This window comes from Duganella alba (assembly GCF_009674495.1).
Classification (GTDB): domain Bacteria; phylum Pseudomonadota; class Gammaproteobacteria; order Burkholderiales; family Burkholderiaceae_D; genus Rugamonas; species Rugamonas alba.
Map to the genome: position 1 here is coordinate 1 of NZ_WKJN01000025.1, position 55928 is coordinate 55928.

The 55928-nt window shown below is 64.4% G+C and carries 55 protein-coding genes and 1 pseudogene (1 of these 56 running past the window's edge); 35 read left to right on the forward strand and 21 right to left on the reverse strand.

The features are described 5' to 3' along the window. Both GJ695_RS21390 and GJ695_RS21395 read right to left on the reverse strand, forming a co-directional pair. Positions 1-1301: DEAD/DEAH box helicase (locus GJ695_RS21390; RefSeq protein ID WP_154368316.1), on the reverse strand; the 1301-nt coding region annotated here is incomplete at its 3' end. A 230-nt stretch (positions 1302-1531) separates the two neighbouring features. Beyond that, positions 1532-2314: an inositol monophosphatase family protein gene (locus tag GJ695_RS21395; RefSeq protein ID WP_154368469.1), complete on the reverse strand. Its 783-nt coding sequence runs from the start codon at positions 2312-2314 to the stop codon at positions 1532-1534. A gap of 240 nt (positions 2315-2554) precedes the next feature. Between GJ695_RS21395 and GJ695_RS21400 the strand changes: the two genes are divergently transcribed. Both GJ695_RS21400 and GJ695_RS21405 read left to right on the forward strand, forming a co-directional pair. After that, positions 2555-3106, forward strand: coding sequence for a hypothetical protein (locus GJ695_RS21400; RefSeq protein ID WP_229260461.1), 552 nt, complete (start codon positions 2555-2557; stop codon positions 3104-3106). Between the two features lie 29 nt (positions 3107-3135). Beyond that, on the forward strand, positions 3136-3492 hold the full coding sequence (locus GJ695_RS21405) for a winged helix-turn-helix domain-containing protein (RefSeq protein WP_154368318.1): 357 nt from the start codon (positions 3136-3138) through the stop codon (positions 3490-3492). Positions 3493-3501: 9 nt separating this feature from the next. On the opposite strand, the gene GJ695_RS21410 is transcribed toward GJ695_RS21405, so the two are convergent. Continuing rightward, positions 3502-6555 carry a sensor histidine kinase gene (locus tag GJ695_RS21410; protein ID WP_154368319.1) on the reverse strand — a complete coding sequence of 1018 codons (3054 nt, stop codon included), beginning with the start codon at positions 6553-6555 and terminating at the stop codon, positions 3502-3504. 103 nt (positions 6556-6658) lie between these two features. On the opposite strand from GJ695_RS21410, the gene GJ695_RS21415 reads away from it, so the two are divergent. From GJ695_RS21415 to GJ695_RS29840, 14 genes are all read left to right on the forward strand, one after another. Then, positions 6659-7456, forward strand: a complete 798-nt coding sequence (locus GJ695_RS21415; protein ID WP_154368321.1) for an RNA methyltransferase — start codon at positions 6659-6661, stop codon at positions 7454-7456. Further along, a complete protein-coding gene (locus tag GJ695_RS21420; protein WP_154368323.1) occupies positions 7453-7899 on the forward strand; it encodes an acyl-CoA thioesterase in 447 nt (148 codons plus the stop codon). The genes GJ695_RS21415 and GJ695_RS21420 overlap by 4 nt, the downstream gene beginning before the upstream one ends. Before the next feature lie 61 nt (positions 7900-7960). Then, a complete protein-coding gene (locus GJ695_RS21425; protein WP_154368325.1) occupies positions 7961-8485 on the forward strand; it encodes a hypothetical protein in 525 nt (174 codons plus the stop codon). Further along, a complete protein-coding gene (locus GJ695_RS21430; protein WP_154368326.1) occupies positions 8482-10101 on the forward strand; it encodes a GMC family oxidoreductase in 1620 nt (539 codons plus the stop codon). The genes GJ695_RS21425 and GJ695_RS21430 overlap by 4 nt, the downstream gene beginning before the upstream one ends. Positions 10102-10120: 19 nt before the next feature. Then, complete coding sequence (locus GJ695_RS21435; protein ID WP_154368328.1) at positions 10121-11065, forward strand: esterase/lipase family protein; 945 nt, start codon at positions 10121-10123, stop codon at positions 11063-11065. Between the two features lie 71 nt (positions 11066-11136). Beyond that, a complete protein-coding gene (locus tag GJ695_RS21440) occupies positions 11137-12621 on the forward strand; it encodes a PAS domain-containing sensor histidine kinase (protein WP_154368330.1) in 1485 nt (494 codons plus the stop codon). A 19-nt stretch (positions 12622-12640) separates the two neighbouring features. Next, complete coding sequence (locus GJ695_RS21445) at positions 12641-16294, forward strand: EAL domain-containing protein (RefSeq protein ID WP_166455156.1); 3654 nt, start codon at positions 12641-12643, stop codon at positions 16292-16294. A gap of 2 nt (positions 16295-16296) precedes the next feature. Then, positions 16297-17529 carry a DUF1444 domain-containing protein gene (locus tag GJ695_RS21450; RefSeq protein ID WP_154368332.1) on the forward strand — a complete coding sequence of 411 codons (1233 nt, stop codon included), beginning with the start codon at positions 16297-16299 and terminating at the stop codon, positions 17527-17529. A gap of 81 nt (positions 17530-17610) precedes the next feature. After that, on the forward strand, positions 17611-18231 hold the full coding sequence (locus GJ695_RS21455) for a DOPA 4,5-dioxygenase family protein (RefSeq protein ID WP_154368334.1): 621 nt from the start codon (positions 17611-17613) through the stop codon (positions 18229-18231). An 83-nt stretch (positions 18232-18314) separates the two neighbouring features. Then, positions 18315-18662 (forward strand): phasin family protein, encoded by a 348-nt coding sequence (locus tag GJ695_RS21460; RefSeq protein ID WP_154358366.1) that lies wholly within the window; start codon positions 18315-18317, stop codon positions 18660-18662. 105 nt (positions 18663-18767) lie between these two features. Beyond that, a complete protein-coding gene (locus GJ695_RS21465; protein WP_154358367.1) occupies positions 18768-19433 on the forward strand; it encodes a TetR/AcrR family transcriptional regulator in 666 nt (221 codons plus the stop codon). A 17-nt stretch (positions 19434-19450) separates the two neighbouring features. After that, positions 19451-20251, forward strand: coding sequence for a tetratricopeptide repeat protein (locus tag GJ695_RS21470; protein ID WP_154368336.1), 801 nt, complete (start codon positions 19451-19453; stop codon positions 20249-20251). Beyond that, positions 20232-20777 carry an LOG family protein gene (locus GJ695_RS21475; RefSeq protein WP_371866586.1) on the forward strand — a complete coding sequence of 182 codons (546 nt, stop codon included), beginning with the start codon at positions 20232-20234 and terminating at the stop codon, positions 20775-20777. Before GJ695_RS21470 ends, GJ695_RS21475 begins: the two co-directional genes overlap by 20 nt. Before the next feature lie 71 nt (positions 20778-20848). Continuing rightward, complete coding sequence (locus tag GJ695_RS29840) at positions 20849-21502, forward strand: PEP-CTERM sorting domain-containing protein (RefSeq protein WP_229260460.1); 654 nt, start codon at positions 20849-20851, stop codon at positions 21500-21502. A 1-nt stretch (position 21503) separates the two neighbouring features. On the opposite strand, the gene GJ695_RS21485 is transcribed toward GJ695_RS29840, so the two are convergent. Together GJ695_RS21485 and GJ695_RS21490 are read right to left on the reverse strand one after the other, a co-directional pair. Then, positions 21504-22013, reverse strand: coding sequence for a M48 family metallopeptidase (locus tag GJ695_RS21485; RefSeq protein ID WP_154368337.1), 510 nt, complete (start codon positions 22011-22013; stop codon positions 21504-21506). Between the two features lie 52 nt (positions 22014-22065). After that, positions 22066-22686: a glutathione S-transferase family protein gene (locus GJ695_RS21490; protein ID WP_154368339.1), complete on the reverse strand. Its 621-nt coding sequence runs from the start codon at positions 22684-22686 to the stop codon at positions 22066-22068. Between the two features lie 147 nt (positions 22687-22833). Here GJ695_RS21490 and GJ695_RS21495 point away from each other — a divergent pair, with 147 nt between their 5' ends. Continuing rightward, complete coding sequence (locus GJ695_RS21495) at positions 22834-23724, forward strand: LysR family transcriptional regulator (RefSeq protein ID WP_154368341.1); 891 nt, start codon at positions 22834-22836, stop codon at positions 23722-23724. 4 nt (positions 23725-23728) lie between these two features. Here the strand turns inward: GJ695_RS21495 and GJ695_RS29845 are convergent, their stop codons facing one another. Then, positions 23729-24178: a carboxymuconolactone decarboxylase family protein gene (locus GJ695_RS29845; RefSeq protein ID WP_208023400.1), complete on the reverse strand. Its 450-nt coding sequence runs from the start codon at positions 24176-24178 to the stop codon at positions 23729-23731. A 75-nt stretch (positions 24179-24253) separates the two neighbouring features. After that, positions 24254-24907, reverse strand: a pseudogene (locus GJ695_RS29850) (peroxiredoxin-like family protein); the annotation flags it as partial. Positions 24908-25083: 176 nt separating this feature from the next. Here GJ695_RS29850 and modA point away from each other — a divergent pair. The 4 genes from modA to GJ695_RS21520 are packed head-to-tail and all read left to right on the forward strand — an operon-like array spanning position 25084 to position 27989. Beyond that, on the forward strand, positions 25084-25827 hold the full coding sequence (gene modA / locus GJ695_RS21505) for a molybdate ABC transporter substrate-binding protein (protein WP_154368345.1): 744 nt from the start codon (positions 25084-25086) through the stop codon (positions 25825-25827). A 1-nt stretch (position 25828) separates the two neighbouring features. Next, positions 25829-26509, forward strand: a complete 681-nt coding sequence (modB, locus tag GJ695_RS21510; RefSeq protein ID WP_166455155.1) for a molybdate ABC transporter permease subunit — start codon at positions 25829-25831, stop codon at positions 26507-26509. Then, positions 26506-27195: an ATP-binding cassette domain-containing protein gene (locus GJ695_RS21515; protein WP_154368347.1), complete on the forward strand. Its 690-nt coding sequence runs from the start codon at positions 26506-26508 to the stop codon at positions 27193-27195. The genes modB and GJ695_RS21515 overlap by 4 nt, the downstream gene beginning before the upstream one ends. Before the next feature lie 2 nt (positions 27196-27197). After that, a complete protein-coding gene (locus GJ695_RS21520) occupies positions 27198-27989 on the forward strand; it encodes a TOBE domain-containing protein (protein WP_154368479.1) in 792 nt (263 codons plus the stop codon). Here the strand turns inward: GJ695_RS21520 and GJ695_RS21525 are convergent. Continuing rightward, positions 27986-28813 carry an oxidoreductase gene (locus tag GJ695_RS21525; RefSeq protein ID WP_154368349.1) on the reverse strand — a complete coding sequence of 276 codons (828 nt, stop codon included), beginning with the start codon at positions 28811-28813 and terminating at the stop codon, positions 27986-27988. The two genes, GJ695_RS21520 and GJ695_RS21525, sit on opposite strands and share 4 nt — an antisense overlap. Before the next feature lie 133 nt (positions 28814-28946). On the opposite strand from GJ695_RS21525, the gene GJ695_RS21530 reads away from it, so the two are divergent. Then, positions 28947-29867, forward strand: a complete 921-nt coding sequence (locus GJ695_RS21530) for an AraC family transcriptional regulator (protein ID WP_154368351.1) — start codon at positions 28947-28949, stop codon at positions 29865-29867. On the opposite strand, the gene GJ695_RS21535 is transcribed toward GJ695_RS21530, so the two are convergent. After that, positions 29864-30661, reverse strand: coding sequence for a helix-turn-helix domain-containing protein (locus tag GJ695_RS21535; protein ID WP_154368354.1), 798 nt, complete (start codon positions 30659-30661; stop codon positions 29864-29866). The genes GJ695_RS21530 and GJ695_RS21535 overlap by 4 nt on opposite strands. 97 nt (positions 30662-30758) lie before the next feature. On the opposite strand from GJ695_RS21535, the gene GJ695_RS21540 reads away from it, so the two are divergent. After that, the gene (locus tag GJ695_RS21540; protein WP_154368356.1) at positions 30759-31436 is read left to right on the forward strand and encodes an inositol monophosphatase family protein; all 678 of its coding nucleotides are present in this window, start codon (positions 30759-30761) and stop codon (positions 31434-31436) included. A gap of 7 nt (positions 31437-31443) precedes the next feature. Here GJ695_RS21540 and GJ695_RS21545 read toward each other — a convergent pair whose 3' ends face one another. The 3 genes from GJ695_RS21545 to GJ695_RS21555 all read right to left on the reverse strand — a co-directional run bounded on the left by GJ695_RS21545 (position 31444) and on the right by GJ695_RS21555 (position 33381). Beyond that, entirely contained in the window at positions 31444-31767 is a 324-nt protein-coding gene (locus GJ695_RS21545) for a KGG domain-containing protein (protein WP_154368357.1), read from the reverse strand. 85 nt (positions 31768-31852) lie between these two features. Beyond that, positions 31853-32296: a TIGR01841 family phasin gene (phaP, locus tag GJ695_RS21550; RefSeq protein ID WP_154368366.1), complete on the reverse strand. Its 444-nt coding sequence runs from the start codon at positions 32294-32296 to the stop codon at positions 31853-31855. A gap of 65 nt (positions 32297-32361) precedes the next feature. Beyond that, positions 32362-33381 (reverse strand): NADP-dependent oxidoreductase, encoded by a 1020-nt coding sequence (locus GJ695_RS21555; RefSeq protein WP_154368368.1) that lies wholly within the window; start codon positions 33379-33381, stop codon positions 32362-32364. A 122-nt stretch (positions 33382-33503) separates the two neighbouring features. Between GJ695_RS21555 and purU the strand changes: the two genes are divergently transcribed. Beyond that, complete coding sequence (gene purU / locus GJ695_RS21560; RefSeq protein ID WP_154368370.1) at positions 33504-34373, forward strand: formyltetrahydrofolate deformylase; 870 nt, start codon at positions 33504-33506, stop codon at positions 34371-34373. 18 nt (positions 34374-34391) lie between these two features. Next, a complete protein-coding gene (locus tag GJ695_RS21565; RefSeq protein ID WP_154368372.1) occupies positions 34392-34934 on the forward strand; it encodes a YaeQ family protein in 543 nt (180 codons plus the stop codon). Here GJ695_RS21565 and GJ695_RS21570 read toward each other — a convergent pair. Then, positions 34931-36199 (reverse strand): Xaa-Pro dipeptidase, encoded by a 1269-nt coding sequence (locus tag GJ695_RS21570; protein ID WP_154368374.1) that lies wholly within the window; start codon positions 36197-36199, stop codon positions 34931-34933. The two genes, GJ695_RS21565 and GJ695_RS21570, sit on opposite strands and share 4 nt — an antisense overlap. A gap of 99 nt (positions 36200-36298) precedes the next feature. Between GJ695_RS21570 and GJ695_RS21575 the strand changes: the two genes are divergently transcribed. Further along, the gene (locus tag GJ695_RS21575; RefSeq protein ID WP_154368376.1) at positions 36299-37303 is read left to right on the forward strand and encodes an Rpn family recombination-promoting nuclease/putative transposase; all 1005 of its coding nucleotides are present in this window, start codon (positions 36299-36301) and stop codon (positions 37301-37303) included. Here the strand turns inward: GJ695_RS21575 and GJ695_RS21580 are convergent. Continuing rightward, the gene (locus tag GJ695_RS21580; RefSeq protein ID WP_154368378.1) at positions 37286-38731 is read right to left on the reverse strand and encodes an NAD-dependent succinate-semialdehyde dehydrogenase; all 1446 of its coding nucleotides are present in this window, start codon (positions 38729-38731) and stop codon (positions 37286-37288) included. The two genes, GJ695_RS21575 and GJ695_RS21580, sit on opposite strands and share 18 nt — an antisense overlap. 128 nt (positions 38732-38859) lie before the next feature. Here GJ695_RS21580 and GJ695_RS21585 point away from each other — a divergent pair, with 128 nt between their 5' ends. Further along, positions 38860-39666 (forward strand): alpha/beta fold hydrolase, encoded by an 807-nt coding sequence (locus GJ695_RS21585; RefSeq protein WP_154368380.1) that lies wholly within the window; start codon positions 38860-38862, stop codon positions 39664-39666. A gap of 2 nt (positions 39667-39668) precedes the next feature. Here the strand turns inward: GJ695_RS21585 and GJ695_RS21590 are convergent, their stop codons facing one another. Then, positions 39669-40439 (reverse strand): head GIN domain-containing protein, encoded by a 771-nt coding sequence (locus GJ695_RS21590; RefSeq protein ID WP_229260459.1) that lies wholly within the window; start codon positions 40437-40439, stop codon positions 39669-39671. 145 nt (positions 40440-40584) lie between these two features. On the opposite strand from GJ695_RS21590, the gene GJ695_RS21595 reads away from it, so the two are divergent. Continuing rightward, positions 40585-41229, forward strand: coding sequence for a class I SAM-dependent rRNA methyltransferase (locus GJ695_RS21595; protein WP_154368383.1), 645 nt, complete (start codon positions 40585-40587; stop codon positions 41227-41229). Between the two features lie 64 nt (positions 41230-41293). Continuing rightward, positions 41294-42412, forward strand: a complete 1119-nt coding sequence (locus GJ695_RS21600) for a type IV pilus twitching motility protein PilT (protein WP_154368385.1) — start codon at positions 41294-41296, stop codon at positions 42410-42412. Here the strand turns inward: GJ695_RS21600 and GJ695_RS21605 are convergent, their stop codons facing one another. From GJ695_RS21605 to GJ695_RS21620, 4 genes are read right to left on the reverse strand one after another with little or no spacing between them, the layout of a single operon-like run. Continuing rightward, a complete protein-coding gene (locus tag GJ695_RS21605; RefSeq protein WP_154368387.1) occupies positions 42413-43687 on the reverse strand; it encodes a cytochrome c in 1275 nt (424 codons plus the stop codon). Continuing rightward, entirely contained in the window at positions 43684-44388 is a 705-nt protein-coding gene (locus GJ695_RS21610; protein ID WP_154368389.1) for a c-type cytochrome, read from the reverse strand. Before GJ695_RS21610 ends, GJ695_RS21605 begins: the two co-directional genes overlap by 4 nt. 39 nt (positions 44389-44427) lie before the next feature. After that, positions 44428-45093, reverse strand: coding sequence for a 3'-5' exonuclease (locus tag GJ695_RS21615; protein WP_154368391.1), 666 nt, complete (start codon positions 45091-45093; stop codon positions 44428-44430). Then, positions 45093-45572, reverse strand: a complete 480-nt coding sequence (locus tag GJ695_RS21620; protein ID WP_154368393.1) for a ProQ/FINO family protein — start codon at positions 45570-45572, stop codon at positions 45093-45095. Before GJ695_RS21620 ends, GJ695_RS21615 begins: the two co-directional genes overlap by 1 nt. 406 nt (positions 45573-45978) lie before the next feature. Here GJ695_RS21620 and rpoD point away from each other — a divergent pair, with 406 nt between their 5' ends. The 3 genes from rpoD (at position 45979) to GJ695_RS21635 (ending at position 49468) form a co-directional block, all read left to right on the forward strand. After that, positions 45979-48453 (forward strand): RNA polymerase sigma factor RpoD, encoded by a 2475-nt coding sequence (gene rpoD / locus GJ695_RS21625; protein WP_154368395.1) that lies wholly within the window; start codon positions 45979-45981, stop codon positions 48451-48453. A gap of 85 nt (positions 48454-48538) precedes the next feature. Then, positions 48539-49066 carry a YfbM family protein gene (locus tag GJ695_RS21630; RefSeq protein ID WP_154368397.1) on the forward strand — a complete coding sequence of 176 codons (528 nt, stop codon included), beginning with the start codon at positions 48539-48541 and terminating at the stop codon, positions 49064-49066. A gap of 21 nt (positions 49067-49087) precedes the next feature. Further along, positions 49088-49468, forward strand: coding sequence for a GFA family protein (locus GJ695_RS21635; protein ID WP_154368399.1), 381 nt, complete (start codon positions 49088-49090; stop codon positions 49466-49468). Position 49469: 1 nt separating this feature from the next. On the opposite strand, the gene GJ695_RS21640 is transcribed toward GJ695_RS21635, so the two are convergent. Beyond that, a complete protein-coding gene (locus GJ695_RS21640) occupies positions 49470-50561 on the reverse strand; it encodes a PAS domain-containing sensor histidine kinase (protein ID WP_154368401.1) in 1092 nt (363 codons plus the stop codon). Between the two features lie 111 nt (positions 50562-50672). Continuing rightward, on the reverse strand, positions 50673-53507 hold the full coding sequence (gene ppc, locus GJ695_RS21645; protein WP_154368403.1) for a phosphoenolpyruvate carboxylase: 2835 nt from the start codon (positions 53505-53507) through the stop codon (positions 50673-50675). A 152-nt stretch (positions 53508-53659) separates the two neighbouring features. On the opposite strand from ppc, the gene hemC reads away from it, so the two are divergent. The 3 genes in view from hemC to GJ695_RS21660 are tightly spaced (at most 7 nt apart) and all read left to right on the forward strand, a layout consistent with a single transcriptional unit that may run on beyond the window. Then, entirely contained in the window at positions 53660-54685 is a 1026-nt protein-coding gene (gene hemC, locus GJ695_RS21650; protein WP_267874275.1) for a hydroxymethylbilane synthase, read from the forward strand. A gap of 7 nt (positions 54686-54692) precedes the next feature. Continuing rightward, the gene (locus GJ695_RS21655; protein WP_154368407.1) at positions 54693-55484 is read left to right on the forward strand and encodes a uroporphyrinogen-III synthase; all 792 of its coding nucleotides are present in this window, start codon (positions 54693-54695) and stop codon (positions 55482-55484) included. Continuing rightward, positions 55481-55928, forward strand: the beginning of a protein-coding gene (locus GJ695_RS21660; RefSeq protein ID WP_154368409.1) for a uroporphyrinogen-III C-methyltransferase. It continues 713 nt past the right edge of the window; 448 of the gene's 1161 nt are visible here — the first part of the coding sequence; it begins with the start codon at positions 55481-55483; its stop codon lies off the right edge, out of view. The genes GJ695_RS21655 and GJ695_RS21660 overlap by 4 nt, the downstream gene beginning before the upstream one ends.

The window sequence follows — 55928 nt, forward strand, 5'->3', positions numbered from 1 at the left end:
CCGCCGGCCGAGCGTGGCTTGTTGCCGCCGCCGTTGCCGCCGCCAGTGCCCGGCTTGCGTGGCGCGCCGCCACCGCGATTGCCGCCACCGCCGTTGCGATGGCCAGGGCCGCCGCTGCGCAGCTGGATCGGTTGCGCACGCGCGGTCGGGTCCGGTTCGAAACCGGCCACCACTTCACGCGGCAGGGTCTGCTTGATGAGCTTTTCGATGTCTTTCAACATGTCATGCTCGTCCACGCAGACCAGCGACACCGCTTCGCCGGTGGCGCCGGCGCGGCCGGTACGGCCGATCCGGTGCACATAGTCTTCCGGCACGTTCGGCAAATCGTAGTTGACCACGTGCGGCAGCTGGTCGATGTCGATGCCGCGCGCGGCGATGTCGGTGGCCACCAGCACTTGCAGGCTGCCATCCTTGAACTCGCTCAACGCGCGGGTACGCGCCGACTGGCTCTTGTTGCCGTGGATCGCCATGGCGCCGATGCCGTCTTTTTCCAGCTGTTCGACCAGCTTGTTGGCGCCGTGCTTGGTGCGGGTGAACACCAGCACCTGGCTCCAGTTGTTGGCCTTGATCAGGTAGGCCAGCAGCGGGTGTTTCTTGTCGCGGTCGACCGGATGGATCTTCTGGGCGATGATTTCCACGGTCGAGTTGCGGCGCGCCACTTCGATGGTGGCCGGCTTGTCCAGCAGGCCGTCGGCCAGCGCCTTGATTTCGTCCGAGAAGGTGGCCGAGAACAGCAGGTTCTGGCGCTTCGGCGGCAGCTTGGCCAGCACTTTGCGGATGTCGCGGATGAAGCCCATGTCGAGCATGCGGTCGGCTTCGTCCAGCACCAGGATTTCGATCTTCGACAGATCGACGGTGCCCTGGTCCATGTGGTCCAGCAGGCGGCCCGGCGTCGCCACCAGGATGTCGACGCCGTGTTTCAGCTGCTTGATCTGCGGGTTGATGCCGACGCCGCCGAAGATCACGGCGGAATTGAGCTTGGTGTACTTGCCGTAGATGCGCACGCTTTCCTCGACCTGGGCCGCCAGTTCGCGGGTCGGGGTCAGGATCAGGGCACGGATGGCGCGCGGCGAGTTATTGCTGGTCAGCTTGGCGCCGACCGCGTCGGTGGACAGACGGTGCAGCAGTGGCAGCGTGAAGCCTGCCGTCTTGCCGGTGCCGGTTTGCGCGCCTGCCAACAGGTCGCCGCCGTTCAGCACAGCAGGGATCGCCTGCTGCTGGATTGGGGTAGGCGTGGTGTAACCGGTGTCGGTTACAGCGCGGACGAGGGCGTCGGACAAACCGAGGGAGGAAAAGGACATATTGACTTTACATAAAGATCTGCCTGTCGCCACTCAAGGCGTCAGTCGCAGGAGATCGGTTGTTCTTAGCGTTGCGGTACAGGACTGGGCGTAGGCCGCAGCTTTCAGTATAACAGCTAAGTGCGCTAGATGTTTCGCTATGGAAATAAAAAAGGCCCTGTGTGCTAAGACGGCCAAGGCCGCCTTACGGCCACAGGGCCTTTTTTTTGTAACAAACTGTTAAAGCTTGCTTATGCGTAGGGAGTGAGCAGGCCAACCATCTGGGCAAACACCTTTGGGCTGCCGGCGATGATGTCGCCTTTGAACAGGTAATCCGATTCACCGCTGAACTCGCCGACGATGCCGCCCGCTTCGGTCACCAGCAGCGAGCCGGCGGCGATGTCCCAAGGTTTCAGGCCTTTTTCGTAGAAACCGTCCAGGCGGCCGGCGGCCACATAGGCCAGGTCCAGCGCGGCGCTGCCGGCGCGGCGGACGCCCTGGCTGCGTTCGGCCATGACGCCGTACATTTCCAGGTATTCCTTCAGTGCGGCCGGGCTGCCGGTCTGGTAGCCGGTGCCCAGCAGGGCGTTGGCGATACGGTCGAGCTTGCCGACGCGGATACGCTTTTCATTCAGGTAGGCGCCGGCGCCCTTGGTGGCGGTGAACAGGTCGTTGCGGACCGGGTCGTAGATGACGGCTTGCTGGACCACGCCGCGCTGGGCCAGCGCGATCGAGATCGAGTATTGCGGGAAGCCGTGCATGAAGTTGGTGGTGCCATCGAGCGGGTCGATGATCCAGGTGAATTCGGTCTCGTCGTGGGCGTTTTTCGATGCGCCGGACTCTTCGGCCAGGAAGGCGTGGTCCGGGTAGGCTTTCGACAGCACTTCGATGATGGCTTGTTCGGCGGCCTGGTCGACGTCGGTGACGAAGTCCTTGTGGTTCTTCTCGGTCACGATGACGCGGTCGAGGTCGAAGGAGGCGCGGTTGATGACGGCGGCGGCGCGGCGAGCGGCCTTCACGGCCGTGTTAATCATTGGAGATTGCATGGGCTTTTCCGTATAAAAATGCTAACGCCCGCCGGGAGGATTCCAACCCGGCGGCACGACAGGAGACAAAATGACAAAGAGCGGGGCGGTGGCAACAGGTAAAATTCTGCTTGAATTTCCGTATCGATACCGCGCGATTGCGCTATTTTAAATGAACCTGCCGCAAATCAACACGAATCTTTTCAAACATCTGCGATTTTTTCCGGGCCCGGGCGGCCGCGCAGGCGCATGAAGGCGCCGCCATCGCCGTTCCGCATGCATTGCTACATGGTGGCGGCAACCATCCTGCTGCATGGTGCGATGATGCTTGTCAATGAGCTATTCTTTCGCCGCACCGAGTTCTTGCAGGGCATCGGCTGGATTTACCTGCCGGCCGGCACACGCCTGCTGTGCACGCTGATGTTCGGCGAGGCCGGCGCGCTGGGGTTGCTGATTTCCGGCTGGGCCGCCTGCTACTGGTACTATTTTCCCGGCGACGCCCTGCGCGCCACCAGCGGCACCATCGCCGGCGCCCTGGGGCCCTACCTGATCTACCTGCTGGCGCAATCCCGGCTCGGACTGCGTTCTTCGCTGAGCAACCTGACGCCGCGCAAGCTGCTGATCTGCGCGCTGGGATGCTCGGTCGCCAGTCCCTTGCTGCACCACCTGTGGTTCGCCATTCACGGCGAGGCCAACCTGCTGCCGGGTTTGCTGGTCATGTTCATCGGCGACCTGGCCGGCACCCTGATCGTGCTGTACACCGCGAAGTGGCTGCTGTCACGGCTGCCGCGCCCGGCGTAACGCGGCAAGACGCGTGCTAAAATTTGTCCATGACCGCTCCTAAACGACCCGCCGATATCTACATGCGCTTCCTGCAGATGGCTGACGCCTTGCGCGGCCTGCCATCGCTGCCGCCGCTCGATCCGCTGGAGGAACGCATCCTGGCGATCGTCGCCCGCGCCAGCCAGGAAGAGCAGCGCCTGTCGGTGCGCGACATGATGGGCAAGAAGGAGCTGGGCGCGCCGGCCACGGTGCACAGCCGCCTGACCTCCATGCGGGAAAAAGGCTGGCTGGTGCTGGCCGACACCGAGGACACACGGCGCAAGCAGGTCGAGCTGACCAACGAGGCCCTGAAGTATTTCGACAAGCTGTCGAAGTGCATGGTCAAAGCCGCCAATATGAGTTGAGTGCAAGCCTCAATGCCGACGCATGAATGACGGCAGCCAGGATTTTCGGACATAAGCGAGTTGCGCCGGCACACGCAGCCTGACCACGGTGCCGAACGCATGCTTCGATGCTATGTGCAGATCGGCGTGCAGCCGCGCAGCGCGCTCATACAAGCCGGGCAGGCCGAAATGGCCTGGTGTTCCTCCTTGCGCCAACGCCTCCGGCGGAATGCCGATGCCGTCGTCGCTGATTTCCAGGTGCAGCGCGAAATAGGTGTAGCGCACCGTGACCGCAAGATTTTTCGCGTGCGCATGCTTGACCGTGTTGATAATGGATTCCATGGCGATGCGATACATTTCATGGCCCGACGCCGGTTGCAGATCCCGCTTTTTGCCCAGTTCGCGGCAGACAAATTGCAAGCCCGTTTCCTTGATCAGCGAGGCGCCGTCGCGCTGGATCAGCGCGAATGTCCCGCTGCCGTGGAAGTCGGTCCCGCGCAAGTCGAGCACCTGCTCGCGGCCCTCGGCGAGCACGGCTTCGGCCTGTTCAAGCAGGTGATCGAACCTTTTACGGCCGGGTTCATCCAGCGACAGCCGGTTCGCCGCGTTGTCGACGTCGAGGATCAGGGCGTGCATGCCTTGAAGCAGCGTGTCATGCAGTTCGCGCGCGATCCGCTCGCGCTCGCCGTGCCGCGCTTCCAGTTGCGCCTTGAACGTTTTGGCATTGTGCCGCAGCCGCAGCTGGAAGGCCAGCCACAGCAGGCAGGCGGCCAACCCCAGCAGCAAGGCCTTGAACCAGATCGTCTGGTAGTACGCTGGCGTCACAGTGAAATGCAGTCCCGGCCCTTCCTCCGTCCAACGTTCGCCGCCGTTGGAGGCGATGACGCGAAAGTGATAGCGTCCGGGTGACACGCCCGTATAGAAGGCTTGACGGCGCGCTCCCGCCTCATGCCATTCCGTATCATAGCCGTCCAGCCGATACTTGAAGCGCATGCGTTCGGGCGTTCCAAGGACCGGGCTGGAGTAATTGAGCTGGATGTCGCGCGAGTTGGGCGCCAGGGTCGTGTCCAGCGGTAACCTGAAATACTGGTTGCCGGCGGTCAGCGACTCGATGGTGACCGGTGGCGGCATCGGCACTTTGAGAACTTGTTGCGGATCGATCCATGAAACGCCGCCGTTGTCCGCGATCCAGATTCTGCCGTCGCCCGCCTCTGCCAATGAAAACCTGCCCAACAAGCTGGCGACACCAACCCGTCCGTCAACCCCGTCCAGAACGCGAATTTGCGAAGGAGCGATCGGCAGCCCCTGGCGCCAACTCGCCAACGCCGATCTGATCCTGACCGTGCCCGCCGTGGAGTTGATCCATAAGTCTCCGGCGCTGGAGTGGACGATCGCAGCGACATTGATCAGCAGCTTCGCATTTATTTTCCAGGCTTCAAACCGTTGATTGCGATAGACCGCGAGGCCGCGTTCGCCGCCCGCGATGACTTGTCCGTCCGCCTCGTGAATAACCGACACACGGCCCAGGTCCAGGCCTTGAGCAGTGGTGAGCAGGGATATTTTCCCGTTCTCCAGCAACGCTATCGTATTGTCGGAATAGCCGAACCACAGCCGTCCGTGGCTGTCGGCCAGTATGCACATCGGCGTCTGCTTGCCTTCCTTGGGCAGGCCGGCATTGCGTTGCCACCGTCCGTCCTTATACTGGAATACGCCATTGCCCACAACGGCGATCCACGGCGCACCGTCGCCATCCTGGGCGATGGTATAGACACGGTGAACCGGGCCCATGTCGGCGGGCCATGCAATCCTTTCCTCGGAATTGTTGGCGGCAATCCGGTACAAGGCGTCCGCGGCGGCGACAAGCACCGTTCCATCGCGTCCCCGTGTCAAGGATTGCGTCGGGAGTGCCTGGTGGCGCTTTAGCCAATCGGTATTTTGCACCGCGCCGTCCGGCTCCATTGCGATCCAGCCGCCGCCGAACTTCGAGGACGCCATCGTCATCGCCGTGCCACTGCCAGCAAGCAATTTGACCTGGTCGATTTGGTAGGAATCGAGGGACGGCTTGACCTTGTTGACATCGGTCTGGCGAAAACGGTCCAGGCCGTCCCTGGTCGCCAGCCAGATATTGCCTTCCCGGTCTTCAAAAAAACAATTGATGATGTCGGCGGTGAGTCCGTCCTTTTTATCAAATGGCTCCGGACTGTCAGGGTGGTCGGGGTCGGTACGGCGCAGACCGCTGTGGGTCGAGTACCAAAAACTGCCGGAGCGGTCGATCAGCATGCTTTGCGCTTCGCCACGCGGGCCTTTGAAGATGGGCGCATGGTCGGGTTGTTCATACCGGGCCAGCCCGTCGATGATGCGGATGCTGGACTCCTCCAGGAAGTAAATGCGGCCGTCCGCGCCCAGTTGCGGCGGCTGGCGAACGTCGGTATGGCCCAGCGGCTTGGCAAACACCCGGCTGCCGGCCGCCTTTAAAAACAATCCTTGCTCGCTGAAGGCGCCGACCGTGCCTTGTTGATCGATAAAAATGGCCGAGGCCTTGCGCGCGGTGAAGCCGTCCTGCTCGCCAATTTGCCGCCATTTTTTTCCATCGAAATGCAGCAGCCCACGAACGCCGGCGGCCCATACGCCGCCTTGCGGATCAAAATCGAAGCCCCACCAGCTGCCTTCGGGCACGCCGTCATTGACGCCATAATTGGTAATGACGCCATCGCGGATCAGGCTGATGCCGGCGATACCCCAGCCGACCCACAAGCCAACGCCGGGCTGCGCCTTGATGAAATACACGAGTCCCTGGGAGATCTTGCCCTGTCGCGGCTCGTACAACTCGAAATGCGCGCCGTCAAAACGATACAGTCCGGCGTCTGTGCCGAGCCAGAGGTAGCCGTCATCGGTCTGGTCTATCGTCGCGATGGACGCCGGAGCGCCGTCCTTGGCGGTCCAGGTCTGATGCTGAAGCTGGAAGATTTTGCGATCCAGAGGTATGGCAAGCGCGGCCCCGCACAGCAGCAGCCCTAAACTAAACGCCCAGATTCTTAACATTGCCATCCCCTCGCGCGACTTAATCAGATGCCATAAGCTCATCGTTAACCTGCTACTTTACTTGCCTGATGCAATAGACACAAGAGATTGCGTCGAATGGCGGGCGACGGGGTAAAATTCGTTGCTTTCACGATTTCCTATTTCAATGAACCAGCCGCCTATCAACGCCAATCAGTTCAAGCACCTGCGATTCATCCTGGTCGAGACCAGCCGCGCCGGCAACATTGGGGCGGTGGCGCGCGCCATGAAGACCATGGGCTATAGCGACCTGGTGCTGGTCACGCCGCGCTTCGAGCACGCGTTGCAAGATCCGGAAGCGGTGGCGTTCGCCAGCGGCGCACAGGACATCCTGGCTGGCGCGCGCGTGGTCGGCAGCATGGCCGAGGCGCTGGAAGGGATCAACTTCGCCGCCGCCGTGTCGGCCCGGCTGCGCGAGTTCTCGCCGCCGGTGCTGTCGCCGCGCCAGTTCGCCGGACAGCTGACGGCGCAGCCGGAGTTGCGCGCCGCGCTGATCTTCGGCAACGAGCGCTTCGGCCTGCCGAACGAGCTGGTCGAGAAGTGCAATGTGCTGATCAACATCCCCGCCAATCCGGAATACTCGTCGCTGAACCTGTCGCAGGCGGCCCAGGTGCTGGCCTACGAATGCCGCATGGCGGTGCTGGAAGGCGCCGGCGTCACCCACACGCCGCGCCTGCCGGTCGGCGACGCCAGCGAGGTCGGCTTCCACGGCGAGGCCGCCAGCATCGAGCAGATCGAGGGCATGTTCACCCACCTGGAGCAGGCGCTGGTGACCATCGGCTTCCTCGACGCCGCCAATCCGCGCAAGCTGATGCCGCGCCTGAAGCGTCTGTTCGCCCGCGCCCAGCTGGAAAAGGAAGAGGTCAACATCCTGCGCGGCATCGCCCGCCACATGACGGGCCGCGACGGCAAGGGCGGCCAATGAACTGGGATCACCCGCAGCCGTTCACGCTGGAACTGTCGCCGTCCGCCGCCGATATCGACGGGCTGGACCACACCAACAACGCGGTCTATGTGCAGTGGTGCGAAAAGGCCGGCTGGGCGCATTCCGAGGCGCTGGGCCTGAGCCTGGCCGACTATCGCCGGCTCGACCGCGCGATGGCGATCCGCCGTTCCGAATACGACTACCTGCTGCCCACCGCCGCCGGCGAAGCGCTGGTCCTCGGCACCTGGCTGTACAGCACAGACGGCAAGCTCAACATGGAGCGCCGCTTCCAGCTGCTGCGCGCCAGCGATGGCGCCACCGTGCTGCGCGGGCGCTGGCAACTGGTGTGCATCGAGATCAGCAGCGGCCGCGCGCGCCGCATGCCGGCGGAATTCTGCGACGGCTATCTGCCGGCCGTGGTGGCCGCGCACCTTGCCGACTAGACTGCGTCCTCTAGTTTTGCAAGTTACACTAGCCGCAAAACCATAAAAATGGACGGAGACAATGCCATCATCCCGCAGATCTTTTCTGAAGATCGGCGTCATCGGCGCGTGCACGCTCGCAGCCGGTGGCGCCGTCTATCGCCTCGTCACGCCGCCGGCGTCGCCGCAACGCTTCGCCCTTGAGGGCGGCGCACAGGCGGTGCTGACCGCCGTCATTCCCGCATTGCTGGGTCCGGTACTGCCGGACGAAGCCGGCGCCCGCGCCGCCGCGCTGGCCGCCGCCAGCCAGCGCGTGACCGCCGCCGTGCGCGGCCTGCCGCTGGCCACGCAGAAGGAAGTGCAGGATCTGTTCGGGCTGCTGGCGCTGGGGCCGGCGCGACGCCTGCTGGCCGGTGTGGCCGGCGGCTGGGAGCAGGCCGATCCGAACCAGGTCGCGGCCTTTCTCGGCAACTGGCGCCTGCATCGCCTGCAGACGCTGCAAATCGCCTATCAAGCGCTGCACGACCTGGTGATCGGCGCCTGGTATGCCGATCCGTCGACCTGGGCGGCGATCGGCTATCCGGGACCGCTGAAGGAGCTGGCATGAGCGTCATTCCCGATCCGATCCAGGCCGGCCTGGCCGCCGGCTGGCACGTCACCGACTGCGCGCGGTTGCAGGCTGACCAGACGCTGGAAGCCGACGTGGTCATCGTCGGCAGCGGTGCCGGCGGCGGCGTCACGGCCGAGATTCTGGCGCTGTCCGGCCTGAAAGTCATCATCGTGGAGGAGGGCGCGCTGAAATCCTCGAAGGACTTCAAGATGCGCGAGGCCGACGCCTATCCCACGCTGTACCAGGAATCCGCCGCGCGCAAGACCAGGGACAAGGGCATCACCATCCTGCAGGGCCGCACGGTCGGCGGCAGCACCACCGTCAACTGGACCAGCAGCTTCCGCACGCCGGACATCACGCTGCGCCACTGGAACCGGCATTACGGCCTTGCCGATTACACGCCGGAGACGCTGGCGCCGTGGTTCGGCATGATGGAGGAACGCCTCAACATCAGCGACTGGCAGGCACCGCCGAATGAGAACAACGACCTGCTGCGGCGCGGCGCAAGCAAGCTCAACATATCGACCGGCCTCATACGCCGCAACGTCAACGGCTGCTGGAACCTCGGCTACTGCGGCATGGGGTGTCCGACCAACGCCAAGCAGTCGATGCTGGTCACCACCATTCCGTCGGCCCTGCGGCACGGCGCCAGCCTGCTGACGCATGCCCGCGCGGACAAGCTGGTGATCGCCCAGGACCGCGTTACCGCGCTGGAATGCGTGGCGCTTGGCGTCGATGGTCTGGCCGCGACCGGCCGCCGCCTCACGCTGCGCGCCAAACACTTTGTGCTGGCCGGCGGCGCCATCAACACGCCGGCCTTGCTGCTGCGCTCGGCCGCGCCCGATCCGCGCGGGCTGCTGGGCAAGCGCACCTTTTTGCATCCGACGGTGATCTCGGCCGGCGTGTTCGAGCAGCGCGTGGACGGCTACGCCGGCGCGCCGCAGACTGTCTACTCGGACCACTTCCTGCACACCGAACGCATCGACGGCCCCATGGGCTACAAGCTGGAAGCGCCGCCGCTGCATCCGCTGCTGTTCTCGACCACCATGCAGGGCTTCGGCGCGCAGCATGCGGCGGTGATGCAGCAGTTCCCGCACGTGCACGCGCTGCTGGCGCTGCTGCGCGACGGCTTCCACGACGATGCGCCCGGCGGCAGCGTGGCGCTGGTCGACGGCGCGCCGGTGCTGGATTATCCGGTCAGCGACTTCATCTGGGACGGCGCGCGCCGCGCGCTGCTGACCATGGCCGAGATCCAGTTCGCCGCCGGCGCCAAAACCGTGACGCCAGTGCACGAGCGCGGCGAAGCCTACAGCAGCTGGACGCAGGCGCAGGCCGGCATCGGCGCGCTGCCGTACAAGCTGCTGCAAACCAGGGTGGTGTCGGCGCACGTGATGGGCGGCTGCGCCATGTCGGACGACGAACGCCTCGGCGTGACCAGCTCCCGTGGCCGCTACCACGGCCTGACGAATCTGTCAGTGCACGACGGTTCGCTGTTCCCGACCTCGATCGGCGCCAATCCGCAGCTGTCGATCTACGGCATCGTCGCGCGCCTGGCCAGCGGGCTGGCGCAGCAGTTGACCGGACAACCGGCGGCGCGGCCGACGCGCGCCTGAAACACGGTATCATGCAGTCATGATCAAACGACTGCTGATACTGCTGCTGGTGCTGCAAGCCGCGTTCATGGCGTTGCTGGCGACCGGACTCTATTACTGGTGGCGTCCGGCCTGGGAAGCGCAGCTGAACGCACCGGCGACCGCGGCGTTTTACCTGGCCTGCGGCCTGCTGGCGGTGCTGCTGGTGCGGCTGCTGATCTCGGCCAACAACTTCTACCTGAGCTGGCGCGCCGGCAGCATCACGCCGCCGGACCACGCGCTGAACCTGCTCCGCGCCGCCAACCTGTTCTGGCACGAATTCCACTCCTCGATGCTGACCTCGTCGTACTACATGCTGCGGCCGGTCGGCATGCAGTTGCAGCCGCCGGGACAGGCGCAGGGCCTGCCGGTGCTGCTGATCCACGGCTACGCCTGCAACAGCGGCTACTGGCTACCGATGAGCAAGCTGCTGAAGCAGGCGCGCATCAGCCACTACGGCATCGACCTCGAACCGCCGGGCGCTTCCATCGACGACTTCGTGCCGCAGGTGCACGCGGCGGTGGCGCGCCTGCGGCAGGCGACTGGCAGTGCGCAAGTCATCATCCTGGCGCACAGCATGGGCGGGCTGGTGGCGCGCGCCTACCTGCGCCGCCATGCCGATGCGCCGATCGCCCGCGTCATCACGCTCGGCACGCCGCATCACGGCACGGCGCTGGCGTCGTTCGGACCCGGCAGCAACGCGGCGCAGATGCGGCGCGACAGTCCGTGGCTTGATGCCTTGTCTGCATCTGAGGCAAATACGCAACGGATGTTGTTCAGTTCCATTTATTCTGTCCATGACAACATCATTGCGCCGCAAGACTCCAGCGACTTGCCCGGCGCCCGCAATCTGGTGTTCGGCGCCATAGGCCATGTGGCGCTGGGACGGCACCCGGAAATCATGCGTTGTGCGCTGAAGGAAATCGAGACCGCCGCACACGCGTGATTTTGTGTGAGGATGTTGTTGCCGCGTTGCTGTATGGTGAGTCCTGTACGCAAGGCAAACAAGGCGAGGCGATGGCCATCGATTTCGGCACCCTGATCCTGAATGAAACTCCTGACGCCGTGGTCATCACCACACCGGCTGGCGAAGTGGTGTGCTGGACCAACGGCGCGCGCGCCGTGTTCGGCTACACCAGCGAGGAAGCGGTGGGCCGCCAGCTCGACGCGCTGATCGTGCCGCCGGGGATGGCCAACGACGGCGCCGGCGTACTGCAACAGGCGCTGCAACAGGGCGTGGCCAGCTACGAATCGGTGCGCCAGGCCAAGGACGGCGCGCTGGTCTACATCGACAGTTCCTGCAAGCTGGTGCACGGCGACGCCGGCCAGCCCGACTACATTTTATGGAGCAAGAAGGACGTCACCGCGCTCAAGGTGCTGCGCGACGCCAAGCTGGTGGAGGCGCGCTACGACGGCATCCTCGACTCCATGCCCGACGCCATCATCATGGCCAACGCCGCCGGCCGCATCGTGCTGGCCAACGCCCAGGCCGAGGCGCTGTTCGGCTATGCGCGCGGGACCCTGCGCGGCATGGTGCTGGAACACCTGATGCCGGCGCGCTTTCGTCACGGCCACCTCAAGCACCGCGCCGGCTTTGCCGTGCAGCCGCTGGTGCGCGCCATGGGCAGCGGCCGCGACCTGTACGGCCTGCGCAGCGACGGCGTCGAGTTCCCGGTCGAGATCAGCCTGAGCCCGATCCGCACCGAGGAGGGCGCGCTGGTGATGAGCGCGATCCGCGACATCAGCGAACGCAAGCGGTTTGAACTGGCGCTGCAGGAAAAAAATATCGAACTGGCAAAAGCGGTGGCGGCCAAGGACAGTTTCCTGTCCGGCATGTCGCACGAATTGCGCACGCCGTTGAACGCGATCATCGGTTTTACAGGTACTATGCTGATGAAGTTGCCTGGGCCCATTAATGATGAGCAAAACAAGCAGCTGCGCATGGTGCAAAGCAGCGCCCGTCACCTGCTGTCGCTGATTAATGACTTGCTGGATTTAACCCGCATCGACTCGGGCAAGATCACGCTGGAGGTCGGCCCCTTGCGCTGCCGCGCGCTGATCGATGAAGTCCTGTCATCGTTCAAGCCGCAGGCGCGCAGCAAGGGACTGGTGCTGGAGTTCGATCCGCCGCCGGAAGACCTGACGGTGTCGAGCGATCGCCAGGCGGTGCAGCAGATCCTGATGAACCTGGTCCACAACGCGATCAAGTTCACCAACAACGGCACCGTGCTGGTGCGGCTGTCGCGCTCGGTGGTGGGGGAACGGCCCTGCGCCACGATCAGCGTCAGCGATACCGGCATCGGGATCGGCAGCGAACAGCGCGACACCTTGTTCCAGGCGTTTTCGCAGCTGGACGGCAAGGCGCTGCGGCAGTTCGAGGGCACCGGGCTGGGCCTGCACCTGAGCAGCAAGCTGGCCTCGTTGCTGCAAGGTGAGATTTTATTTGATAGCGAGTATGGCGTCGGCAGCGTGTTCACGCTGGCCCTGCCATTGGAAGAATAGAGAGAAGGGGAGATCGAACGTGTCAGCACGTATCCTGATCATAGAAGACAACGCCACCAACATGGAGTTGATGGTGTATTTGCTGCGTGCCTTTGGCTACACGCCGCTGTCGGCCAGCGATGGCGAGGCGGGTGTGGCTGCGGCGAAACGCGAGCGGCCTGACCTGATCATTTGCGACGTCCACCTGCCCAAGCTGGACGGTTACGGCGTGGTGGCGGCCCTCAAGGCCGATCCGGAAGTGAGCCACATTCCAGCGCTGGCGGTGACCGCGCTGGCGATGGTGGGCGACCGCGAGAAGCTGCTGGAGGCCGGCTTTGACGGCTATATCGGCAAACCCATCGAGCCTGACACTTTTGTCACCCAAATCGAGTCTTTCTTGCAAGGGGCCGTATCGTCCCCGGAGAATAAAAACGATACCGCCACGATCCTGATCGTGGACGACCATGTACTGAACCGCGAATTCCTGATGACGCTGCTGAGTTACGGCGGCCATCGCCTGCTGGAGGCCGCCAACGGCGCCGAAGGCTTGAAAATGGTGCTGGCGGAAAAGCCGGACCTGGTGATCTCGGACATCCTGATGCCGAATATGGATGGCTACGAATTCGTCACCCGCCTGCACGAGAACACCGCCACCGCCGACGTGCCGGTGATCTTCTATACCGCCACCTACCGCGAGCGCGAGGCGATGGCGGTGGCGCAGTCGTGCGGCGTGCGCTGGGTGCTGCCGAAGCCTTCCGATCCGGAAGTGATTTTGCAGACCGTGCACGAGGCGCTGGGCCTGGCCGACTACGCGCAGCCGGCCGAGACCTTGCCGGCCTTCGCGCCGGAGCCGCCGCAGGAAGGCCGCCTGCAGAATATCGACCACAAGGTGGCCGAATACCTGGACGAACTGGAGTCCAGCAGCCAGCTGATCCGCCAGATCGCCAACGACAACGAGGACTCGTCACCGGAAAACCTGTCGCGCATGACGCAGCGGCTGTCGCATTCGCTGTCGAGCCTGCAGGCGGTGAGCCTGCGCCTGACCGCGCTGATCGAACTGGGTATCGAGCTGGGCGCCGAGCGCGATCCCGGCGCGCTGGTCGATATCGGCTGCCGCGTGGCGCAGAACATCTGCGTCTCCAAATACGCCTGCATCGGCGTGCTGGAGCCGGGCGCGACCGAGTTGAGCCACTTTGCCAGCTGCGGCGCCGGCATGCCGACCCGGCAGATCGCCCAGACGCCGCGCGCCGGCGTGCTGCGCGGGCTGCTGGACCAGCGCCTGCCGTGCCGCATCAACGACCTCAACGGCGATCCCGCCACCATCGGCCTGCCGCCGACCCACCCGCCGGTGCATTCCTTCCTCGGCGTGCCGATCGCCTCGCGCGACCGCACCCACGGCTGGCTGTACCTGGTGGACAAGCTGGGCGCCGACGGCTTCTCGGAAGTCGACGAGCGGGTCGCGGCCACGGTGGCCGCGCAGGTCGCGGTGGCCTACGAAAACCTGCTGCTGTACGAGGAAATCAAGCGCCACCACGCGCAGCTGACGCTGGACATGAACGCCCGCATCCGCCTCGACGAAGACCTGCGCCGCTTCCGCCTGGCGATGGACGCCACCGCCGACGCCATCTTCCTGGTCGACCGCGCCGGCATGTGCTTTGTCGACGTCAACGCCACCGCCTGCCGCATGCTGGGCTTCGAGCGCGAGGACTTCCTCAAGGTCGGCCCGAACCGCTCGCTTGAAGGCGACCTGCACAAACTGGAAGAGCTCTACGACAAGCTGCTGGCCGGCGACCAGAGCGGCGCCATGACCGAGCTGCTGTTGCAATGCAAGGACGGCGCGCCGCTGGCGGTGGAAGTGCAGCGCCGCACGCTGCGTTCCGGCGCCAGCTGGATCCTGGTGGCGGTGGCGCGCGACATCACCGAGCGCAAGGAGGCCGAGCAGCGCCTGCTCAAGCTGGCCCACTTCGATACGCTGACCGGCTTGCCCAACCGCAGCCAGTTCTACGATTCGCTGGTGCATTCGCTGCGCCAGGCGCAGGAGCACAAGTGGTCGCTGGCGGTGCTGTTCCTCGACGTCGACCGCTTCAAGAACGTCAACGACACGCTGGGCCACACCATCGGCGACGAGCTGCTGCGGCAGTTCTCCAGCCGGCTGGTCGATTGCCTGCGCGTGCGCGACACCATCGGCCGCTTTGGCGGCGACGAGTTCGCCGCCATCCTGATGCTGCCGGAAGGCGCGCAGAACGCCATCGCCGTGGTCGACAAGATCCGCGAGACGCTGCGCCAGCCGTTCGACCTGAAGGGCCATGAGGTGACGGTGACCGCCAGCATCGGCATCGCCGTCTACCCGGACGACAGCGCCGAGCCGGACACGCTGATCCAGTACGCCGACACCGCCATGTACCGCGCCAAGGAAGCGGGGCGCGACGCCTTCCGCTTCTTCACCGCCGAGATGAACGCGCAGTCGCTGGCGCGGCTGGACCTGGAAAACGCGCTGCGCCGCGCCATCGAGAACGAAGAGTTCGTGTTGCACTTCCAGCCCAAGGTCCACATCGGCAGCGGTCGCATCAGCGGCGCCGAGGTGCTGATCCGCTGGAAGCGGCCGGGCCACGGCATGGTGTCGCCGGCGCTGTTCATCCCGCTGCTGGAAGAGACCGGGTTGATCGTGCGGGTCGGCACCTGGGTGATCCACGAGGCCTGCCGCAAGATCGCCCACTGGCAAAAAACCAATGCCGGCGCGGTGCACCTGTCGGTCAACGTCTCCGGCATCCAGTTCTTCGTCGGCGGCCTGGAGGAAGAGGTGCTCAAGGCCATCCGCGAGCACGACATCGCGCCGGAGCTGCTGGAGCTGGAGCTGACCGAAAGCTCGCTGATGTCCAACGCCGAAGACACCATCACCGTGCTGCAGAACCTGAAGGCGCTGGGGATCCAGATTTCCATCGACGACTTCGGCACCGGCTATTCGTCGCTGGCCTACCTGAAGCGCTTCCCGATCGACAAGCTGAAGATCGACATCGCCTTCGTGCGCGAAGTCACCAGCAATCCGGACGACGCCGCCATCGTGCTGGCCATCATCAACATGGCGCACAGCCTGAAGCTCAACGTGATCGCCGAGGGCGTCGAGAAGGAGGCGCAACTGGCCTATCTGCGGCGCCACAACTGCGACGAGATGCAGGGCTACTACTTCAGCCGGCCGCTGCCGGAAGACGAGTTCGAGGCCATGCTGCGCGAAGGCCGCCGCCTGCAGGCGCCGGCCGACGACGACATCCTCGAGCAGCAGACCTTGCTGATCGTCGACGACGACGCCTTCATGCTGGACGTGCTGACCGATTTCCTGTCGCAGGACGGCTACCGCATCCTGACCGCGCAGACGGCGGCCGAGGGCTTCGACATCCTGGCGCGGCACCGGGTGCAGGTGATCCTGTGCGACCAGTGCATGCCGCTGATGAGCGGGACCGAATTCATGGAGCGGGTCAAGAACCTGTGCCCGGACACCTTCCGCATCATGCTGTCGGCCTACGCCGACCTGACGCCGATCATGGCCGCCATCAACCATGGCGCCATCGACCGCTTCTACACCAAGCCGTGGAAGGGCGCGGTGCTGCGCGAGAACATCCGCGAAGGTTTCCGCCTGCATGCGCAGGCCCATGGCCCGGCGGCCATCGTGGCCGAGACTGAAACCATCAAGGAGTAACATTGGGATTTTTAGATTTCTTCCGCTCCACGCCAAGCATTGAGCAATTCGCGCAACTGACCATCCAGGCTTTCGCCGATGCCGGCAATCCTTCTCAACTGCGCTACGACGCCGGGGAATCGCGCTTGCTGGGCACCGGCGACGGCGCGCAGGTGGTCAACCTGGAAAATGGCTACCGCGCCTATTGCGCCGCGCCGCGCAAGGAGCGGCCGCAGGCGCTGGCGCATTTTGTCCAGAGCATGCTGGCGCCGCCGCTGCCGGCCAGCTTTGCCGCCGCGCGCGCCAGCCTGCGCCCCTTGATACGCGGACGCGGCACGCTGGAATATCTGCGGCTGCTGCCGGAGGTGCTGTCCGACAGCGCCGCCAGGCCGCAACTGCTCGACGCCCACGCGCCGTTCAGCAGCGACAGCGTGATCATGCTGGCCTGCGACAGCGAGCGCTCGATCCAGACGCTGACCGGCGGCACGCTGGTGGAATGGGGCGTGTCGTTCGACGAGGCGCTGGCGGCGGCGATCGACAATCTGCGCGACATCACGGTGTCCAACTTCGAGCAGGTCGCGCCGGGCATCTACCTTGGCGCCTGGAACGATTCCTACGAAAGTTCGCGCCTGCTGTTTGCCGATCTGTTCTACCGCATGGAACTGGGCGGCGAGCCGGTGGTGATGGCGCCGTCGCGGCACAAGCTGCTGGTGGCATCGGCCAACAACAAGGAAGCGCTGATCGGCATGCTGGCGCTGGCGCGCAACTATGCGGAGCAGGAGGGGCAGCAGGTGTCGTCGCTGATGTACCGCTTCGAGCACGGCAAGCCGGTCGAATTCATTCCCGACGACGCCAACGTGGCGCAGCTGGCGGCCGAGCTGAAAAAGCTGTTCCTGCTGGAAGACTACCAGGCGCAGAAAAACATGCTGGACAAGCTGAACGACAAGGCCAGTCTCGACCTGTTTGTCGCCACCTACAAGCTGATGCAGTCGCCGGACACCGGCCGTATCGAAAGCTATGGCGTCTGGACCGACAAGGTCGACACGCTGATGCCGGAGGTCGACAAGGTGGCGCTGGTGCGCTACCACGAGGAAAGCGGCGAGCCGGACGTGCGCCTGGTGGCGTGGGAGGAACTGCGCTCCCACATCAAGGAATTGCAGCACAGCGTGCAGGGCTATCCGGCGCGCTACCGGCTGCCCAGCTTTCCCAGTCGCGAGCTGCTGGACTCGCTGGCCTGCATTGAGCAGGACACCTGAGAAAAACGCATAAGGAACTGCGAAACCATTCGTTCATCTCTGCCGGATTTGCCTTTACGCTCAGTCGTAAAGGAGAACTGCATGAGCAATGAAGATCAGGAGTGGGCGGACCTGCTGTCGCCGACGCGTCGCGGGCTGCTGCGCGGCGGCGGCTTGCTGGCGGCGTTTGCCGCGTCAGGTATCGCTGCGGCACAGACTGCGGGCAAGAGTCCATGGGGCTACGAAACCTATAAAGAGGCCACCACCCAGCCGCGCAGCGTGCGTCCCGGCGAACAAACCTTGCCGACCAGGCCGCGCGCCTACACCGACATCAAGAGCTACCACGCCCACATTTATTTTGACGAGGACACCTTTCAGAAAGCCGCGTTGCTGCACAAGTGGGTGGCCGAGCGTTTCGAGGTTGAGCTGGGCAACTGGAACCTGGAGCCGCGCGGGCCGCATGTGACGCCGTCGTTCTACTTTGGCTTCAGCAACGAGCAGTTGCAGGTCATCGTGCCATGGCTGCAATTGAACAGCCTGGGCCTGACCATCCTGATCCATCCGAACACCGACGATCCGCGCGCTGATCACTTGTATTACACGCTGTGGGTCAACCGTTCGCAACCCGTCAATGCTTACGCCATGAAAAAGCCGGGACCGGGCGAGCCGGCGGTGGAGCAGATCTATCCCAACACCAGGCCCAGCGTCCAACTCGAAACTTAATCTGGTGCCGTGCCATTAGTAACCATTCTCTAGACATGCCGGCATAGAATAAAATACCGGCAAACAGAACTCATGGGATGGAAATGGCTAAGAAGTTGAAGAAGAACGACGACCAGCTGGCGGATGCCGTGCGCATGTCGTCGCAGGAGATCTGGCAGGCTGGCCTGGCGGCGTTCGCCAAGGCGCAGGAGGAGGAGGGCAAGTTCTTCTCGATGCAGCTGTTCGAGGAGCGCGTGCTGCGCGCGCTGAGCTCGATCGGCGTGCCCACGCGCCAGGAAATCGATGCGCTGCACCAGCGTATCGACGAGCTGACCAAACAGGTGGCGGCGTTGTCCGGCAAGCCCGCTGTGAAGAAGGCGGCCAAGGAAGAGAAACCGGCCGCGAAAAAAACGCCCGCTAAAAAGCCTGCTGCCAAGAAAGCGACACGCTAACTGGCGGCATCAGGCCGCTATGTGCGGCTAAAAGCGTGCGCGGGTGTTCCTCTGTTGTGTGCATCGGTGTTATGCTTGCACGAGAATAAACAGAGGTTCCTTGCTATGTTACAAAAAGCCCCACGCCGTACCCGCGAACGCATCCTTGAGCTGTCCTTGCGCTTGTTTAACGAGTTCGGCGAGCCCAATATCACCACCACCGTGATCGCCGAAGAGATGAATATCTCGCCGGGGAATTTGTACTACCATTTTCGTAACAAGGACGACATCGTCAACTCGATCTTCGTCCAGTTTGAAGCCGAGATCGAGCGCATCCTGACCGTGCCCAACGGCCGCCGCTCAAACATCGAAGACGTATGGCTGTACCTGCACCTGATGTTCGAACTGATCTGGCGCTACCGCTTCTTCTACCGCGACCTGAACGACCTGCTGTCGCGCAACCGCAAGCTGGAACTGCACTTCAAGCAGATCCTGGCGCACAAGATCAAGGTCGCCAAGCAGCTGTGCGAAGACCTGCGCACCGAGAAATCGCTGGAAGCCTCCGACAACGCCATCGACGCCATGGCCACCAATATGGTGGTGGTGGCGACGTATTGGTTATCCTATGAATACGTGCGCAATCCGCGCAAGTACAGCGAGCAGCAGTCGATGGCCGATGCGCTGGCGCGCGGCTGCTACCAGGTGCTGTCGCAGATCGGCCCGTACCTGCGCAATGAAACGGCGCTGCTGTTCCAGAAACTGTCCGAAGAATATCTGAAGAAGCTCAAGTGAACTGAAGGAGGCATTTGATGGCGTGGACCGCTTTTCCGTACCCCGATCCGGCGTTTCGCTATACGCCGGAAAGCCTGCAGGCGGCGTGGCCGCAGCTGCATGGCGGCGATCGCGAAGCGTTCCCGACCCATCCGGTGCTGGTGCAGGCCTGGATCGCCTTCCACGCCGGCGAGTTCGAGCGCGCCGCGCGGCTGGGACTGGACGTGGGCGTGAACGGCTACGCGGTCGCCCACAAGGCCATCTGCATGTACACCAACTATCTGGAGCCGAGCGAGAAGAAACGGCTGGCCACCTTTGAATGCGTGGCCGAGCGCTGCGAGCGCCAGCAGCGCGAGCAGCCCGACCAGCCGGCCGGCTACTACTGGCATGCATATGCGCTGGGCCAGTATTCGCAGGGCATCTCGGTGGTGAAGGCGCTGGCGCAGGGACTGGGCGCAAAGATCAAGCACAGCCTCGACAAGACCGTGCAGCTGGCGCCGCAGCGCGCCGACGCGCACGTGGCGCTGGGCGTGTACCACGCCGAAATCATCGACAAGGCCGGCGCCGTGCTGGCCGGCCTGACCTACGGCGTCAAGAAGGATGAGAGCTACCGCCAGTTTGAAACGGCGCTGGCGCTCAATCCCGATTCGTCGATCGCCCGCATCCAGTACGCGCGCGCGCTGATGATGCTGGACGGGAAAAAGAAACTGGCGCAGGCCAGGGATTTATACGAGCAGGCCGCCTGCTGCAACGTGCGCGACGCCACCGAGCGGCTGGACCAGGACGCTGCGCAAAAAGAATTGGAAGAGGAAAAGTTAAGTGGCGCAGTTATTAAATAAAGCGATCTGTGTGTACTGTGGCGCCAATGCCGGCGCATCCCCCCGTTTTGCAGAAGAAGCCCGCGCGCTGGCCGCAGCACTGGTCGAGCGCAATCTGTCGCTGGTGTACGGCGGCGGCAACGTCGGCCTGATGGGCATCATCGCCGACGAAGTGCTGCGCCTCGGCGGCGAGGTCACCGGCGTGATCCCGACCGCGCTGGTGGAGCGCGAAGTGGGGCACACCGGCCTGACACGCCAGTTCATCGTCAAGGACATGCATGAGCGCAAGGCCATGATGGCGCAGCTGGCCGACGGCTTCATCGCCATGCCGGGCGGCCTGGGCACGCTGGAGGAATTGTTCGAGGTGCTGACCTGGGCCCAGCTCGGCATCCATTCGAAACCGATCGGCCTGCTGAACGTGGACGGCTACTACGACAGCCTGGTGGCGTTCGTCCGCCACGCCACCGAGCAGGGGCTGGTGCGGCCGCAACACGCCCAGCTGATGATGGTGGAAAACGAACCACAGGCATTGCTGAACCGTTTCTGATTTTGCTGTCAATTCGACATTTGTTGTGATTTAATTGCAAGACACTAACCAGAACGTTTGGGAGACATGTCTTGAAAACCACAACAATGTTGCAAGCATCCCTCGTCGCAGCCTCGCTCTGTGCTGCCACCGCCCACGCGGCGGTGATCGACTTCGACGCCACCTCGGTCGCACAACTGAGCCACACCAACCTGCCGTCCCCGTTGAATGTGGTGAATGTTTACCACGGCACCAGTTATGTGGAGGACGGCTTCGAGTTGAGCAGTTCGCTTGTCGGAACGCCATTTCACTCGCTGTTCGTGCCGGACGATCATAACGTCCTCTACCGGCCGGCCGCCGATTCCTACGCCATGGCTGCCACGGCGCTCGCCACGGTCACGCTGACCAGCGTGGACCATAGCGCGTTCAATGTCACCTCGATTGACCTGGCCAAGCTGTTGAAGGGGCCGCTGGCGTTGGACGGCTCGGTTACTTTCTACGGCACCAAGGCCGGCACATCGACCCCTGTGGTGCAGAAGTTCGACTACACGGGCAGCTGGACTACCTTCCTGTTCAACGCCAACTTTACCGGCCTGTCGTCGCTGAGCTGGACCCAGGGGGCGCTGTCGAGGTACGAGTTCGACAACATCAACGTCACGGCCGCCGTGCCGGAGGCGCAAACCTGGGCCATGCTGCTGGCCGGTCTCGGTATGCTGGGCTGGATGGCGCGCCGCAAGCGGGCCTGAACTAGCTCCACAACTTCCGGCCTTCGGTATCCAGCTGCGTCAGGTATAGCCGAAGGTCGAATTCATACTGGTGGTAGTTCGGTTCCATGTAGGTGCACAGCTTGTAGAACGCCTTGTCGTGCTGCTTTTCCTTGATGTGCGCCAGCTCGTGCACGGCGATCATGCGCAGGAATTCCAGCGGCACCTCCTTGAACATGGTGGCCACGCGAATCTCGTGCTTGGCCTTGAGCTTGCCGCCCTGCACGCGCGAGATCGCCGTGTGCAGCCCCAGCGCATGATTGATCACGTGGATCTTGCTGTCGTACTCGACCTTGTTGATCGGCTCGGCGTTGCGCAGGAATTCCGATTTCAAATCCTGTACATACTGGTACAGCGCACGGTCGGTGCGCAGCTCGTGCGGCTTGCTGTAGCGCTTGAGCAGCACCTCGCCCAGCTGGTTCTTGGCGATCAGCTGCGCGACTTGCTGTTGTGTTTGTTCGGAATAAGCGCTGAGGTACTTCAGGTGCGACATGACGGCTGCTAAAAAATGGCGAACCGGGAATGTACCACAGCGGCGTCCTGGCTCAGGATTTCAGCCGCTCGGCGCGGGCAATGGCGCGCTGCACCGCGGGCCGCGCGGCAATCTGCTCGTACCAGCGCGCGACATGCGGCGTGGCGCTGAAATCGACATTGGCAAATTCCCGGCGCCACAGCCAGCCGAAGTGGGCGATATCGGCGATTGAATAGCTGTCGCCCGATACATAGGCTTGCGTGGCCAGCAGGCGGTCCAGCAGCACAAGCGTGCGCCGGGCCTCGCCGTGAAAGCGCGCAATCGCCCCCGGCATGACCTCCGGCGCGGACTTCTGGAAATAGCCGGACTGGCCGAATGCCGGACCAAGACCGGAGGCGTGGAAGAACAGCTGCTCGAACACGCGCGCACGGGCCACACCTTCTCGCGGCAACAACAAGCCGTGCCGCTCCGCCAGATACACCAGAATCGCGGCCGATTCGGTCAACACCAGCGTGTCGCCGGGCGAAATCAGCACCGGCACCTTGGCGTTCGGGTTGAGCAAGGCGAAGGCTTCGGTCTTCTGTTCGCCCTGGTGCACATTGACCGCGTGCAGCTGGTAGTCCAGCCAGAGTTCCTCCAGGGCGATGATGGCTTTGATGCTGTTGGGCGTAGCGAATGCGTAAAGCTGGTACATGGTGGTTCCTCTGTGAGTGTCGATACCGTCACTGTGCCGCCGCCGGAGCAATGCCGGAAGACCGGCCTGCGCCATATCTCTCATTCCTCCGGAGAATAGGGTGACAGTCATCCCATGCCCCGTTAAGATGAGGCCAGGAGGAATGCCTTGGACCGATTAACCCTGATGGAAATTTTTGTGTGCGTGGTGGAGGCCGGTTCGTTCTCCGCCGCCGCACGCCGCCTGAATACCGGGCAGCCGGCCGTTTCGAAGGCCGTGGCGCAATTGGAGACAAAGCTGGGCACGCGGCTGCTGTCGCGCACCACGCGCGGCCTGACGCCGACCGATGCCGGTCATCGCTACTATGAAGGCGCGCGCAAAACGATCAGCCAGGCCGACGAAACCGAACTCGACACACGCGGCGCCGGCGCCAGCCTGCGTGGCCGTTTGCGCGTCTGCGCCGGCCTGACCTTCGGCCGGCTGCACGTGGTGCCCAAGCTGGGCGCATGGCTGCAAGCGCATCCCGAGCTGGAGCTGGACATGGTGCTGGATGATCGTCACATCGATTTGCTGGAACACGGCATCGACGTGGCGCTGCGCATGGGCGCGCTGAACGATTCGTCGATGACGGCGCGCCGCATTGCGCAAGGGCGGCGGCTGGTGGTGGGCACGCCGGCCTATTTCGCGCAACACGGCGTGCCGCAAGCGCCGGCGGATTTGTCGGGCCACGCCGCCGTGCCGTATGTGCAGGACGCCGGCGGCAGCGGCGCCTGGGTGTTCGAGCGCGAAGGGGAGCGCCAGCAGGTCACGCTGCAAGGGCGGCTGCGAGTCTCGGCGGCGGAGGGCTTGCGCGCGGCCGTGTTGTCCGATCAGGGACTGGCGGTGGCGTCGGAATGGATGTTCGCGCCTGAACTCGCCAGCGGCGCGGTCCAGGCGGTGTTGAGCGACTGGACCTTGCCGGCGATGGATGTGTGGGCAGTCTATCCATCGGGCCGGCTGGCGAGCGCCAAGGCGCGCGCGTTTGTCGATTTCGTGCAGGCGTCGCTGACGCCTGCCTGACCCATTACAGCGCTGGCGCCGGCGGAAAATCGACCGGCACCTGCGTCAGCGCGTGCAGGTAGTTGGTGATGATCTTGTCGCCGATGACCATCACCGTATCGACCAGCTGTCCCTTGCTGTAGCCGGCCGCCAGGAAGGCCGCCAGCAGCGCAGGTTCGGCGTGGCCACGGTTCAGCGTCGCGCTCTTGACCAGTTTGGCCAGCGCATCCAGCTTGCCGTCAAACGCGGCGCCGCCTTTGCGGATCTCGATGATCTGCTCCGGCGTGAAGCCGACCATGCCGCCCAGCGCGGTGTGCGCGGCCAGGCAGTATGCGCATTCATTGACCTGGCTGACCACCAGGTTGATGACCTCGCGTTCCTTGGCGTTCAGCGAGCTTTTGCCGTTTTGCAGCGTCAGGTAATTGCCCAGCGCGGTCTCGGAGTAGGCCAGCGTGGCGTACAGGTTGGGCACCATGCCCAGGCCTTTTTTCAACTGCTCGAAGATCGCCTGGTTGGCCGCCGATACGTCGGCGGCCTTCGGCACGGCGAAGCGGGTCAGCGATGGCAGCAGCAGCTCGGTTTCCGGACGATTGGTGTAGTCGGGATCGACTTCGGCGTAGAGGATGGTGCCGTCGGTGTCGATGACGAAGCGGCCGGGCAGTGGCAAGGTCCAGCTGTCGTCGCCGTTGAAGCCCGGCAGGTCGTTCTTCAGCGATTTGTACAGTTCGATCAGGTAATCCGGCATCTGGTAGCGGATGCCGAAGGCGGCGGCCACCTCGTTGCCGGCGTCGTTCAGCACCGGGAACGACAGATCGTTCTGGCGCATCGATTTGCGGCTGTTGGACGCGGTCTGCGGCGAGATGGCCACCAGGTTGGCGCCCAGCGCCTTCATCTGCGGCAGTTCGGCTTGCAGCGCCTGCAGGTCCAGGTTGCAGTACGGGCACCATACGCCACGGTAGAAGCTGACCACCAGCGGGCCTTGCTTCAGCAGTTCGGCCGAGCTGACCGGGTTGCCGTCGGCGTCGCTCAGCGTGAAGGCGGGAGCGCGGTCACCGACCTTGAGCGCGCCGTCCGCGAGTCCCGAGGCGCGCAGTTCGGCGGTGGCGCGGTGCATGGTTTCGATCACCGAGTACGGTACGTTGTACGGTGGTTTGCCTGCTTCGAAGTCGGCTTTGAAGGCGTCCAGTTTGGCTTTGAGCGTCATGATGTTCTCCTGAGTGAGTAAGTGAGAACTCAGTATGGGATGGGCCGGCCATTCCTGTAAGACACGTGAAAACCATATGACTTATTCTTTTTGGGAATGCCTTGCTCATGGCAGTACCCGGATTTCTCCAGCGCTATATAATTGTGTTTATTGCGGTTTTGATCAGAGGAGAGAATATGTTAAAAGCAGGTGTAGCGATCATTCTGGCGGCCTTTGGCGCCACAGCTTCGGCCACGGACATCACGGTGTCGGCCGCGGCCAGCCTGACCAACGCGTTCAAGGAAATTGGCGCGGCGTACGAGAAGGAGCACGCGGGCGACAAGGTGCAGTTCAACTTCGCCGCTTCCGATCCGCTGGTACAGCAGATCAGCAAGGGCGCGCCGGTGGACGTGTTTGCCTCCGCCGACCAGGATGCGATGGACAAGGCCGACAACCTCAAGCTGCTGGCCCCTGGCACCCGCAAGAACTTCGCCAGCAACAGTCTGGTGCTGATCGCACCGCAAGGCGGCAAGGTCCCGGTCAAGGCCCTGGCGGATGTCACGCAGCCGGCGGTTGCGCGCATCACCATCGGCAATCCGGCCAGCGTGCCGGTTGGCCGCTACACCAAGGCCGCGCTGGAAAACGCCAAGCTGTGGACCGCTGTCGAACCGAAGCTGATCCTGGGCACCTCGGTGCGCCAGTGCCTGGACTACGTGGCGCGTGGTGAAGTGGACGCCGGTTTCGTCTATGCCACCGATGCGGCCATCGTCAAAGACAAGGTCACGGTGGTAGCCACGGTGCCGACCGAAACGCCGGTCAGCTATCCCATCGCGGTGATCGCCGCCGGTCCGCAAGCAGCGGCTGGCCGCAAGTTTGCCGATTACGTGCAATCCTCGACCGGCCAGGCCATTCTCGCCAAGTACGGTTTCGGCCGTCCATAACGTGGAGTCGTTCGATCCTGCGTGGGTGGCGCTGCGGTTGTCGTTGAAGGTCGCCTGCTGGGCCACGCTGATCGATCTGGTGTTTGGTGTGGCGCTCGGCTACCTGCTGGCGCGCAAGCGCTTTCCGGGCCGGGAACTGCTGGACGCGGTGTTGACCTTGCCGATGGTGATGCCGCCGACGGTGCTGGGCTACTACATGCTGGTCATCATCGGCCGCAATGGCGTGATCGGCGCGTGGTTGCAGCAGCACTTCGGCATCAACCTGATTTTCACCTGGCAGGCGGCGGTGATCGCGGCTGCCGTGGTGGCGTTTCCGCTGGTGCTGAAGGGCGCGCGCGCCGCGTTTGAAAGCATCGACACGCAGTTCGAACAGGCGGCGCGGGTGCTGGGCGTGTCGCCGTTTGGCGTGTTCCTGCGCGTCACCCTGCCGCTGGCCTGGCGCGGCGTGCTGGGCGGCACCTTGCTGGCCTTTGCCCGCTCAATGGGCGAGTTCGGCGCGACGCTGATGGTGGCCGGCAGCATTCCCGGCAAGACGCAGACGCTGTCGATCGCCGTGTACGAAGCCGTGCAGGCCGGCCAGGACGATCAGGCCAACCTGCTGGTGATTATTACTTCCCTGGTGTGCGTGATCGTGCTGGTCACCGCCAACAAACTGACGCCTAACCGCAATCCGCAAGCATGAGCACGCAATTCAAAGTCGACATCCACAAAACCCTGCGCTCCGGCGACCGGGTGTTCCAACTGCAGGCGCGCTTCGAATCGTCCAGCCAGCGGGTGGTGGTGTACGGCTCGTCCGGCGCCGGCAAGAGCCAGATGATGAAGGCGGTGGCGGGCCTGATGACGCCGGACAGCGGCCGCATCGAGCTGGCCGGCCGCTGTCTGTTCGACAGCAGCGCCGGCGTCAACCTGCCGGCGCAAGAGCGCAAGGTGGCCTATCTGTTCCAGGACTACGCGCTGTTCCCGCACCTGAACGTGCGGCAGAACATCGGCTTCGGCCTGCAGCGCGGCTGGCGCAATCCGCTGGCGCGCGTGGACGGCGAGGCGATCCGCTACTGGATGGAGGCGTTCGAACTGGACCACGTGGCGCACCAGTATCCGCACCAGCTGTCCGGCGGCCAGCGGCAGCGGGTGGCGCTGGCGCGCGCGCTGGCGCCGCAGCCGCAAGCGCTGCTGCTGGACGAGCCGTTTGCCGCGCTCGATCCCGGCCTGCGCGAACGCATGCGCGCCGAACTGGGCGACTTGCAGCGCCGGCTGGCAATCCCCATGCTGATGATTACCCACGATCCGGAAGATGTGCGCGCCTTCGGCGACCACGTGCTGCGCATGGAAAATGGTAGCATCTTCCGTGTGGAGGAGAATGCGGCATGAGCATGGAATTACAAGGCAATGTGTGGTTGACCATCGATGGCCAGAAGCTGGGCGGGCAGGACCGCGTGGCGCTGCTGGCGGCGGTGGCGGCCGAAGGATCGATCACGTCGGCGGCCAAAGCGGTCGGCATGAGCTACAAGGGCGCCTGGGACGCGATCGAGGCGATGAACAACCTGGCCGGCGAACCGCTGGTCGAACGCGTGGCGGGCGGCAAGGGCGGCGGCGGCACCCGGCTGACGGGGCGCGGCGCGCAGCTGGTGGAGAATTTCCGCAAGGTCGATGCGGCGCACCGCGAGTTTGTCGCGCATCTGAGCGCACAATCGCATACACTGGCGGACGATTTTTTACTTATTCAAAGGATGAAAATGAAAACCAGTGCACGTAATCAGTTCAGCGGCAAGGTCGTGGCCTTGAAACGTGGCGCCGTCAATGACGAAGTCGTGTTGGAAATCGTCGGCGGCCAGCAGATCGTTGCCACCATCACCCGCGACAGCAGCGACAGCCTGGGCCTGGATGTGGGCGTCGAGGCGTTTGCGCTGATCAAGGCGTCGTCGGTCATCGTGGCGACCGACCTGGGCGACGTCAAGCTGTCGGCGCGCAACCGCCTGACCGGCAAGGTCAGCCGCGTGCTGCCGGGCGCCGTGAATACCGAAGTCAGCATCGAACTGCCGGGCGGCGGCACCATCGCCGCCATCGTCACGCGCGACAGCGGCGAATCGCTGGCGCTCGAGGACGGCGTCGAAGCGAGCGCCATCTTCAAGGCTTCCAGCGTCATCTTCGGCACGCCGGCTTAAACGTCGGTCGAGCGGGTCAGCGCTTCCCAGGTGCTGATCTCGCTGTCCATCTGCGCCAGCTTGCCGCGCACCAGGCCCAGTGCATCGCTGCCGAGCAGCAGGTGCGCCGGCGGCTCGGCCGCTTCCGTCAGCGCCAGCATGGCTTGCGCGGCCTTGGCCGGATCGCCCGGCTGATGGCCGCTGCGTTCGGCACGCGCGCTGCGGATCGGGTCGAACAACTGGTCGTAATCGGCGATGCTGCGCTCCGACCGCACCATCGAGCGGCCCGCCCAGTCGGTGCGGAACGAACCCGGCGCCACCGCCGTCACGTGCACGCCGAACTGCCGCACCTCCTTGCCTACTACTTCCGAGATGCCTTCCAGCGCGAACTTGCTGCCTGCATAGTAGGCAATGCCCGGCATGGTGATGAAGCCGCCCATCGACGTGATGTTGATGATGTGGCCGCGACGGCGGCTGCGGAAGGAGGGCAGGAAAGCCTTCATCATCGCCACCGCGCCAAACACGTTGACGTCGAACTGCCGGCGCATTGCCTCCAGCGGCGATTCTTCCATGATGCCTTCGTGGCCGTAGCCGGCGTTGTTGACCAGCACGTCCACCGGTCCGACTTCAGCCTGTGCCCGTGCCACCACGCCATCGATGGCGTCAAACTCGGTGACGTCCAGCAGGTAAGCATGCGAGCGGCCGGGCCGCAGCGCCGCAAATGCGTCGCGCGCCTGGGCGTTGCGCACCGTGCCGATGACCGTGTGGCCGGCGTCCAGGGCCGCCTGGGCCAGCGCCTGGCCGAAACCGCTGCTGACGCCGGTAATGAAAAAGAGCTTGCTCATGGTGTGTGTCCTTTCAGTGAGAGCAGCCATGGTAGTGACGCCGGCGCCACGCGCCTATGTCGGAAGCTCTGCATCATTTGCCTGATTCTCTGAGCGCGATGGCGACGCCGGCATTCCGGCTTACAATCGGCACATGAAAAATCGCATGGTTACATTGATGGAGCGGCTGGCGCCGGTGGAGGGCTACAACCTCAGCGTGCTGCCGGACGTGCGCTTCCTGCGCTCCAACCGCCCGCTGAACCGCACGCCGGTGCTCTACGAGCCGGGCATCGTGATTGTTTGCCAAGGCCGCAAGCGCGGCTTTCTCGGCGAGCAGGAATTCGTCTACGACGCCCAGCATTGCCTGGCGGTCGCGGTGCCGGTGCCGTTTTCGATGGAGACCGAGGCCAGCGCCGAGCAGCCCCTGCTGGCAATGTATCTGCGCCTGGATTTCCAGCTGACCGCCGACCTGCTGCTGGAACTGGAAGAACAGGGCCACGCGGTGACGGCCGAACCGAAAGGGCTGTCGTCGACGCCGATGGATGCGCGGCTGGCGGCATCGGTGGAACGCCTCCTCGAAGCGCTGGCCGATCCGCTGGATGCAGCGCTGCTCGGCCCGGCGCTGGTGCGCGAAATCTACTACCGCGTGTTGACCAGCGTGCAGGGCGCCAGCATGCGCGCGGCCCTGATGCAGCAGGGCCGATTTGCCACGATCGCCCGCGCGCTGCGCAAGATTCATGCGTCGTTCGGCGAGGAGCTGGACGTTGGCCAGCTGGCCAGCGAGGCCCATATGAGCGTGGCGACGTTCCACCACCACTTCAAGGCCGTCACCAGCACCTCGCCGATGCAGTACCTGAAGTCGACCCGGCTACACCAGGCACGGCTGCTGATGCTGCGCAACGGCATGTCGGTGGCGGCGGCCAGCGCGCGCGTCGGCTACGAAAGTTCGTCGCAGTTCAGCCGGGAATTCAAGCGCCTGTTCGGCCGTAGTCCGGTGGAGGAGGTCGAGCACATGCGCAAGACCTTTGCCACGCCGGACCCGCAGCCGTCACCGTGGTATGTGGCGGCGCACTAGCCGCCCTGGAATTGCGCGAAGCGCGCCGGTGTGGTGCCGAGAATGCGGCGGAACAGCGCGATAAAGCTGCTGACGCTGTCGTAGCCCAGGCTGAGCGCCACCGTGGTGACGGAAGCGCCGCCGTTCAGCAGCGCCATGCCTTTCTGCAGGCGCGCCACCTGCCGCCATTCCACCACCGACATGCCGGTCTCATTGCGGAAGTGCCGCGTCAGGCTGCGGCGCGACCAGCCCAGCTGATCGGCCCAGGCATCGAGATCGGTTTCGTCGGCCGGGTCTTCGGCGATGGCGGCGGCCATCGCCAGCAGGCGCGGGTGATGCGGCATGGTCAGGTGCAGCGGATCGGGTTCGGCCGTGCGGATTTCGTCCAGGAACACGTTCATCACGCGGAAACCGGCCGCATCGGGCGGCATGCCGTCGGGCCATCGGCACATGCGTTCCATCAGCGACACCGCCAGCGGCGACATGCGCAGCGCCAGCGACTGCTCGGGAAAGCCGACGCACAGCGATGGCGCGATATGAATCGTGTGGCCGGCCAGGCCGGGTTTGAGCGTGCTGCCGTGGACGCTGGCGGCGTGCGGCATGTAGGGCGGAATCCAGCCCAGTCGTCCGGGCGGCAGCACCTGGCGGTTGCCGCCGGCCTCGACCAGAATCACGCCCTGCGCCGGGATGTACATCTGGCCTTCCGGATGGTGATGGGCGAGCTTGCCCTTGCCGACGCCGCCGTCGGTATGTTGTGCCGCCACGTAGATCGGCATCTCGTCAGTCAGCCGCTTGTCGCCGTAGTAGTTGCTCATGTCGTGGCCCGATTGCGTTATCAGTTGTCCGTTTGCAGTTAGCGGACTTTGAATTCTACAGGCAATCTACAGCTTTCATCCACTGCAAGGAAAAAGCATGACTGCAATCGATACGGAAGGCGTATTGGAGCTGGTGCGCGAGGTAGGCGCCGGCCTGTGCGCGACCTTCTGGCGCAGCACGCCGGCCGTGAGCATGGATGACGTCCGAGCTGCCGAGGCGGCGTTGCGGCGTCAGCTGGCCGAAGACTATCCCGCCATCGCCTGGGCCGACGGCCTGCTCAGCGAGGCGGACGCCCGCAGCGGCGAGTACTGGATTTGCGATGCGGTCGATGGCGTCGAGCAGTTCCTGCGCGCCATTCCCAACTGGTGCATGTCGCTGACCTTGATGCGCGAAGGTGTACCGGTGTTGGCCGTCATCTACGACGCCATGCATGACGAGATGTTTCATGCGCTGTGGCGCCATGGCGCCTGGTACAACGGTTCGCCGGTGCGCGTTGGCGCGCGGCAGGATACGCCGCTGGTGGCGACCCGGAGCCTCGGTCCGGCCGCGCTGCAACTGGCATATGTGGCGTGCGGCCGGCTGGATGGCTTCTGGCAGCATGGAAACGACGGCTGCCGCTGCATCGGCGGCGCCTTGCTGGTTCGCGAAGCCGGCGGCATGGCGACGCAGGCGGACGGCCAGCCTTACCATCTGACCGCACGCGGCATCGCTGTTGCGGCGCCGGTCCTGCATGCGTCCGTGCTGCGGCGCTTGCAGGACCGGCTGGCGGCGTAGGGCGCTGCTACTTGTTGCCGCCCTTGGCCGCTTGCTCGGAACCGTTGTTGCGGTTCTTCTCGGCGTTGGCGCGGGCGGCGGACTGGCGGCTTTCACCGCCCTTGCGGCCGATGGCGGCCATGTGCTCGCGGTCGCGGCTGACCGCTTCGCCGCCTTTCTGGCCGGCGCGGCGTGCTTCCTCCGAATCGAATTCGTGCGCCGTGCCTTTCTGGTGCGCCGCTTGCCCGCCCTTGCTGGCGATGGCGCGCTGGGTTGCTTCGTCCATTGCGGCAAAGCCGCGCTTGGCAGTGCCCTTGGGCTTGCCCTGATCGTTGCTGGTGTTGTTGGCCATAGGTCCCTCCGTCGAATGGTAAAAAAACAGCAGGCTGGCCCCGCTGTTCTGCATGTTAGATAGGCAAGATTGACGAAAGTTCCAGTTAATGCCGCTGTTGGCCTCCGGTCTGAAAGCGCGCCAGCTGCTCGGCGGCGCGCGCGCTTTGGGCGGTGGCTTCCTGCACCAGTTGCTCGGTCAAGGAAGTGGCGGAGCGCTGCACGCCGGGCATATGGCTGGCGGCCACCTCGGTGATGCCGGCATGGCTGCGACTCAATACTTCGGCAAGGCGGTGCTGGTAGGTGGCGAGGGATTTTCTGCCCGGTGTGAACAGGGCGGCGAAGGCGGAACCAAGCTGGCCGGCGTCCTGGCTGGACATGATGCGCTGGCCGTTGGCGCCGGCTTCGGCAATCAGGTCACGGCCCAGTTGCATGTTCAGCTGGCTGACGCTTTGAGTGGTTTCGATCATGCGCTGCATGACATCGACGTAAAAGCCGATCAGGGTTTCGAAATGCGATGCGATCGCGGAAGAGGGGAGTTGTGGGAACATAATGAGTCCTCGGCGTGTTGGCGATACAGGGATAGACGCCGAGGCAGACAGAAGGTTCCGCGTTTTTACGGCGTCGCCACCTGTAACACCAGTTTGCCGAAGTTCTTCCCTTCAAACAGCATGTTCAGCGCCTGCGGGAAGTTTTCCAGACCCTGCACCACGTCTTCCTTGCTCTTGATCTTGCCGTCCTTCATCCAGCCGGCCAATGCGGCCACGCCGATCTGGTAGCGGTCGGCGTAATCGAACACCACGATGCCTTCCATGCGCGCACGGTTGACCAGCAGCGCCAGGTAGTTCGACGGCCCCTTCACCGGCGTGGTGTTGTTGTACTGCGAGATGGCGCCGCAGATGACGATGCGCGCCTTCATGTTGATACGGGTGAGGACGGTGTCGAGGATCTCGCCGCCGACGTTGTCGAAGTAGACGTCCACGCCTTGCGGGCAGTGCTGCTTGAGGCCGTCCTTGACCGAGTCGTTCTTGTAGTCGATGCAGGCGTCGAAGCCCAGTTCATTGACCACGAAGTCGCATTTTTCCTTGCCGCCGGCAATGCCGACCACGCGGCAGCCCAATTGCTTGGCGACCTGGCCGACCGTCTGGCCGACCGCGCCGGCCGCGCCGGACACCACCACCGTATCGCCGGCCTTCGGCTGGCCCGATTCGATCAGGCCGAAGTAGGCCGTCATGCCCGGCATGCCCAGCGTGTTCAGGTAGGTGGTCAGCGGCGCCAGTTTCGGATCGACCTTATGGAAGGCGGCCTGCTTGTCGTCGCCGGCGCCGGTCCAGTAGCGCTGCACGCCGGTGCCGCCCTGCACGTAGTCGCCCGCCTTGTATTTCGGCGATTTCGACTCCACCACCACGCCGACGCCGCCGGCGCGCATCACCTCGCCAATGGCGACCGGGCGGATGTAGGATTTGCCTTCGTTCATCCAGCCGCGCATGGCCGGATCGAGCGACAGGTACAGCACCTTGATGCGGACTTCACCATCGGCCAGTTCGCGCAGCGGTTCGTCGACCTGTTGCCAGTCGCTGTCCTTGACCATGCCGACCGGACGCGCGGCCAGGCGGAATTGCAGATTTGTCTCCATTGGATATCCTCCTTGTGTGGGTGTGGATGACTATAGCTCAAATTGCACGCTCGTGCTATTTTTGTCGCGACAGACAAGGCGTGCGACAATAGCTGTCTTTTGTCCAACCTCTTACGGTAGTCATGAGCAATCCCGAATACATTTTGACACTCTCTTGCCTGGATCAGCGCGGAATCGTTCATCGCGTGTCGGGTTTCCTGGCTGACCACGGCTGCAACATCATCGACTCGGCCCAGTTCGGCGATAGCGAGTCGAAATTGTTCTTCATGCGCGTGCATTTCGCGCGCGAAGACAGCACCATCAACGATGACCTGCTGCGCGCCGATTTCGGCCTGCTGGCGGCCGACATGCAGCTGGACTGGGAGCTGCGCGACGCCCACTACAAGCCGCGCGTGATGCTGATGGTGTCGAAGATCGGCCATTGCCTGAACGACCTGCTGTTCCGCTACAAGAGCGGGCTGCTGCCGGTGGAAATTCCGGCCATCGTGTCCAACCACATGGACTTCTACCAGCTGGCGGCCAGCTACAATATTCCGTTCCACCACCTGCCGCTGGCCACCGGCGCGCCGCAGGAAGCCAAGCTGGCGCAGGAAGCCAGGATCATCGAGCTGATGGACACGCACAAGATCGACCTGGTGGTGCTGGCGCGCTACATGCAGATCCTGTCGCCGGGCCTGTGCACGGCGCTGAAGGGCAAGGCGATCAATATCCACCACTCGTTCCTGCCGAGCTTCAAGGGCGCCAAGCCGTATGCGCAGGCGCACCACCGCGGCGTCAAGCTGATCGGCGCGACCGCGCACTTCGTCACCGGCGACCTGGACGAAGGTCCGATCATCGAGCAGGACGTCGAACGCGTCGATCACTCGATGGATGCCGACACCTTGTCGGCCATCGGCCGCGATGTCGAATGCGTGGTGCTGGCGCGTGCAGTGAAATGGTTTGTCGAACACCGCATTTTGCAAAACGGCGATAAAACCGTCGTCTTTAAGTAATCCGTCACAGAGAATCGAATGGCACTCAAGGCAACAATCTATAAAGCAGAACTGTCGATTGCGGACATGGACCGCAATTACTACGAAACGCACCAGCTGACGCTGGCGCGCCACCCATCGGAAACCGACGAGCGCATGATGGTGCGCCTGGTCGCCTTCGCCATCCACGCCAACGAGGCGCTGACCTTCACCAAGGGCCTGTTCGATGTTGAAGAGCCGGACCTGTGGCAGAAGGATCTGACCGGCGCGATCGAGCTGTCGATCGAAGTCGGCCAGCCGGATGAGAAGGTGATCCTGAAGGCCTGCGGCCGTTCCGAGCACGTCTACGTCTACAGCTATGCGGCGACCAGCCACATCTGGTGGAAAGCGCTGGCCAACAAGGTCGAGCGCTGCAAGAACCTGACCGTGGTCGACCTCGACGCCGCCGCCACCGAGCAGCTGGGCAAGATGGCGCAACGCACGATGCAGTTCCAATGCACCATCCAGGACGGCCAGATCTGGCTGACCGACGGCACCGAGACCGTCGAAATCACCCGCGAAGTACTGAAGGCCGAGCGTTAATTCGCCTTCACGACGGCGCCGCCTTTCATGACCCACTGGACTTGCTCCAGTGCGCGCACATCCTTCAGCGGTTCGCCGTCGACGGCAATCAGGTCGGCGAATTTGCCGGCCTCGATGCTGCCAACCTTGTCACTCCATCCCAACAGATCGCTGGCGTTGACCGTCGCGGTGCGGATCGCCTGCGCCGGCGTCATGCCCAGCTTGACCAGCACGGCGAATTCGCGCGCGTTCAGGCCATGCGGGTAGACGGCGGCGTCGGTGCCGAAGGCGATCGGCACGCCGGCCTTGATCGCCTTGCCGATGTTGATGCGCGCCTGCGGCAGCACCACCTTGGCTTTTTCCAGCAGCGCCTTCGGCAGCTTGATCGCTTCGGCGTTTTCAATTAGCCAGTCGCCCAGGTACAGCGTGGGCACCAGGTAGGTCTTGTGCTCCTTCATCAGCTTGATGCCTTCGTCGTCGATGTAGGAGCCATGTTCGATCGAGTCAATGCCGGCCAGCACCGACAGCTTGATGCCGTCGCCGCCGTGCGCGTGGGCGGCGGTCTTGCGGCCGAGGCGATGGGCGTCGCCGATGATGGCCTTTAATTCCTCCAGCGTGTATTGCGAGGTGCGCGGATCGTCGCCGAACGACAGCACGCCGCCGGTGGCGCAGATCTTGATGACGTCGGCGCCGTACTTGATGTTGCGGCGCGTGACCTTCAGCGCCTCGGCGACGCCGTCGGCCACGCCGAGCGAGGTGGCCTTGTATTCGGGCGCGTGCATGGTGTCGTCGCAGTGGCCGCCGGTGATGCCCAGCGCGGGGCCGGAAGCCAGGATGCGCGGGCCGGGGACGTCGCCGTCGTTGATGGCGTCGCGCAGGCCGATGTCGGTGTAGCCGTCGGCGCCGACGTCGCGGATGGTGGTGAAGCCGGCGCGCAGCGTGGTCAGCGCGTTTTTGGCGCCGGCCAGGGTGATGCGCGGGATCGATTTGGCGATGATGCTGTAGCCGGCGTCTTCCGGATTGCCGGTGATGTGGGTGTGGGCGTCGATCAGGCCGGGCAGCAGGGTCTTGTTGCCGAGGTCGATGACTTGCGCGCCGGACGGGATGGCCAGCTTGCTGCCGGCGGCGGTGATGCGCTCGCCGCTGATGAGGACGACGGCGTTGTCGACCAGCGTGCCGCTGCGCACGTCGACCATGTGGGCGGCCTTGATGGCGATGGTGGTGTCGGCGGCGATGGCGGAGGAGCAGGCGAGGAGCAGTGCGATGGATGAGGCGATGGCGTTCAAGTATTTCTCCCTTGTTCGTTGATGACTTGTTGAGGAGAGCTAAACCGGGCTCGCCGCCTAGCGTACTCGGCAACGAAGGCGAAAGCTAGAATATTTTTCATGAGCCCCCGTAGCGACAAGCTGTACAAGCAGCTGTTCTCCCATCCGGAAATCGTGCGCGATCTGGTGACGGGATTTTTGTCGGCCGATTGGGCACAGGGCTTGGCGGTGGGCGCGTTCGAGCGCGTCAACGCCAGCTATGCCAGCGATGGCGGCAAGGCGCGGCACGAGGATGTGGTGTGGCGGGCGTGCATCGGCGGCGAGTGGGTGTATGTCTACATTCTGCTGGAGTTCCAGGCGCGGCCGGACAAGTGGATGGCGTTGCGGATGCAGGTGTATGTCGGCTTGCTGTATCAGGATCTGGTGGCGCAGCACAAGCTGAGCAAGCATGGCAAGCTGCCACCGGTGCTGCCGATCGTGCTATACCATGGACATCAGCCTTGGCACGCGGCCACGGAGTTGGCGCAGCTGATGCTGACGCCGCCATCCGGTCTTGAGCGCTTCCAGGCGAATCAGCAATACATACTGCTCGACCGGCATCATGACAGCCAGCGCGGCGATATCATCAGCCTTCTATTCCGCTTGCTGCATGCCCAAACCGGTAGCGAAATGCGTGCCGCTGTCGATTTGCTTGCGGAGCGTGTGCGACAGGACGATATGGCGTCGGCGCGCGAAAGCCTCAAACGCTGGATTCAGCTCACCTTGCAAGACGCGTCCGGCCTGACTAGCATGGATCTGGAGGAGGAATTTGCCATGAAAACAGCCAGAAAATTCACGACCGATGAAATGTTCAGTCCAGAAATCTTCGAGCGCCCAATCAGGGAAGCGGCTCACAAAGCTTCGGAGGAGGGACGCCAACAGGGACTGCAAGAAGGCGAGCTTCTCGCGATGCGGATGCTACTTGGTGACTTACTCGCCGGGAAAAAGATGCCTGCCGACCTGTCGCAAAAAATTTCCGAGGCAAACGCCGGCGAGTTGCGTGCGGCGATCAAGGCCTTGGCTGGCGGCGCCAGCCCCCGGCAGTTGTTTGCCGAGGGCCGAGGAGGCTTAGACAGCCATCAGTGATACCGACTTGGTGTTCAGGTAGGCTTCCAGCGCCTCCGGACCACCTTCCGAACCGTAGCCCGAATCCTTCACGCCGCCAAATGGCATCTCGGCGCTCGGCGTGGCTGGCTGGTTGATCCACAGCATGCCGACTTCCACATTGTGCATCAGCTGGTGCGCGTTCTTGATCGAACGGGTGAACGCATAACCGGCCAGGCCAAACGGCAGACGGTTGGACTCGGCAATCGCCTCATCCAGCGTATCAAAACCACGAATCGCCGCCAGCGGACCAAACGGCTCGTCATTGAAGACGCTGGCATTCAGCGGCACGTCGGCCAGAATGGTCGGCGCGAAGAAGTTGCCTTCGCTGCCCACACGCTGACCGCCGGTCGCCACATTGGCGCCCTTGGCGCGCGCATCTTCGACGAACTGGGTCATCGCGGCAACGCGGCGCGGATTGGCCAGCGGGCCCAGGGTCGTGCCTTCCACCAGACCATTGCCTAGTTGCAGACGCTCGGCGCTTGCCACCATGGCGCGGGTAAATTCTTCCTTGATGCTGTTGTGCACCAGGAAGCGGGTCGGTGCGATGCACACCTGGCCGGCGTTGCGGAACTTGGCGCCGCCGGCAGCTTCCACGGCCAGCGCCACGTCGGCATCTTCCGCCACGATCACCGGCGCATGGCCGCCCAGTTCCATGGTCACGCGCTTCATGTGCGCGCCGGCCAGCGCGGCCAGCTGCTTGCCGACCGGGGTCGAACCGGTGAAGGTCACCTTGCGGATCACCGGATGCGGAATCAGGTAGTTCGAAATTTCAGCCGGATCGCCAAACACCAGGCCCACCGTACCAGCCGGCACGCCGGCATCGATAAAGCACTGGAACAACGCGGCCGGCGAGGCCGGCGTCTCTTCCGGCGCCTTGCACAGGAAGGAGCAGCCGGTGGTCAGCGCCGCAGCCAGCTTGCGCACCACCTGGTTGATCGGGAAGTTCCACGGCGTGAACGCGGCCACCGGACCAACCGGCTCCTTCAGCACCAGCTGCTGCGCAGCCGGATTACGCGACGGCACGATGCGGCCGTACACGCGCATGCCTTCAGCGGCGAACCACTCGATGATGTCGGCGCCGGCCAGCGCTTCGGCGCGGGCCTGGGCCAGCGGCTTGCCTTGTTCCTGGGTCAGCAGGCGGGCGATCTCGTCGGCGCGCTCGCGCAGCAGGGCGGCGGCGCGGCGCAGCGTGGCGGTGCGCTCGAAGGCCGGCACCTTGCGCCAGGCCTCGAAACCTTTTTGCGCCGCGGCCAGCGCGCGATCCAGATCGGCGATGCTGGCCTTGGCCACGGTGCCGATTTCCTTGCCGGTGGCGGGATTTACGACCGGAATGGTCTGGCCGCCGGTGGCGTCGGTCCACTCATTGCCGATCAGGAGGCGGACGTTAGGGTAGGTAGTCGTGGTCATGAAAAATCTCCTGTGATGTATGTAGAGGGCGCCTGTAACGATGCCCGAACACCCTCTACTGTGCCAGAAATTCGCCGACTTCGTATTCCAGCGCCTATTTTCGCGCCCGCAATGTTATATTTAATGCTATGAATAAACTTACACACAATTTTCTTGCCGCCGCCTTGCTCATGGCTGGCGCCGGCGCTTTTGCCGAACCGCCGGCCGGCCAGGCTGCCCTGGCTGGCGCCCAGGTCCGGGTCGATGTCGGCGGCCGCAAGCTGAATATGTATTGCACCGGCAAAGGATCGCCGACGGTGCTGTTCGAGGCGGATGCCGGCCATGCCGGCTGGGACTGGTCGGCGGTGCTGCCGGACGTGGCGCAGCGCACCCGCGCCTGCGTTTACGACCGTGCCGGCTTCGGCGCCAGCGATCCGATCATCCGCGCCTCGACGGTGGCCAACGCCAGCAAGGATCTGAATTTCCTGATCAGGAACGCGCATCTGGAAGGGCCGTTCGTGCTGGTCGGCGCCGGCTATGGCGCGATGGTGGCGCAGCATTTCGCGCTGCGCTCGCGTGGCGCCCCGGTCGCCGGCCTGGTCTTGGTGGAGCCGATGCGGGAGGACGCCTTGCCGGCCGACCGCACCGCGCGGCTGGATGCCGTGCTGGCGTGCCTGGGCGCGGCGGAGCAGGGCAGGACGGGGGATGGCTGCTCGTATCCCGCCACCAGCATCAACGGCGAAATCGGCCCGGCGCTGGCGGCGGCGCAAGTTGCCCAGGTGCGCAAGCCGACCTATTGGCGCGCCCGTGCTTCCGAACTGGACAGCCTTGAAGTCAGCGCCGGTCAGTTGCGTACCGCCCGCAAACCGTTCGGCGACATGCCGGTGGTGGAAGTGCGGCAGGGCGAGCCGGCCGCGATCACAGCCGCCGTGCTGCAAGTGCTCGACAAGCGTTAAGCTTACATCGGCGCGCCGCCCAGGCGCTTGATGCTGCCGGAACCCATGATGCTTTTGCTGATCTGCGGATCGCCGTAGTAGTTGATGTCGCCGGAGCCGGCCACGCTCAGGTTCAGCGATTTCTTGGCCCACACGGTGGCCTGGCCGGAACCGCCGATGCTGACCACCGCATCGCGCGCCTGCAACTGGCCGACCTGGACCCGGCCGGAACCGCCGATCGACACCTGCAGCCGCTCGGTGTTGCCGCCGGCTTTCAGGTTGCCGCTGCCGCCCAGCGCGATCGCCACCGATTCGCTGTCGAGCTGGCCGACCGTGAACGAACCGGAGCCGCCGACGTCGATGGTGACGTTCTCGCCGCGCAGCTTGTCCGCCGTGACATTGCCGGAGCCGCCGATCGACATCCGGTCCAGGGTGCGCGCCATGACGATGATTTTCATGTTGCGCGTTTCGAAGGAGACATTCCGTTTGGCGGAACGGATGCGCAGCGTGCCGTTGTCCACCACGGTTTCAATCAGTGGCTGGATGTTGTCGTCGGCCTCGACGATCACGCCTTCGGTGGCGCCCTGGCGGATTTCAACGTCGGCGCTGACGCCGATCGCCAGCGCGGTAAAGTGGCCGACTTCGCGGTTCTGCTTGACGACCTTGCCGCTGCCCTGCACGCGTTCGCCGCCCAGCCAGCTCAAAGGCCCGGCCTGCGCCGGCAGGAGTGGGGCGGTGGCGGCCAGCAGGCCGGCGGACAGCAGCAGGGTAGGCAGGATGCGGTTGGCGTTCATGGTGTTCTCCTCGAATTCGGTTGTCTTGAGGTTACATCCTACGGGCTTGTCCGGGCGCGCGTAACCCTGCTGCGACAGATTGCAGCCTGCGGGGAGCAGAATGCATGCAGCCGGGAATGGGCGGCGCATGAGGTATCATTCGGGTATGCTTACCATAACTATCAAACAGGGCAAGGAAAAACGCCTGCTGGCCGGCGATATCCTGGTCTACGCCACCGCCATCGAGCGCGTGGACGGTCGCCCGCAAGAAAAGAACAAACCTGGCGCCACCGCCATCCTGCAAACCTCGTCGCGCCAGTTCCTCGCGCGCGCCGCCTGGAATCCGCATTCGGAAGTGCGGGCCCGCGTCTGGAGCTACAAGGAAGACGAGCCGGTCGACCACGCGATGATGAAGCGCCGCGTGCGCGCCGCCATCGCCAAGCGCGCCAACGCCGTGCGCAGCGCCGGCCCGAACGACTTGGTGCCGGTGATTCGCGGCGACGACGATGGCCTGCCGGGCCTGCTGGTCGATAGCTGGGGCGGCACCGCCGGCTACCTGATCTGCCAGTTCCAGGCCGCCGGCGTCGATGCCTGGAAAGTGCCGATCGTGCAAGCCTTGCTGGCCGATACCGGCTGCCCCAACGTCTACGAACGCTGCGACGACCTGATCCGCAAATCCGAAGGCCTGCCGGTGTTTTACCGCCCGCTGGCCGGCGAGGAACCGCCGGATCACGTGCTGGTGACCGAAAATGGCCAGCGCTTCAGCATGGATTTGCGCACCGGCTTCAAATATCCCAAGGTACGCGCTTAAAAAGTTTCGGCGTTGCAAGTTTTTCTCTTATAATCATCCGGCATCCACGGAGATTTGAGCAGAGATGGAACACTACCAATCGTCGCAAATTCGCACCTTGAGCTACATCGAGAACGAAGACCACCCGGTCTTCGGCACCCTCGTCGAGCAGATTCTGCACCTGCTGAACTCCAAGCTGATCTTCAGCGATATCCTGATCCACCAGAACAGTCCGTTGATGCTGCGCCAGCCGAAAGGTCTGGTCGCGGTCACCGACTCGCCGATCACGCGCGAGGAGTTGCAGGAATTCTTCGAGGTGGTGGAACCCAACTGGGCCGAACGCATCCAGGACCGCGCCTTCGACCGCGCGGTGGACCTGCACACCGCCCGCATCCGCGCCAACTGCTTCAGTTTCCAGGGCCGCAAGCGCCTCGGTTGCGTGATCCGCCGCTTCCCCAAGGAACCGATGCCGCTGTCCAAGCTGGGCCTGGCCAGGCACGAACAGCACTTCGCCAAGCTGACCAGCGGGCTGGTGCTGATCATCGGCGACACCTGCCAGGGCAAGTCGACCACCATCGCGTCCATGCTGGACGAGATCAACAAGAACCGCTCCGGCCACATCATCACGATTGAAGATCCGGTCGAGACGCTGATTCCGCAGCGCCAGTGCGTGATCACCCAGCGCGAGGTGGGCTTTGACGGCGACGTCGAGAGTTTCTACCTCGGCGCGCTGGATGCCTTGCGCGAACGCCCGGACGTGATCTGCATCGGCGAGATCCGCGACGCGCAGACGGCGCAGGAAGCGCTGGCGCTGGCCGAAGCCGGTCCGCTGGTGCTGGCCTCGCTGCACGCCCGTTCGACCGAGCTGGGCCTGCAGAAGATGCTGCGCCTGCTCGGCAACACCGAGCCGCAGGCACAGGCGCTGGGCCATGCGCTGCGCGGCGTGCTGTGCCAGGCGCTGCTGCCGGCGGTGCAGGGCGAGCGCTACTACCTGGCCACCGAATGCCTGACCAACAATCCGGAAGTGACGGAGATGATCGCCAACGGCCAGATCTCCAACCTGCGCATCTGGATGGAAGACAAGCCGGGCGAGGGCTGCCATACCATGAACACCTCGCTGCGCGCGCTGCTGGCGGAAGGCAAGATCGCCGTGCAGGACGCGCGCAACGCCACCACCGACCGCATCGGCTTCGTCGAGCCGTAATTATTCCAGCGGCACCGCGCGGTAGCGGTTGACGTCGCCGCCGTTGACCGGCGGCGCGTTGTTGCCCCAGGCGCTGCGCAGGTAGGACACCACCTGCGCCACTTCCGTGTCGTTCAGCGCGTGGCCGAACGGCGGCATGCTGTACGGACGCGGATTGCCCGCCGTGGCCGGCGCAAAGCCGCCATTCAGCACAATCCGGATCGGATTGACCGCATTGGTCATGATCAGCGCGTGGTTGCCGGCCAGCGGCGGATAGATGGACGGCTTGCCGGCGCCATCGGCGCCATGACAGTCCGCGCAATGCTTTTCATACAGCGTGGCGCCGGCGGCCAGGAAGGCCACCGCCTCGGCCGCGCCTTCGCGCTCGAAAGCAGGCGGCTTGTCGTCCGGCGGCAGCGCTTTCAGGTAGACCGCGATGGCGTTGACGTCGGCGTCGTTCAGGTATTGCAGGCTGTCCTTCACCACTTCCGCCATCGGCCCGAACACGGCGGCGCGCGGCGATACGCCGGTTTGCAGCAGCGCCGTCAGGTGCGCCTGCTGCCAGTCGCCCCGCGCGTTCAGCGCCGGCGCATACCAGCCTTGCGCCGGAATCATGCCGCCGGACAGGCTTTCTCCTTCCGTCGCGCCGAGCGGATTGCGTGCGCTGTGACAGGCGCTGCAATGTCCCAGTCCCTGCACCAGATAGGCGCCGCGATTCCAGTCCACGGACTGTCCGGTCTCGGGCTGGAACACCTCCGGCTTGAAGTACAGCACGCGCCAGGCGGCCAGTGAAACCTGCAGGCTGTACGGGAAGCGCAACTGGTGCGGCTGGTTGGGCTGCGCGACCGCCGGCACGGTTTGCAGATAGGCGTACAGTGCGTCGGCATCGTCGCGTGTGACGCGCGTGTAGTTGGTGTATGGGAAGGCCGGATACAGCAGGCGGCCGTCGCGCGATTTGCCGTGGTGCAGCGCGCGCCAGAAATCGTCGGCGCTCCACATGCCGATGCCGGTGTTGCGGTCGGAGGTGATGTTCGGCGCCATCACGCTGCCGAACGGCGTTTGCAGCGGACGGCCGCCGGCATAGGCCTGGCCGCCGCGCGTGGTGTGGCAGGCCATGCAGTCGCCGGCCTTGGCCAGGTAGGCGCCGCGTGCGATGCGTTCGGCCGGCGTCAGCGCCACGCTGGCGGCGGAGGGCGGCGTGTTGCTGTCGCTGCCGAACTGGCGCGCCAGCAGCACGGCCGCCACCACGCCGACCGCCAGCGCCACCGCCACAACGGTATAAACGATTTTCCTCATTTGGCGCCTCCCTGCGCGGCGGCCGGGTAGCTGCCGCAGGCGAGCGGCAGCGGCAGCGTGATGCTGGTGGCGGGGCGGGCGGCGTCGTCAGGCGTCTGCCGGCCCAGCCAGGCCGAGACGGCGGCGACGTCGCTGTCGCTCAGGCGGCCGGCGATGTCCGCCATGCAGTCCGGCGCGGTGGCGCGGCGCGACTGGTTCTTCCAGTTGCCGAACTGGGCGTTGATGTAGTCGCTGGGCAGGCCGAGCAGGCCGGGGATGGACGGATCGACGCCGCTCAGCGCCGTGCCGTGGCAGGCCACGCAGGCTGGAATTTTTTTCGATGGATCGCCTTGGCGCACCAGCGTTTCGCCGCGCGCCACCTGCGCCGCCGTGGCGCTGGCGCCGCTGCCGGGCGGCGGCGGCGGATAGGGCGGATGCTGGGCCGAGAAGTAGTCGGCGATTTCGCGCAGGTAGGCGTCCGACAGGTTGCCGACCATGTAGGTCATCATCGGGTAATGGCGGTGGCCGTCGCGGAAGTGGCGCAGCTGGTTGTACAGGTAGCCGGCCGGCTTGCCGGCGATGCGTGGGAAGTAGGCGTCGCCGCGCTCCTTGACGCTATGGCAGGCCAGACAGGCGGCAATGCGCTGTTCCAGCCTATCCGGCGCGGCGACAGGCGCGGCAGTCAGTGCGGCAGCGAGACCCAATGCGGAAAAAATCGGCATACTCCTCCTTGTGCAAGGCGGCGCATGGCGGCCGCAAGGCTAGGATATACCGGTTTTGGCGGGTTTTGGCAATTTGACACCTTTGAGAGGTGGCAACTTGTTACCCAAGGAAATCCAGTGGCGGTAGACGCGCAGGGCGACCTGGGCGTCGTCGGCCGCGTACAGGATCTGTTTTTCGTTCAGGCGCGGCAGGGCCCAGTTGGTGGTGGAGATCTTTTTCGACTTTTGCAGCTTGAGGCCGAAGAACTTGGCCACCGCCGTCTTGGCGCCGAGATCGTTGCGCTGGCCCGGCGTGCGCAGCGCCACCGACAGGTCGACCACGCCGGCGGCGCGGATGGCGAGCTTGGCGTGCAGGCGCTTGACGTCGTCCGACAGGCCGAAGCCGATCTTCAGCGGCGATGCGCCTTCCAGGATGGCCTGCAGCACCGCCAGCGTATGCGCGTCGGTGCTGCTGCCGATCTGGAACAGATAGGCCTGGGCATCGGTGGCAAACTGGATCAGGTGCGGACCGGTCGAGGTTTCGCCGCGGGTGAAGGTCGGCTTGGATTCGGTATCGAAGCCGATGGCGTCGCAGGCCAGCAGGGCGTCGCGCGCGGCGACGGCCTGTTCCGGAGTCACCACCATGTGGACGTCGGCGATACGGATGCCGAGGTAGGGCGGCAGGTTGTCCTCTGCCGCCACTGCTGCCACAGGCTGGCTATCCATCAGCCTTTTTTCGAGAACTTCGCGGCCAGCTGGTTCAGCTTGTCGGCGCGCACGCGGGCAGCTTCCTCGGCCGCCTTGGCGTCGCGTTCAGCTTTCTTGCGGTCGGCTTCCTTCTTGAACCGCTCCTGCAGCACCTGGGTGGCGTGGGCGCGGTGGGTATCGGTCACTTCGGCGCCGGGCGTGCCGTCGAGGTCATGGCGCACCTTGGCTTTTTCCATGACTTTCAGGTAGCGCAGCGAGCCGGTGTGGATGCCCAGCGCGGTGCGCATGGTTTTGCGGTCGAGCTCCGGCATGACGGCCAGCAGCTGCTTGTCGATTCCGATTGCCAGGGGCAGGAAATCGCGGAAAGCAGGGAATTGGGTTTGCAGTTGTTTCAGCAGGCTGCGCGGGGTTTGGGCGGCAGGCGCCGGTGCGGAGGCAGCGGTAGCTGGCTCGGTGGCCGGAGGCTGTTGGGTAAGACTAGTGTTCATCGACTTCATAGGTTAAGCAACAACCGTCAGCATATCATGCTGCCCAGCGGATTGCAGTGCCTTTTGCGCCATTGTGTCGGATTGCTCAGGCTTAGGATGGGGTTAAGGCCACTTGTGAACGTGCGTTCGTGGCCCAAATTGTGTATAATGCTCGACGCACCACTGGCAGCACGGTGTGGTTCAGTTTGGTACAGGATGCGATTCGGATGGTCTGACCAAGGGCTTTGGCCCTTCTCATTTGCCCTTCTCATCTTCCCTGACAAGAGAAACAAGCCCGTAGCAAGGACGCGGGCTTTTTTTATTCCGCAGAAAATCGTCAGCTAAATTACAACATTTCCACCCCAGGCGCACCTTCGCGGTCGGCGCGGGGTCTGCTTTTTTGTAATTTCTGACGAATACGCATTGAGAGATTTTAATGACAAAACCGAAAACTTTAACGTTGTCCGTCAAAAAGCCCGCCGCCCGCGCCAGCGCCGCGCCACTGGTGGTGCCGAAGACGACTCTATCTTATGTCATCGATAATGAAGAGGCAGCGAGCAAAGTAACGGTAGTCAAAAAGAAAACCCGCCTGAGCGCCGCTGCCGAGGCCGCCCAGGCCGACGTGCAGTCGGCCGAAGTGGACGACGGCGCCGCCAAGGTGGCCAAAGTGGCGCGCAAGAGCGCCGCCGCGACCGTTGCCGCCGACGACGCGCCTGCCGTGACCGTGAAAGCCGCGCCGAAATCCAAACTGGTCAAGGCCAAGGTGGAGGTCGCGCCGGTGATCGTCACCACCCCGTCGGCATCGGCGCCAGCCGTCAGCCAGGTGACCGACGCCGCCACGCTGGCGTCGATCGACACCTCGGGCTACCTGCTGCCGGGCGTCAAGGTGCCGGGCCGCCGCGGCCGCAAGCCGTCCGAATTCACGCCGGAAAACGACGAAGTCGCGGCGCTGAACGCGGTCGAGCGCGCCGAGCTGAAGGCCGTGTCGAAAGCCCGTGAACGCAAGGCCAAGGGCGGCGCCGACATGCTGGGCCTGGACCCGAAAGCGTCGGCCGAGGAACTGGAAAAACGCCGCGCGCAGATCAAGAACCTGATCAACATGGGCAAGGAACGCGGTTTCCTGACCTATGCGGAGATCAACGACCAGCTGCCGGAAAACATCATCGATCCGGAAGCGATCGAAGGCATCATCGCGACCTTCAACGACATGGGCATCGCCATCTACGAGCGCGCGCCGGATGCGGAAGCGCTGCTGCTGAGCGATAACGTGGCCACCGTCACCTCGGACGACGAAGTGGAAGCGGCTGCCGCCACCGCGCTGTCGACCGTCGATTCGGATTTCGGCCGTACCACCGACCCGGTCCGCATGTATATGCGTGAAATGGGCGCCGTGGCGCTGCTGACCCGCGAAGGCGAGATCGAGATCGCCAAGCGTATCGAAGAAGGCCTGAAGGACATGATCCAGGCGATTTCCGCCTGCCCGACCACCATCGCCGAAATCATTTCGCTGGCCGACAAGATCGAGTCCGACGAAATGAAAGTGGACGACGTGGTGGACGGCTTTGTCGATCCGAACGAAAGCGCGCCGGCCCCGGCCGTGAGCGCCGCGCCGTCGGATGACGACGAGGACGAGGAAGACGACGGCGAAGAGGAAGACGGCGACGTCGGCGGCGGCGCCGCCGGCTACTCGACCGAGCAACTGGCGCAGCTGAAAATCGCCGCGCTCGACAAGTTCGCCTTCATCTCGGCGCAGTTCGAAAAAATGCGCAAGGCCAGCGGCGGCTACGGCTCCAAGGCCTATGTGACCGCGCAGGAAGCCATTTCGGCCGAGCTGCTGGGCATCCGCTTCACCGCCAAGGTGGTCGAGAAGCTGTGCGACACGTTGCGCGGCCAGATGGAAGAAGTGCGTTCGATCGAACGCGCCGTGCTGGACCTGTGCGTCAACCGCTGCGGCATGCCGCGCGCGCACTTCATCAAGGTCTTCCCGGGCAACGAGACGGACCTGGACTGGGTCGACGGCGAAGTCGATGCCGGCTATCCCTACAGCACCGTGCTGGGCCGTAACGTGCCGGCCGTGAAAGAGCTGCAACGCAAGATGATCGACCTGCAAGCCCGCGTGGCGCTGCCGCTGGCCGACCTGCGCAAGATCAACAAGCAGATGGCCGCCGGCGAAAAACGCGCGCGCCAGGCCAAGCGTGAAATGACCGTGGCCAACTTGCGTCTGGTGATTTCGATCGCCAAGAAGTACATCAACCGCGGCCTGCAGTTCCTGGATCTGATCCAGGAGGGCAATATCGGTCTGCTGAAGGCGGTCGACAAATTCGAATACCGTCGCGGCTACAAGTTCTCGACCTACGCGACCTGGTGGATCCGTCAGGCCATCACGCGTTCGATCGCCGACATGGCCCGTACCATCCGCGTGCCGGTGCACATGATCGAAACGATCAACAAGATGAACCGCATCTCGCGCCAGATCATGCAGGAAACCGGCAGCGAGCCGGACCTGGCGACCCTGGCGGTCAAGATGGAAATGCCGGAGAACAAGGTCCGCGAAATCATGAAGATCGCCAAAGAGCCGATCTCGATGGAAACGCCAATGGGTGAGGACGGCGATTCGCAGCTGGGCGACTTCATCGAAGACAACACCACGCTGGCGCCGCTGGACGCCGCGCTGCACGCCTCGATGCGCAACGTCATCAAGGAAGTGCTGGATTCGCTGACCCCGCGCGAAGCCAAAGTGCTGCGCATGCGCTATGGCGTGGAGATGTCGAACGACCACACGCTGGAAGAAGTGGGCAAGCAGTTCGACGTGACGCGCGAGCGTATCCGCCAGATCGAAGCCAAGGCGATGAGCAAGCTGCGCCAGCCATCGCGCTCGGACAAGCTGAAAACCTTCCTGACCCAGAACTAAGGTCGGCGCAGCAGACAGCAAGCAGCAAGCAGCAAACAGGAAGGGAGGCCGTGGCCTCCCTTTTTTTTCGCGCTACACTAGCGCCATGAAAAAAATTATCCTCGCATGGTGCGCGTGCCTGATCTCGCTGTCCGCCCACGCCGGCATGACCTGGCGTGCGGCGCCGGTGGCGGCCGACCGCATTCCCTTCCTGCGCGGCAGCGAGGAGCAGGTGATGGCGGCGCTGGAGGGCGACGGCGCCATCGATCTCGACAAGATGTGGCACGGCATCCATTACCTGCTGGCGGCGCGGCCCGGCAACCGGGCCATGGCCGAGCTGACGATCTTCGGCGGCGAGGCGGTCGGCGCGGACCAGGGCTACGGGCCGGCCCGCGTGCTGTCGCCGGCGCAGGTGAAAAGCATCGCCGCCATGCTGGAGCGCGAAACGCCGGCCACGCTGGCGGCACGCTATGCGCCCGCAGCGATGGAGGCCGCGCATACCTATCCGGAGGGGATCTGGATCGGCGAAGGCAGGGAGGCGCTGATGGATTTGCTGCAGCACTATGATGTGCTGCTGGTGTTCTTCAAGAACGCGGCAATCAGGGGGCAGGCCGTGGTGGTCCTGCTTGGCTGACGATCAGGAGGTCACGGTGAAATGAGCGATCAAGGCGATCTTCATGGCAGCTGCCTGTGCGGCGGCGTGCGGTATCGGGCGGCGTTGCCGGTGTTTCATGCGAGCCACTGCTACTGCACCATGTGCCGCAAGCAGCATGGCGCGGCGGCGGGGTCGTATGCCAATGTCGCCAGCGCCGGCCTGGTGATCGAGCAGGGCGCCGGGCTGATTGCCGAGTACGCCTCGTCCGCCGACGGCCGCCGCGACTTCTGCCGCGTGTGCGGCTCCACCTTGTTCTGGCGCAGCACGGAGTCGCCGGACCGCGTCGCCATCACGCTCGGCACGCTGGAACCGGAATACGGCGGGCCGGTCGAGCGCGAACTGTTCGCCGACAACAAGCCTGCCTGGCGGCCGCGCGGCTAGTTCAGCTACGGTCCACCCGGCAAACGATGTGCAGCGCCGTGCCGGCACTGACGCTGACCGTCAGCGTGCCGCCCAGCGCGCCCAGGCGTTGACGCATGGCGTGCAGCGCGGCCGCCTCGGCCGGGTAGGAGGCGCCGGGATGGCGGTCGCTGCTGAGGGTGATGGCAATCTGCGCGCTGCACAGGCTCAACTCCACCTGCAGCCGTTGCGCGCTGGTGCTCAGGTATTCCAGTCCGGTCTGGACGATGTGAAACAGGGCGCTGGTGGTCTGCTGCGTCAGCACGGCGCGGTCGTCGAGCACGCGCAGCGCGCATTGCAGCCCCTGGCGCCGCGCCATCTGTTGCAGCTGCCATTCGATGGCGGCGCTTAAGCCGAGGTCCAGCGTGGCCGGATGCAGTTCGTTGATGATGTGGCGCACGGCGTCGATGCTGGCGTCCAGCGTCGCCAGCGCCTGCACCGCGCGCTCGTGCAGCAGCGGTTGCGCGGCGCCGGTGCGCGCGTGCAGCATGGCGATGTCCAGCTTGAGCGCCACCAGGTTTTGCGCCAGATTGTCGCGCATGCCGGTCGCCAGGCGGCGGTGCTGGCTTTCGGTGGCGTCCTGCCGTTCGCCGGCGATCTGCTGCGCCAGTTGCAGCGCGTCGGCCAGCGCGGTTTCCTTGCGCTGGCGTTCGGTGATGTCGAGACTGCTGCCGATCAGCAGGTAGGGCTGGCCGTCGGCGTCGTAGATCGGGTGCTTGTAGGTCAGCATCAGCCGGGTTTCCTGCAGGCCGGCGTGCCACAGCGGCACCTCCTCGATCACGGTTTCGCCCTGGGCGAAGGCCAGGCGGTCGTACTGGTGATGCAGGCTGAGCTGCTCCGGCGGAAAGATGCCGGCGCCGTCCCGGCCGGCGATGTCTTCAAGGCACACCCCCCACATCGCCTCGCAGGCCGGATTCATCATCACCACGCGCAAGGCGGCGTCCTTGACGAACAGCGGCTGCGGCATCAGCGACACGACCTGGCGCACATCCTGGCTGCTGATGGCGCCTTCCTTCAATCCGGTAAATAAACGCTTCAGTTCTGCATTGGGCGGCAAGTTCGGCAGGCGGGGCATAAGTGTTTCACTCGGTAAAGGTTTCTCCGATTGTAATATTTAATTGCAATATTGTCATGTAAAAATGAAAACGCCCCGACATGCGGGGCGTGGAAGCGATGCGGGACGGTGTCAGCCGGTGTTGCGCAGGCCGGCCGCGACGCCGTTGATCGACAGATGGATGCCACGGTGCACGCGCTCGTCAGCCTTGCTTTCCGACGACAGCGCGCGGTGGCGCTTGATCAGCTCCACCTGCAAGTGGTTCAGCGGATCCAGATAGGCGAAGCGGTTCTGGATCGAGCGCGCCAGCAGCGGATTGCCGGCCAGGCGCTCGGTGGCGCCGGTGATGCTTTGCAGGATGTCCAGCGTGTCGGCATGCTCGTCGGTGATGCGCTTGAAGATGCGTTCGCGCAGTTCCTTGTCCTGCACCAGCTCGGCGTAGCGCGAGGCGATCGCCAGGTCGGTCTTGGCCAGCACCATGTCCATATTGGACAGCAGCGTGGCGAACAGCGGCCAGTGCTGGAACATGGCTTGCAGCTGGGCCAGGCGCTCGGCCTTGTCGCCGTCGGCGATCCAGCCGCCGATGGCGCTGGCGAAACCGTACCAGCCCGGCAGCAGCAGGCGGCATTGGCCCCACGAGAAGCCCCATGGAATCGCGCGCAGGTCTTCAATCCGCTTGGTCGACTTGCGCGAGGCCGGGCGCGAACCAAGGTTCAGCTCGGCGATCTCGGCGATCGGCGTGGCGGCGAAGAAGTAGTCGGTGAAGCCGGGCGTTTCATAGACCAGATTGCGGTAGGCCTTGTAGGCGCGGTCCGAAATCTCGGCCATCACCGCTTCGTAGCCGTGCAGCTGCTGCTGGTGGGCGGCGTCTTCCGGCTGCGGCAGCAGGCTCGCCTCCAGGGTGGCGGCGACCAGCAGTTCCAGGTTGCGGCGGCCGATGTCCTTGTTGGAGAACTTCGAGGCGATGATTTCGCCCTGTTCGGTCAGGCGGATCTGGCCGTTGACGGTGCCGTGCGGCTGCGCCAGGATGGCGTCGTACGACGGACCGCCGCCACGACCGACGGTGCCGCCGCGGCCATGGAACAGGCGCAGCTTGACGCCGGCCTTTTCGAACACCTTGACCAGGTTGGTCTCGGCCTTGTACAGCTCCCAGTTGGAGGTCAGGAAGCCGCCGTCCTTGTTGGAGTCCGAATAGCCCAGCATGACTTCCTGGATCTGGCCCTGCTTGGCGATCAGTTGCTTCACCAGCGGGATCGCCATCACGGCTTCCATGATGCCGGCGGCGCGCTGCAGGTCGGGAATGGTCTCGAACAGCGGGATCACCATCAGATCCAACTCGGGTTCAGCTTCCCCCGCGGCGAGGCGCAGCAGGCCCAGCTCTTTTTGCAGCAGCAGCACTTCCAGCAGGTCGGACACGGTTTCGGTGTGCGAGATGATGTAGTTGCGGATCGCGCGCGCGCCGTAGCGGGCACGGATCTCGCGCGCCGCGCGCAGCACGCCCAGCTCGGACACGGTCTCGGCCGAGTAGGTGATGTACGGCGAATTCAGCAGGCGCGGCTGCGCCAGCTCGCCCAGCAGCAGCTTGACCTTGGCGTCCTCGTCCAGCGCGGCGTAGTCGGCCAGCACGCCGGAGGTGGCGAACAGTTCGGCCAGCACGCGCTCGTGGATGTCGGACGACTGGCGCATGTCCAGCGAGGCCAGGTGGAAGCCGAAGATGTCGGCCGCGCGTTTCAAGGTGGCCAGGCGCGGCTGCACCAGCACGGCGCCGTGGTTGGCGTTGAGCGAGTCGATCAGCAGCTGCAGGTCGGTGGCGAATTCGGCGGCGCCGTTGTACGGCTCGGCGTGGCCGACTTCCTTGCGCAGGATGTTGGTGGCGCCCAGTGCGCGCGCGGTCGAGGCCAGGCGGGCGTAGATGCCGATCAGGGCGCGGCGGTACGGTTCGTCGGCGCGGTGGTCGGAAGTGTCCGGCGACTGGTCGGCCAGCGCCTGCAGTGCCGGCGAGCAGCCTATCATCAGGGTCGAGATCGACAGCTCGGCGCCCAGCGTGTGCGCTTCTTCCAGGTAGAAGTCGAGGATGGTGGTGGCCTGGCGCGTCAGCGCGTGCGACATGGTGCCGCCGTTGACGTTGGGATTGCCGTCGCGGTCGCCGCCGATCCAGCTGCCCATCTGCACGTACGGTGCGGTGATGTGCTGCGGCTGTTCGTCCTTGCCGTAGTGGTGGGCGATGTCCTGCTCGATGTCATCGTACAACCCCGGCAGTTCGCGCAGGAAGGTGATGCGGTAGTAGGACAGCGCGTTTTCGATCTCGTCGGCCACGGTCAGCTTGGAGTAGCGCAGCATGCGGGTCTGCCACAGCGTGGCGATGCGCGCCTTCAGCAGGTGCAGGTTGGCCGCCTGTTCCTTCGGCGTCAGCGGCAGGTCGCGCTCGGCCAGCAGGCGGGCGATGTCGTGCTCGGCGTCGAGGATGGACTTGCGCTGCACTTCGGTCGGGTGGGCGGTCAGCACCGGGGCGATCAGCGCGTCCTGGAAGAAGGTCGAGACCGTCTCCTGGCTGACGCCGGCTTCCTTGAGCTTGCACAGCGCGAAGTTGACGCTGCCTTGCTGCGGCTTCGAGCCGGCCAGCAGGTGGGCGCGGCGGCGGCGGATATGGTGCTGGTCCTCGGCGATATTGGCCAGATGTGAGAAATACGAGAAGGCGCGCACCACCGAAATGGTTTGCTCCTTGGTCAGGATCTTCAGCATGCCGTCCAGTTCCTTGGCGGCGCCGGCGTCGGCTTCGCGGCGGAAGCGCACGGCGGTCTGGCGGATGGTTTCGACCACGGCGTAGACTTCCTCGCCTTCCTGGTCGCGTAGGACGTCGCCCAGCAGGCGGCCCAGCAGGCGGATGTCTTCTTTCAATGGCGCGTCCTTGTCGACGCCCGGTTGTTCAGCAGCTTGTTCGTTCAATGCACTAGATGGATTGGCCATGTGTTTTAAGTCACGAAAGGGTGAAATATGTCGGTGCATGGGCTTATGGCCCGGTTCTGCGAGAAGGTGAGCATGCTAAAATTTGTGATCTTAAACACGCGCGTGGTACTGGCTTGCGCCGGTTAGCGTCAGCTACAGCGAAAGAACTGGTTTTGAAAACATCTGAATCTAAGCATTCTCCGTCGAGATTGGTTATTGCGTCGCGCGAGAGCCGCCTCGCCATGTGGCAAGCCGAGCACGTCCGCGATCGCTTGACATTATTATATCCGCAGTGCGATGTCAAAATTGTCGGAATGACGACGCGCGGCGATCAAATTCTGGATCGCACCCTGTCCAAAGTGGGCGGCAAGGGGCTGTTTGTGAAAGAACTTGAAGTGGCGATGGCCGAAGGCCGCGCCGACCTGGCCGTGCACTGCCTGAAAGACATGCCGATGGAGTTGCCGGAAGGCTTCGCCATGGCGGCCGTGATGGAGCGCGAAGATGCGCGCGACGCCTTCGTGTCCAACGATTACGCGTCGCTCGACGAACTGCCGGACGGCGCCGTGGTCGGCACCAGCAGCCTGCGCCGCCAGGCGCTGATCGCCGCGCGCTACCCGCAACTGGTGATCAAGCCGCTGCGCGGCAACCTCGATACCCGCCTGGCCAAGCTGGATCGCGGCGAGTACGCCGCCATCATCCTGGCCGCCGCCGGCCTGAAACGCCTGGGCCTGGCCGAACGCATCCGCGCGCTGCTGTCGCCGGAAACCAGCCTGCCGGCGCCGGGGCAGGGCACGCTGGCGATTGAAATCCCTGAACGCGACGATGGTCTCGACCTGGTGGCGCTGCTGGCGCCGCTGCACCATGCGCACAGCGCGCTGGTGTCGATCGCCGAGCGCAAGGTGTCGCAGGTGTTTGGCGGCAGCTGCCAGATTCCGCTGGCGTCCTACGCCACCATTGATGGCGACCAGATGCATCTGCGCGCCATGGTGGCGACGCCGGACGGCAAGCGCATGATCAGCGCCGAGGCGCATGGTCCGGCCGCCGACGCCGAAGCGCTGGGCCTGCAAGTGGCCGAGCAGCTGCGCGTGCAGGACGCCGAGGGCATCCTGGCCGCCTGCCTGAGCGAAGCGGCGCAAGCCGACGACGATGCGCGTTCGGCCGAACTGGCGGCCAGCGCCGCCGGCAAGCCTGCCGCCTGATCCGGGGATGGCCGGCGCCGTCGTCATCACCCGTCCCCTGGCGCAAGCCACGCCGCTGGCGGCCCGCGTGGCGGCCCTGGGCCGTACCGTGGAAATTTTGCCGCTGCTGGAAATCGCGCCGCTGGCCGATCCGGCGCCGCTGCTGGCCGCGCTGGCGCAGCTGGATCAGTACGTCCTGGTGGCGTTCGTCTCGCCGAACGCCATCGACGCGGCGTTCGCTTATATAAAGCAGTGGCCGGCCGGCGTGACGCTGGCCGTGGTGGGCGAGGGCAGCCGCGCCGCGCTGGCCGCGCACGGCGTCACGCCGGAGCGCCACACCATCGTCAGCCCGGCCGACAGCGCCCACAGCGACTCCGAACACCTGCTGCAAACGCTGGACCTGGACGCGCTGAACGGCCGCCGGGTGCTGATCATCCGCGGCGAAAGCGGCCGCGAGCTGATGGGCGACGGCTTCCGGGCGGCCGGCGCGCTGGTCGATATCGTGCCGGCCTATTGCCGCTCGGTGCCGGCGCTGACGCCGCAACTGGCGGCCACCTTGCGCCGGCTGCTGGCGCAACAGAACGACTGGATCATCACCAGTTCCGAGGCTTTACGGGGCCTGTGCGGCCTCCTGGCCAATTTGGACTTGCAGCACCCTGACGCGATGCAGCACAATAGCGTTGTAGCTATGCAACAGCAGCATCTGATCGTGCCACACGCCCGAATTGCCGAAACGGCAAATAATTTAGGATTTTCCAAGCTGACGCTCACCGGATCAGGCGACGAACGCCTGCTGGCCGCGTTACAATCATGCCTATGAACGATTTGCCTACTTTACCTGACCCAGCCGTCTCGAACGCCAAAACCGCCGATGCCGAGACTCCGCCTGCGGCCACGCCGCCATCGCAGCCTGAACCGAGCCTGCTCGAGACCCTGCAACAGCCGCAGATGCTGTTGGTGGGCATACTCGTGCTGACGATTCTGCTGGCCGGCCAGACCTGGTCGTCGCATGCGCGCGTCAACAAGCTGCGCGAGGAAATGGCGCTGCGCCTGCAGAAAGGCGACGCCTCGAATGCCGACACCGGCAACCTGGTGCGCAGCGTGCAGGAAAACACCAAGGAGCTGCAATCCAAGGTCGCGCTGCTGGAAAGCAAGCAGCAGGAAGCGCAGAGCCAGCAACTGGCGCTGGAGCAGCTGTACCAGGATCTGTCCAAGAACCGCGACGAATGGGCGCTGACCGAGATCGAGCAAGTGCTGTCGACCG

Coding starts and splice junctions, on each gene's coding strand:
- GJ695_RS21395 (WP_154368469.1), bottom strand. CDS start 2,314: ATGATTAACACGGCCGTGAAGGCCGCTCGCCGCGCCGCCGCCGTCATC.
- GJ695_RS21400 (WP_229260461.1), top strand. CDS start 2,555: ATGAAGGCGCCGCCATCGCCGTTCCGCATGCATTGCTACATGGTGGCG.
- GJ695_RS21405 (WP_154368318.1), top strand. CDS start 3,136: ATGACCGCTCCTAAACGACCCGCCGATATCTACATGCGCTTCCTGCAG.
- GJ695_RS21410 (WP_154368319.1), bottom strand. CDS start 6,555: ATGAGCTTATGGCATCTGATTAAGTCGCGCGAGGGGATGGCAATGTTA.
- GJ695_RS21415 (WP_154368321.1), top strand. CDS start 6,659: ATGAACCAGCCGCCTATCAACGCCAATCAGTTCAAGCACCTGCGATTC.
- GJ695_RS21420 (WP_154368323.1), top strand. CDS start 7,453: ATGAACTGGGATCACCCGCAGCCGTTCACGCTGGAACTGTCGCCGTCC.
- GJ695_RS21425 (WP_154368325.1), top strand. CDS start 7,961: ATGCCATCATCCCGCAGATCTTTTCTGAAGATCGGCGTCATCGGCGCG.
- GJ695_RS21430 (WP_154368326.1), top strand. CDS start 8,482: ATGAGCGTCATTCCCGATCCGATCCAGGCCGGCCTGGCCGCCGGCTGG.
- GJ695_RS21435 (WP_154368328.1), top strand. CDS start 10,121: ATGATCAAACGACTGCTGATACTGCTGCTGGTGCTGCAAGCCGCGTTC.
- GJ695_RS21440 (WP_154368330.1), top strand. CDS start 11,137: ATGGCCATCGATTTCGGCACCCTGATCCTGAATGAAACTCCTGACGCC.
- GJ695_RS21455 (WP_154368334.1), top strand. CDS start 17,611: ATGAGCAATGAAGATCAGGAGTGGGCGGACCTGCTGTCGCCGACGCGT.
- GJ695_RS21460 (WP_154358366.1), top strand. CDS start 18,315: ATGGCTAAGAAGTTGAAGAAGAACGACGACCAGCTGGCGGATGCCGTG.
- GJ695_RS21465 (WP_154358367.1), top strand. CDS start 18,768: ATGTTACAAAAAGCCCCACGCCGTACCCGCGAACGCATCCTTGAGCTG.
- GJ695_RS21470 (WP_154368336.1), top strand. CDS start 19,451: ATGGCGTGGACCGCTTTTCCGTACCCCGATCCGGCGTTTCGCTATACG.
- GJ695_RS21485 (WP_154368337.1), bottom strand. CDS start 22,013: ATGTCGCACCTGAAGTACCTCAGCGCTTATTCCGAACAAACACAACAG.
- GJ695_RS21490 (WP_154368339.1), bottom strand. CDS start 22,686: ATGTACCAGCTTTACGCATTCGCTACGCCCAACAGCATCAAAGCCATC.
- GJ695_RS29845 (WP_208023400.1), bottom strand. CDS start 24,178: ATGGTGCCCAACCTGTACGCCACGCTGGCCTACTCCGAGACCGCGCTG.
- modA (WP_154368345.1), top strand. CDS start 25,084: ATGTTAAAAGCAGGTGTAGCGATCATTCTGGCGGCCTTTGGCGCCACA.
- GJ695_RS21515 (WP_154368347.1), top strand. CDS start 26,506: ATGAGCACGCAATTCAAAGTCGACATCCACAAAACCCTGCGCTCCGGC.
- GJ695_RS21520 (WP_154368479.1), top strand. CDS start 27,198: ATGGAATTACAAGGCAATGTGTGGTTGACCATCGATGGCCAGAAGCTG.
- GJ695_RS21525 (WP_154368349.1), bottom strand. CDS start 28,813: ATGAGCAAGCTCTTTTTCATTACCGGCGTCAGCAGCGGTTTCGGCCAG.
- GJ695_RS21530 (WP_154368351.1), top strand. CDS start 28,947: ATGAAAAATCGCATGGTTACATTGATGGAGCGGCTGGCGCCGGTGGAG.
- GJ695_RS21535 (WP_154368354.1), bottom strand. CDS start 30,661: ATGAGCAACTACTACGGCGACAAGCGGCTGACTGACGAGATGCCGATC.
- GJ695_RS21540 (WP_154368356.1), top strand. CDS start 30,759: ATGACTGCAATCGATACGGAAGGCGTATTGGAGCTGGTGCGCGAGGTA.
- GJ695_RS21545 (WP_154368357.1), bottom strand. CDS start 31,767: ATGGCCAACAACACCAGCAACGATCAGGGCAAGCCCAAGGGCACTGCC.
- phaP (WP_154368366.1), bottom strand. CDS start 32,296: ATGTTCCCACAACTCCCCTCTTCCGCGATCGCATCGCATTTCGAAACC.
- GJ695_RS21555 (WP_154368368.1), bottom strand. CDS start 33,381: ATGGAGACAAATCTGCAATTCCGCCTGGCCGCGCGTCCGGTCGGCATG.
- purU (WP_154368370.1), top strand. CDS start 33,504: ATGAGCAATCCCGAATACATTTTGACACTCTCTTGCCTGGATCAGCGC.
- GJ695_RS21565 (WP_154368372.1), top strand. CDS start 34,392: ATGGCACTCAAGGCAACAATCTATAAAGCAGAACTGTCGATTGCGGAC.
- GJ695_RS21575 (WP_154368376.1), top strand. CDS start 36,299: ATGAGCCCCCGTAGCGACAAGCTGTACAAGCAGCTGTTCTCCCATCCG.
- GJ695_RS21580 (WP_154368378.1), bottom strand. CDS start 38,731: ATGACCACGACTACCTACCCTAACGTCCGCCTCCTGATCGGCAATGAG.
- GJ695_RS21585 (WP_154368380.1), top strand. CDS start 38,860: ATGAATAAACTTACACACAATTTTCTTGCCGCCGCCTTGCTCATGGCT.
- GJ695_RS21590 (WP_229260459.1), bottom strand. CDS start 40,439: ATGAACGCCAACCGCATCCTGCCTACCCTGCTGCTGTCCGCCGGCCTG.
- GJ695_RS21595 (WP_154368383.1), top strand. CDS start 40,585: ATGCTTACCATAACTATCAAACAGGGCAAGGAAAAACGCCTGCTGGCC.
- GJ695_RS21600 (WP_154368385.1), top strand. CDS start 41,294: ATGGAACACTACCAATCGTCGCAAATTCGCACCTTGAGCTACATCGAG.
- GJ695_RS21605 (WP_154368387.1), bottom strand. CDS start 43,687: ATGAGGAAAATCGTTTATACCGTTGTGGCGGTGGCGCTGGCGGTCGGC.
- GJ695_RS21610 (WP_154368389.1), bottom strand. CDS start 44,388: ATGCCGATTTTTTCCGCATTGGGTCTCGCTGCCGCACTGACTGCCGCG.
- GJ695_RS21615 (WP_154368391.1), bottom strand. CDS start 45,093: ATGGATAGCCAGCCTGTGGCAGCAGTGGCGGCAGAGGACAACCTGCCG.
- GJ695_RS21620 (WP_154368393.1), bottom strand. CDS start 45,572: ATGAAGTCGATGAACACTAGTCTTACCCAACAGCCTCCGGCCACCGAG.
- rpoD (WP_154368395.1), top strand. CDS start 45,979: ATGACAAAACCGAAAACTTTAACGTTGTCCGTCAAAAAGCCCGCCGCC.
- GJ695_RS21630 (WP_154368397.1), top strand. CDS start 48,539: ATGAAAAAAATTATCCTCGCATGGTGCGCGTGCCTGATCTCGCTGTCC.
- GJ695_RS21635 (WP_154368399.1), top strand. CDS start 49,088: ATGAGCGATCAAGGCGATCTTCATGGCAGCTGCCTGTGCGGCGGCGTG.
- GJ695_RS21640 (WP_154368401.1), bottom strand. CDS start 50,561: ATGCCCCGCCTGCCGAACTTGCCGCCCAATGCAGAACTGAAGCGTTTA.
- ppc (WP_154368403.1), bottom strand. CDS start 53,507: ATGGCCAATCCATCTAGTGCATTGAACGAACAAGCTGCTGAACAACCG.
- GJ695_RS21655 (WP_154368407.1), top strand. CDS start 54,693: ATGGCCGGCGCCGTCGTCATCACCCGTCCCCTGGCGCAAGCCACGCCG.